At 36.1% G+C, this 57,671-nt stretch carries 40 protein-coding genes (2 of these 40 cut by a window edge); 30 read left to right on the plus strand and 10 right to left on the minus strand.

What is annotated here, in order from left to right; all coding sequences use genetic code 11:
- A protein-coding gene (locus tag AC6CH4_RS14455) for a SusC/RagA family TonB-linked outer membrane protein (RefSeq protein WP_498104088.1) crosses the window boundary here: on the minus strand, positions 1-2,007 show its 5' portion. The gene continues 1,017 nt to the left of window position 1, outside the view; the window shows 2,007 of its 3,024 coding nt (coding positions 1-2,007); the start codon lies at positions 2,005-2,007; the stop codon falls past the left edge of the window.
- 488 nt (positions 2,008-2,495) lie between these two features.
- Here AC6CH4_RS14455 and AC6CH4_RS14460 point away from each other — a divergent pair, with 488 nt between their 5' ends.
- Positions 2,496-2,804: a hypothetical protein gene (locus AC6CH4_RS14460; RefSeq protein ID WP_498104090.1), complete on the plus strand. Its 309-nt coding sequence runs from the start codon at positions 2,496-2,498 to the stop codon at positions 2,802-2,804.
- A 162-nt stretch (positions 2,805-2,966) separates the two neighbouring features.
- On the opposite strand, the gene AC6CH4_RS14465 is transcribed toward AC6CH4_RS14460, so the two are convergent.
- Both AC6CH4_RS14465 and AC6CH4_RS14470 read right to left on the minus strand, forming a co-directional pair.
- Positions 2,967-3,140 carry a BF3379 family histone-like protein gene (locus AC6CH4_RS14465; RefSeq protein ID WP_026985901.1) on the minus strand — a complete coding sequence of 58 codons (174 nt, stop codon included), beginning with the start codon at positions 3,138-3,140 and terminating at the stop codon, positions 2,967-2,969.
- A gap of 153 nt (positions 3,141-3,293) precedes the next feature.
- Positions 3,294-4,967: a tetratricopeptide repeat protein gene (locus AC6CH4_RS14470; protein WP_498104092.1), complete on the minus strand. Its 1,674-nt coding sequence runs from the start codon at positions 4,965-4,967 to the stop codon at positions 3,294-3,296.
- A gap of 367 nt (positions 4,968-5,334) precedes the next feature.
- Between AC6CH4_RS14470 and AC6CH4_RS14475 the strand changes: the two genes are divergently transcribed.
- From AC6CH4_RS14475 to AC6CH4_RS14485, 3 genes are all read left to right on the plus strand, one after another.
- On the plus strand, positions 5,335-6,048 hold the full coding sequence (locus AC6CH4_RS14475; RefSeq protein WP_498104094.1) for a hypothetical protein: 714 nt from the start codon (positions 5,335-5,337) through the stop codon (positions 6,046-6,048).
- 324 nt (positions 6,049-6,372) lie between these two features.
- Entirely contained in the window at positions 6,373-7,224 is an 852-nt protein-coding gene (locus AC6CH4_RS14480; protein WP_498104096.1) for a helix-turn-helix domain-containing protein, read from the plus strand.
- A 175-nt stretch (positions 7,225-7,399) separates the two neighbouring features.
- Positions 7,400-8,242 carry an RteC domain-containing protein gene (locus tag AC6CH4_RS14485; protein WP_498104098.1) on the plus strand — a complete coding sequence of 281 codons (843 nt, stop codon included), beginning with the start codon at positions 7,400-7,402 and terminating at the stop codon, positions 8,240-8,242.
- A 43-nt stretch (positions 8,243-8,285) separates the two neighbouring features.
- Here the strand turns inward: AC6CH4_RS14485 and AC6CH4_RS14490 are convergent, their stop codons facing one another.
- Positions 8,286-8,642: a hypothetical protein gene (locus tag AC6CH4_RS14490; protein WP_051239325.1), complete on the minus strand. Its 357-nt coding sequence runs from the start codon at positions 8,640-8,642 to the stop codon at positions 8,286-8,288.
- Between the two features lies 1 nt (position 8,643).
- Positions 8,644-9,132: a Panacea domain-containing protein gene (locus AC6CH4_RS14495; protein ID WP_498104100.1), complete on the minus strand. Its 489-nt coding sequence runs from the start codon at positions 9,130-9,132 to the stop codon at positions 8,644-8,646.
- Positions 9,133-9,606: 474 nt separating this feature from the next.
- On the opposite strand from AC6CH4_RS14495, the gene AC6CH4_RS14500 reads away from it, so the two are divergent.
- The 12 genes from AC6CH4_RS14500 (at position 9,607) to AC6CH4_RS14555 (ending at position 34,759) form a co-directional block, all read left to right on the plus strand.
- On the plus strand, positions 9,607-9,915 hold the full coding sequence (locus tag AC6CH4_RS14500) for a helix-turn-helix domain-containing protein (RefSeq protein ID WP_498104102.1): 309 nt from the start codon (positions 9,607-9,609) through the stop codon (positions 9,913-9,915).
- Between the two features lie 82 nt (positions 9,916-9,997).
- A complete protein-coding gene (locus AC6CH4_RS14505) occupies positions 9,998-11,449 on the plus strand; it encodes a DUF3945 domain-containing protein (RefSeq protein ID WP_498104104.1) in 1,452 nt (483 codons plus the stop codon).
- Positions 11,450-11,510: 61 nt separating this feature from the next.
- Positions 11,511-13,580 carry a type IA DNA topoisomerase gene (locus AC6CH4_RS14510; protein WP_498104106.1) on the plus strand — a complete coding sequence of 690 codons (2,070 nt, stop codon included), beginning with the start codon at positions 11,511-11,513 and terminating at the stop codon, positions 13,578-13,580.
- A gap of 157 nt (positions 13,581-13,737) precedes the next feature.
- On the plus strand, positions 13,738-14,175 hold the full coding sequence (locus AC6CH4_RS14515; RefSeq protein WP_498104108.1) for a DUF1896 domain-containing protein: 438 nt from the start codon (positions 13,738-13,740) through the stop codon (positions 14,173-14,175).
- Positions 14,162-19,546 (plus strand): helicase-like domain-containing protein, encoded by a 5,385-nt coding sequence (locus AC6CH4_RS14520; RefSeq protein WP_498104110.1) that lies wholly within the window; start codon positions 14,162-14,164, stop codon positions 19,544-19,546. Before AC6CH4_RS14515 ends, AC6CH4_RS14520 begins: the two co-directional genes overlap by 14 nt.
- Positions 19,547-19,990: 444 nt before the next feature.
- Entirely contained in the window at positions 19,991-24,208 is a 4,218-nt protein-coding gene (locus AC6CH4_RS14525) for a hybrid sensor histidine kinase/response regulator transcription factor (protein WP_498104112.1), read from the plus strand.
- A 202-nt stretch (positions 24,209-24,410) separates the two neighbouring features.
- Positions 24,411-27,473, plus strand: a complete 3,063-nt coding sequence (locus tag AC6CH4_RS14530; RefSeq protein ID WP_498104114.1) for a SusC/RagA family TonB-linked outer membrane protein — start codon at positions 24,411-24,413, stop codon at positions 27,471-27,473.
- A gap of 23 nt (positions 27,474-27,496) precedes the next feature.
- A complete protein-coding gene (locus AC6CH4_RS14535) occupies positions 27,497-28,966 on the plus strand; it encodes a RagB/SusD family nutrient uptake outer membrane protein (protein WP_498104116.1) in 1,470 nt (489 codons plus the stop codon).
- 73 nt (positions 28,967-29,039) lie between these two features.
- A complete protein-coding gene (locus tag AC6CH4_RS14540; protein WP_498104118.1) occupies positions 29,040-30,104 on the plus strand; it encodes a glycoside hydrolase family 130 protein in 1,065 nt (354 codons plus the stop codon).
- Positions 30,098-31,390: an MFS transporter gene (locus AC6CH4_RS14545; RefSeq protein ID WP_498104120.1), complete on the plus strand. Its 1,293-nt coding sequence runs from the start codon at positions 30,098-30,100 to the stop codon at positions 31,388-31,390. The genes AC6CH4_RS14540 and AC6CH4_RS14545 overlap by 7 nt, the downstream gene beginning before the upstream one ends.
- Before the next feature lie 16 nt (positions 31,391-31,406).
- Positions 31,407-33,125, plus strand: a complete 1,719-nt coding sequence (locus AC6CH4_RS14550) for a hypothetical protein (protein ID WP_498104122.1) — start codon at positions 31,407-31,409, stop codon at positions 33,123-33,125.
- 8 nt (positions 33,126-33,133) lie between these two features.
- Entirely contained in the window at positions 33,134-34,759 is a 1,626-nt protein-coding gene (locus AC6CH4_RS14555; protein ID WP_498104123.1) for an alpha-glucosidase, read from the plus strand.
- A 274-nt stretch (positions 34,760-35,033) separates the two neighbouring features.
- Here AC6CH4_RS14555 and mobC read toward each other — a convergent pair whose 3' ends face one another.
- The gene (gene mobC, locus AC6CH4_RS14560) at positions 35,034-37,052 is read right to left on the minus strand and encodes a conjugal transfer protein MobC (RefSeq protein ID WP_498104125.1); all 2,019 of its coding nucleotides are present in this window, start codon (positions 37,050-37,052) and stop codon (positions 35,034-35,036) included.
- Positions 37,053-37,361: 309 nt separating this feature from the next.
- Between mobC and AC6CH4_RS14565 the strand changes: the two genes are divergently transcribed.
- Positions 37,362-37,856 carry a MepB family protein gene (locus AC6CH4_RS14565; RefSeq protein ID WP_498104127.1) on the plus strand — a complete coding sequence of 165 codons (495 nt, stop codon included), beginning with the start codon at positions 37,362-37,364 and terminating at the stop codon, positions 37,854-37,856.
- Between the two features lie 15 nt (positions 37,857-37,871).
- On the opposite strand, the gene mobB is transcribed toward AC6CH4_RS14565, so the two are convergent.
- The gene (gene mobB / locus AC6CH4_RS14570; protein ID WP_498104129.1) at positions 37,872-39,158 is read right to left on the minus strand and encodes a conjugal transfer protein MobB; all 1,287 of its coding nucleotides are present in this window, start codon (positions 39,156-39,158) and stop codon (positions 37,872-37,874) included.
- An 8-nt stretch (positions 39,159-39,166) separates the two neighbouring features.
- Positions 39,167-39,598: a conjugal transfer protein MobA gene (mobA, locus tag AC6CH4_RS14575; protein WP_498104508.1), complete on the minus strand. Its 432-nt coding sequence runs from the start codon at positions 39,596-39,598 to the stop codon at positions 39,167-39,169.
- A 674-nt stretch (positions 39,599-40,272) separates the two neighbouring features.
- Here mobA and AC6CH4_RS14580 point away from each other — a divergent pair.
- The 7 genes from AC6CH4_RS14580 to AC6CH4_RS14610 all read left to right on the plus strand — a co-directional run bounded on the left by AC6CH4_RS14580 (position 40,273) and on the right by AC6CH4_RS14610 (position 47,924).
- On the plus strand, positions 40,273-41,040 hold the full coding sequence (locus AC6CH4_RS14580) for a ParA family protein (RefSeq protein WP_498104131.1): 768 nt from the start codon (positions 40,273-40,275) through the stop codon (positions 41,038-41,040).
- A gap of 10 nt (positions 41,041-41,050) precedes the next feature.
- Positions 41,051-41,455, plus strand: coding sequence for a DUF3408 domain-containing protein (locus AC6CH4_RS14585; protein ID WP_498104133.1), 405 nt, complete (start codon positions 41,051-41,053; stop codon positions 41,453-41,455).
- Positions 41,456-41,457: 2 nt separating this feature from the next.
- A complete protein-coding gene (locus AC6CH4_RS14590; RefSeq protein WP_498104135.1) occupies positions 41,458-42,093 on the plus strand; it encodes a conjugal transfer protein TraD in 636 nt (211 codons plus the stop codon).
- 161 nt (positions 42,094-42,254) lie between these two features.
- Positions 42,255-42,548 carry a helix-turn-helix domain-containing protein gene (locus AC6CH4_RS14595; RefSeq protein ID WP_498104137.1) on the plus strand — a complete coding sequence of 98 codons (294 nt, stop codon included), beginning with the start codon at positions 42,255-42,257 and terminating at the stop codon, positions 42,546-42,548.
- 4 nt (positions 42,549-42,552) lie between these two features.
- Positions 42,553-44,433 carry a site-specific DNA-methyltransferase gene (locus AC6CH4_RS14600; protein ID WP_498104139.1) on the plus strand — a complete coding sequence of 627 codons (1,881 nt, stop codon included), beginning with the start codon at positions 42,553-42,555 and terminating at the stop codon, positions 44,431-44,433.
- A gap of 12 nt (positions 44,434-44,445) precedes the next feature.
- Complete coding sequence (locus AC6CH4_RS14605) at positions 44,446-45,168, plus strand: hypothetical protein (protein ID WP_498104141.1); 723 nt, start codon at positions 44,446-44,448, stop codon at positions 45,166-45,168.
- On the plus strand, positions 45,165-47,924 hold the full coding sequence (locus AC6CH4_RS14610; RefSeq protein WP_498104143.1) for a restriction endonuclease: 2,760 nt from the start codon (positions 45,165-45,167) through the stop codon (positions 47,922-47,924). Before AC6CH4_RS14605 ends, AC6CH4_RS14610 begins: the two co-directional genes overlap by 4 nt.
- Before the next feature lie 345 nt (positions 47,925-48,269).
- Here the strand turns inward: AC6CH4_RS14610 and AC6CH4_RS14615 are convergent, their stop codons facing one another.
- Positions 48,270-48,872, minus strand: a complete 603-nt coding sequence (locus tag AC6CH4_RS14615) for a hypothetical protein (RefSeq protein ID WP_498104145.1) — start codon at positions 48,870-48,872, stop codon at positions 48,270-48,272.
- A gap of 1 nt (position 48,873) precedes the next feature.
- Positions 48,874-52,026, minus strand: coding sequence for an HsdM family class I SAM-dependent methyltransferase (locus AC6CH4_RS14620; RefSeq protein WP_498104147.1), 3,153 nt, complete (start codon positions 52,024-52,026; stop codon positions 48,874-48,876).
- A 221-nt stretch (positions 52,027-52,247) separates the two neighbouring features.
- Between AC6CH4_RS14620 and AC6CH4_RS14625 the strand changes: the two genes are divergently transcribed.
- The 6 genes in view from AC6CH4_RS14625 to traK are tightly spaced (at most 26 nt apart) and all read left to right on the plus strand, a layout consistent with a single transcriptional unit that may run on beyond the window.
- On the plus strand, positions 52,248-52,553 hold the full coding sequence (locus tag AC6CH4_RS14625; protein WP_498104149.1) for a DUF4134 domain-containing protein: 306 nt from the start codon (positions 52,248-52,250) through the stop codon (positions 52,551-52,553).
- Between the two features lie 11 nt (positions 52,554-52,564).
- Complete coding sequence (locus AC6CH4_RS14630; protein ID WP_498104151.1) at positions 52,565-52,894, plus strand: DUF4133 domain-containing protein; 330 nt, start codon at positions 52,565-52,567, stop codon at positions 52,892-52,894.
- Positions 52,891-55,395, plus strand: coding sequence for a TraG family conjugative transposon ATPase (locus tag AC6CH4_RS14635; RefSeq protein WP_498104153.1), 2,505 nt, complete (start codon positions 52,891-52,893; stop codon positions 55,393-55,395). The genes AC6CH4_RS14630 and AC6CH4_RS14635 overlap by 4 nt, the downstream gene beginning before the upstream one ends.
- A gap of 26 nt (positions 55,396-55,421) precedes the next feature.
- Positions 55,422-56,054, plus strand: coding sequence for a DUF4141 domain-containing protein (locus AC6CH4_RS14640; protein ID WP_498104155.1), 633 nt, complete (start codon positions 55,422-55,424; stop codon positions 56,052-56,054).
- Between the two features lie 3 nt (positions 56,055-56,057).
- Complete coding sequence (traJ, locus tag AC6CH4_RS14645) at positions 56,058-57,053, plus strand: conjugative transposon protein TraJ (RefSeq protein ID WP_173965765.1); 996 nt, start codon at positions 56,058-56,060, stop codon at positions 57,051-57,053.
- Positions 57,054-57,072: 19 nt separating this feature from the next.
- Positions 57,073-57,671, plus strand: partial view of a conjugative transposon protein TraK gene (traK, locus tag AC6CH4_RS14650; protein WP_498104157.1) — the 5' portion only. The gene runs 25 nt beyond the window's last position; 599 of the gene's 624 nt are visible here — the first part of the coding sequence; it begins with the start codon at positions 57,073-57,075; its stop codon lies beyond the right edge, outside the window.

The raw sequence follows: 57,671 nt of genomic DNA on the forward strand, positions 1-57,671 counted from the left end.
ATCGCCAATTTGGTCATTTCCGGTCAGTCCATAGCTTGTTCTTAGTTTTCCAAAACTTAAAATGGTAGTGTTTTTAAATATGTTTTCTTTGGAGAATAACCATGCAGCCCCAACTGCGCCGAAAGTCGCAAACTGATCTGCTGGACCAAAACGGCTTGACCCGTCTCTTCGACCTGTAAGATTGATGATGTATTTTTCCTGCCAGTTATAGTTAACCCGTCCAAAAAATGCCTGATACTTGTACTGGGATTCATCACTGACCATCGTAAAAATATTTGATGCAGAGGCAAGATTGTAAATCAGGCTGTTGCTGGGAAATCCAGAAGCATATTGTACCAGCTGATTGCTTTGCTGGGATTGGAAAGTACCTCCAATCAAAACATCAAGTTTTCCTTGCCCAATGGCTTTGTTCCAATTCAGCTGGGGTTCTATAATCCATGAGCTGCGGTCAGCACCGCTTACAATAAGCGTGGAGAATTCAGGACCCAGTCCAAAGGCAGGATTGTATCTTGTAGAAGGGTTGGCGGTGGTTTCTGAATTATCAAGTGAAGTAAATCCAAAACTTGATTTCAGTTCTAAGTTATCTGTTAATTTATAAGATAACATTGCATTTGCAATCAAGTCATTTGTGTCGGCTTTATATTTTCCTTCGAGATTTCTAAGCGGATTATTAAAAGTATTATTTTCCCAATTCAGGGTGCCGTCCGGGTTATAAAGCGCCGGAGCATTAGGAGACATGTTCACGGCTTCACGCATTAAATCCATCCGGGGCTGGTTATTGTTTTGCATTGTATAACCAACCGAGATGCTCGTTCTGAATTTTTTGTTTTCAGATTCATGGTTGACGTTGAGGTGCAGATTTGCTTTTTTATAATTAAAGTCGCCCGGAAAAACAGTAGTCTGTTTATTAAAATTACCGCTTAATAAAAATTGTGTCTGCTCTGAACCTCCTGAAAGGGATGTTTGGATATCAGTAATAAGAGCGGTACCGCCAAGCAGTTCTTTTTGCCAATCTGTATATCGGCTTTGATCCCAAGTCTCGTTTACATCATAGGCATAATCAGGGATGGGAGAAATTCCATCATTGGCAAAAGCTTCTCTTCGCATTTCCAGATATTGCTCTGTGTTCATAAGATCCATAAAGCGTGTTACAGTTCCAGTTCCTGTGGAAAGTTTGGCAGAAAATTTGGTTTTTCCTGATTTGCCTTTTTTGGTGGTGACCAGCACCACACCATTGGCTCCACGAGATCCGTAAATTGCTGTGGCATCTGCATCTTTCAATACTTCTATACTTTCGATTTGATCGGGATTGATACTGTTCAGCGGGCTTGGCTGTGTGGGCAGTACTGCCGAATTAATTCCAGTGCCGATAGGATCGGAAGAATAAGGAACACCATCGATAATATAAAGTGGATTGTTTCCATTGATGCGTAAACTATTCTGTCCCCGTATCTGAATGTCAAATCCTCCTCCCGGTACACCTGTGGTCTGAACAATATTTACCCCTGCCATTCTTCCCTGCATTGTCGCGAGTACATTAGTCACGGGTTGCTTCTCAATATCTTTGGATGTTATTTTGGCAATGCTTCCTGTGCGCTCGCTTTCTTTTACGGAATAATAGCCTGCATTAACTTTTACTTCCTGTAAAGTTGTCGTATCGAATTGCAATTGGATATTTACTGTTTTTCGATTATTAATTGGGACTAAGGCGGTTTTGAATCCGATAAATGATACAACTAAAGTATCGTAAGGAGATGCTAAAAGAGCATATTGTCCACTATAATCTGATACAACCGCAATGTTGTATTTGTTTTTTATGGCAATAGTTACACCGGACAGGGGACTCGTGCCATCAGTGATAGTTCCCTGTATTTTATATTGTTGGGAAATTTTGGAGATATGCCGAAAAGAATTTTTAGCATATAGAGATGAAAAAGTCAGCTGCAAGCCAAGAAAAAATAGGCAATAAAAAGCTTTTCCATCCTTGTAAAATGAAAAATTATTCATAATATTGGATTGGTTAATTTATACATTAGTTCGATTAGCTATGATCCTCTATACTAGTTTTCCAGACGAAGTAGAGGATCATTTTTTATGTATTAAGCAACAGCTTAATAGATATAATAAATAGTTTTTATCTCAATAAAATTTGTTTTAATAGGTTAAACTTTAAGAAAGTGATGGCACTTTGTGATTTAAAAATAAAATAGACTTAGAATAGAAATAGGCATATAATAAAAAGCATGGAACTCAGCTTATTGTATCAGAGGTACTGGCATACCGTGCAACAATAAGTGACCCCACGCTCTTGACGTGAGCATCTTACTTATTATCTCGTTGCTTCAAATAACCAGTTTTCTGATACGAGATTCTAAGCGAATGCTTCAAATATTTTCATGAAGAATCGCAATAATAAATTACAAACTTGTAATAATGAGACAAATATATTAAAATTTATCGGTACGCCAAAACGTACCGATAAATAATTTTAGTTAATGTTAATTGCAATTGTGAAAAAGGAGTTAGACGATTATACTAAATTAAAGATTGCAATTAGCCTACGAAGGTTATTAGAAAGCAATGGTAGCTTGCCAAGTACGCAGAGCTACAATAAAATTGCTTTAGCCGCAAATATTAGAAAAGCTACTGTCTCCGATACTTTTAATGCAAAATCAATTCCTAATTCTTTGACATTATTTTTAATTATTGAAGCAATTGGTTTCTCGCTTACAGATTTTTCTAAAATTTATGATACCCTTAAAGATACCGATATTAATATATTTAGAAAGACCATATCCAAATAAAGAGCAGAAATAAATTTAGGATTAAGAGATAAAAAAGTTTTTGGATAGATTAAGTTACAATACGTGAACTATAAGATTATTTTGAGAATAATTTACTTGAGAGATTGACAAAAAAAATCCTTTTAGAATTCTAAAAGGATTAATTAAAATCAAGAGAAATTATTACTTCGATTCTGCAATAGAAACTTTTCTAAATTCTTTAAATAATTTTTCAAGTTCTAAACTTGATTTACGAGCTCTAGCTCCAGCTGCTTTAATGCCTTTCTCAGTTAGAGATTCAGATTCTGTTTTGAATGTTTCGATTTCTGCATTAATCTTTGCTACTAAATCTTTCATAATAATATTTTATTAAATTAGTCGGCAAAAATAAAAGTTTGCTCCTTAGCTACAGAAAATAAAATGTTAAACTATTTCTTGTTTTTAGACTTAACCTGATATATTGTTATAAAAATATCTTACAAAGTCATAAACAGTATAATTAGTAGCGATTTAGTGCTGTATATTTTCCTTTTTCGCTTCTTCAATAAAATATTTCGGAGTTATCCCGGTACATCCAACAAAGGCTTTAACAAACCTTCTGGTAGTACTGAATCCTGCTTCCCCAGCAAGGGCTTCGTGACTATATTTCTGCAAAACTTTTTCACTTCGGATCCTTTGTGCAATATGATCAACCTTAAGTCCATTAATATATTCATTAAATTTTTTTCCTCTATGCCGCAAAATAATCAGTGATAAATACTTGGTATTGGTATTACAATAGCCTGCAAGCTTTGTGAGGTCCCACTCTCTTTCAAGAAACTTTTTACTATTTTCAAATTTTTGCAGACTATGTAAAACCGCTGCTTCCGCCCCCTTGCTGATTGAAAAATCTGAGTCATCAGCTTTATAAGCTTTGGCTTTTTCCATATTTTCAATTTTTTGTACCAACTCTTCGTATCTCTTTCTTGATTCTTTTTTGTTTTTAAAATGCCTCACTATCCCATACACTATAAATAAGAACATGCCTCCAATGATAGCAATAGATATCTGATCATTATATTTTCGGATATTAAGAGAGTTTTTAAGTTTTTGCTGTTCATCAACAAGCTCCTTAGTGTCATATTCTTTGCGGATTTTTCCCTGAAGATAAGTATATGTCAGGTGCAGTTTCTTATCAACCTCCAGTAGTTTTTCAACATACCTAAGCTGTTCTTTAATCATATTTTTGTCCTTGTAATAGGAGATCATAAACTCGTACGCTTCCCTTAAATCAGGACGGATGTAATCCCGTTCCATATAGCTTTTGTCAACTTTTTCAAAGTAAACCAGCGCTTTTTCCTTATTATCTAAACCCAAATAACTTTTTCCAATATAAAAATACCCAATCATCACATTTGAGAAATCCCTATTTGCGCGAATATCAGGCAAGGAAGATTGTATTTTTTGGATACCTATTGCGTAATTGTGGATCATATACTGGTTTATTCCTTCAGAATGTATAAAGTAAGACTCCATGTCACGATTTCCGATTCTTATTCCTTCGGCAATTCCTGTTTCATTGATAGACGTGCAGAGCCCGTAATTGCCGATCTTATTATAACATATTCCCAATGAATGCAGGGAATCTAAATAAGCCCTATCATTAGAGTCCTTAAAGTAACTGATGCACTGCTGAAATATTGAAACTGCCTCATTATAGTACCCCAGATATAATTTTATCTGACCAATACGGTATTTGGTTTTGTAGATTAAGTAATTATCGTTTGTTTTTTTTATATAACGGTCTGCAATTAGGTAAATATCCATTGCTTCTGCAAGCCGTTTCTGGCTATAATACGCAATGCCTTTCGAAAGGTACGCTGATCCAATGATTTCATTGCTGTTTGATCTTTTAGCTGCTATGACCATACTATCGGCATAGATGAGCTTAAGTCTATCAGGTGCGTAGTGAACATAGTTTTTATATGCATTTGAAAGCTCCTCCCAATGTTCTTCCATTTTTGCTTTCATTAAAAATGACTGGAGGTAAAGTGACCTTTGTTCACTGCTGTTATTATCATCTTCTATACGATCAAACAGATAGTCAAAATTTCTATTTCTAAGAGAATCAGGAATCTTAAACGATTGGGCGTTTGTAAAAAGTACAGCACATAAAGATACTATAAGTAAATACTTTGGATTCATAGGCTAGGTTTGGTTTTGATTTGGTTTTGGGGCGTTTTTAATGAGTGCTATTTAATTTTAAGTTGTTTCATGTTGTTAGTAATGAATGGTTTAAGTGTTGTTTGGGTAAGTCAAATATAAAAATAAAAACAGGATAAACCTACAAAAGTTATAGGCGAAATAGTATGCCCGTTTTCGGAAAAAGGGTAGTCAAAATACTGGAAATGTACAGACAACCATTTGCGGGATTCAGTTATCGCTTTTAGTTTTGGCTCTGAATTCAAAGCAAAAAATCTGGATTAAATCCCAGATTCCGTTCAGCTTTCCCCGGGTGAAAAATGAACTGACGAAAAAAAAGTAATCAGTCACATTTAACACAAACGTACACATGAAAAATTTAAAAGTATGTCTGGCAATTTTGCCATTGTTCACCATTGCCTGTTCAGATGAATATACAGGTGAAATGACGAAAACTGCACATGTAGGACAAAGTGCAAAGAAATTAGTTATCGGACCTGGTAATTCTGCAAATCCATTTGATATCGCAGGAAGCATTCACAATGAAATCCTGGAAACTCTGGACCAGACCGATTTTAATTCGCAGTCCATTGAAGATATCGCTATTTTAATTGATTCAATTTCAGCTATACATCCTGAGTTGGTGTCTTTATCAAGTGATTCTGCTTTGTCTTCCAGACTGCCAGAAATTATATGGATAGTAAATCACAATGATGCGATGAATGATGTGCTTGGAGCATCAACTCTAGGGGTAAATGCCAAGATCAGCCTCATCTCATTTGTTGATTCCCTGCTCTTGGCTACTGATGATTCCTATGGGGATATCCATTCAATGATCGTTTCCTATGAGGCAGGTATTCTCAATAATAGTGCACTTACCAGCAATGATAAACGAATCATCCTAACTACAACTTCTGTCGTTCGATATTCTGTCTATGAAGAAAAGAGAAAGGATAAAGATTGGGAAACAGGTATTTCGAGAATTGCCGCAACAACAATTGCAGGAGCAGAAAATAACCTTGTTTTGGCGCTTAAAATGGCTTTGACCGTTGGGTTATGTCAAGATAATAATCTCTCACAGTGAACCTGATTGATAAAATGCTGATCTACTATGAGCGGGAAACTGCTATTATTTGCAGTATTCTGCTCCTAGTGATTAACTCAGCCAGCCTATATTTCATCATAGATCTTCTGAGCTATGATGGAATAATGGTTTATCTCACCGACCAGGGGGTTAAACATTTCGATCCATACAATTTCTTGTATATGCTGCTGCTGCCTGCTGTATTAAATCTGCTTTTTGTGTTTGCATCGCTATTGGCCAGATTTACGAAAAATTACTGACAGCAGATTTACAAATTGCGGGCAGTTTCAATGACTTCTATCGTTAAATCAAAAAATCAAAATATTGAAAATTCAAACTTATAATCCTTGGTACAGGGAATTAAAAGTGCTGTATCTTTCGGAGTGTAAATCCGTAAAGGCATGTAATGCACTTTTGAAGCCAGGCTGGTTTTCTATGATTCTTATAGTCTCAGGCAGTGTCGATTTTATTGTAGGCTCAACTATTGTCCGATTACGAGCAGGACAGCTTTATGCTGTTCCCAGTGAAGCTAAAGCAGGTACTGTCGTGTCACCGATAAAATTCTATCTTGTATCTTGTACAATCGCATTTGCAATCAATAACAGGATTGCAAAATATGGGACTGGATATATCGAAGTGATAACTACCCAATCTTATGTTGTGCTTTCACTTTCAAAAGTTGAATTAAAACATATGATCCAACTGGCAGAATTATTAAAGAAAAAGATATCAAATCAAAACCATACCGTATTTCAGCATGAAATGATTTTGCTTTGCCTTAATCTGCTACTGTATGAGTATAGCTCTTTATATTATAAAAAAGGCGAAAATGTATCAGCAGTCCATAACCGCAAGGAAAAAATCGTTATAGGTTTCATTGAGCTGATACAAGAGCATAGTAAGGGGCATCACGATGTGAAATTCTATGCTGATTCTTTATTTGTCAGCAAGGGCCATCTGCGTAAAGCTGTGTATTGGGTTACAGGAATGCCTGCCAAATATTTCATAGAAATGGCTGTTGTCTCGGAAGCGTATTTGTTGCTTGCGGACGGTAATCTTTCCATTACAGAGATAAGTGAACAGTTGAATTTTAGTGCTTTATCGTCATTTAGTGGTTTTTTTAAAAAGTACACGAAAGTCTCACCAACCCAATATCGCCAGAACCTTAAACCTTAGTTTTTCCTGGAATAAAATCACATAATATGACTATATAGAATTTTAATATCTTTTTATGGCTGTTTATGTTGGTACAATCGACCTGTTTTTTCCTGAAGCACATCTATAATAAGAAGGTATTGCAGCTAATGTACAGCAAGCCATGTCAAAAGATATTGCATTAAACCCATGCGCTATGAAATCACTGAATTCAATTATTTCCGAAATCCGTATCAAAGAAAATAAAGTATCGCAGGAAACTTCGCATCTTATAGATGAGGCGTATCAAATGACAATATACCTGAAAGAACTGCTCCATACAACAAGGGAATATGTTCTAATGGAAGGATTTAAAAATGAGACTGAGGAAATAGAATTTTTCCGTGATATCAAGCCTCAGATTTTAGGACAGCTAATTTATTATAATAAAGTATTTCGTATTGAGACTATCTGCCCGGTAAAGGAAGGCAAGATGTATCAGAAATTTTTCATGAGCCAGCTTCAGGAGCTCAAGCAGGAATTTAAAGAACATATCTGTGTTCCTCATTTTTATCGCTACTACAGGTCAGGAAGAAGTGATCGGGATCATGAATATTTTACTCGTGGAAAAATTAACTATAGGGATGGGCTCAATAGTTATGTTTTTGAAATAGACCATCAGTTTTCTACCTATTATGATTCTAAAGTAGCACGGATTATGGCCAATGAACTGATTTACGCTTATCTGATAACCAAAATAAATCCAGAGGAGCCGTCAGGCACTTTATTGCATAATGGAGAGTCGACAAAAGATATTTTCTGGACAGATTCTAAAAATGCGCTTATTGAATTAATTTATGCGCTTTATGCTGCGGGAGTAATATCACATGGGAAGATTGGCATTCGCAAAATTACGCTGGTCTTTCAAATACTTTTTCGCATACCGCTCGGTGATATACATCATTCGTTCCACCGCATGAAAGACAGGGCTGGAAGCAGGACTTCCTTTTTGGATCATCTCAAATTGTCATTGGAGCAATATATGGATAAAGGACTGTAGTTAGCTTTACATGCATGAAATGTAAAATAGCAATAAACTATTTCTATGTATTATTAGAAGATTGTTTAAATAGGTAACGCATCACTATAGCAAAGATACCAACTATTGAAGCTAAAGAAGTTGTAATTAATGTGATTAATACTGTATCTGATAAATGAAAGCAAATCCAATTATCTAATCCAACCGCAATTACTATTCCGAGAACAGTGAATGTAAATGCAACTAGAAAGGAAAAAGTGCGTTTGGCGTATTTTTTTCTTTCTTCTCTATCTTGTATTCGATCTTTAATATCTTCGAGTGTTAGAGAACTTTCCTCTTCAATATTTCGAACCCTTTCTTCGTCTAATGGAGTAGTTGAAGACTTTTCAAGTAACTTATCAAGAAGTTTATTTTTGCCCATATTAAGCTAGTTCATGTTCTAAATTTTCCGTAAACTTCTTATAGTATTTTAAAGTCAATTCATCACTTATCTCTTTATTTTCATTAGGAACGTATGTTAAAGACCAAGGAGTATTACCTTGATGGGTAATTGATACTAAAGAAGGTCCCGAAACATCCTTATAGATATTCCAAGTTAGCAATATAATTTTTTTGAGATTATCGTCTTGAACTTCAGGAGTTTTATTTTGAAAAGCACTTATGTCAAATATAGTAGCTTTTCTATCAATTGGATTGCTTCCGAAATCCTTAAATTCATGATAAAGTTTTGGAATAACTGGCCCAAATTTCCAAGCTTCTACAGGCTCACTAAAAGCTTTTTTATTTAATATTGCCAAAGATAAACCATGAGTTATATAACACAATTTGGCTAATTGTAAGTTAGTTAATTGTTTTTCGGAATTTCTCGAGAGTTCCAAGAATTCGTTTGCAACTGCATATACATTTTCCATTTCCAATTATTTTGATTACAAGTTACAAAATTACTTTATTAAATACACAATTCGAAATATTTATATGCTTGATTATCAAATGTATTTTTAAAAATTTGGATTGTAATAGTTTTTGAATTCACCATTCTAAGCTTATCGATCTAAAAAATCACAAAGTTCTCTTGGTATTAACCTTAATTGAAAATCTGGCAACTTAAAGATAGGTTGATTGTCCACACCCAAAATTAAGGATTATGCCTAAATAAAATAGAGGACCTAAAACTTTACACAGTCTGTTTCTTGTGCCCATATGTGTCTATTGGCAACAGCTCCACTTCGTTATAATCTCAATGTTTCCCTTGTTTTAAAGTCAGTGTTTTTTCAGTTTAGCGCCAGTTTTACAAATAAAAGTGCATTTACCAATGGGCAGGACTTGGCAGAAAAAACTTTTTTCATGTGTCAATTTTGTGCTGTTGAACTTAAAAAGACTCAATTATGAATGTTGACAGAATGGAATTTATGGCCTGGATGGAGCGAATCATGGAGAGGTTCGACATCGTGATGGAACTTATAAGCACGGCTAAAAAAGGGCATACAAGTATTGATGGGGAAGAGCTGCTTGACAATCAGGATATTTTGCAGATGCTCAAGATAAGTGCACGCTCCCTGCAGCGCTACCGCTCCTCCGGCAGGCTGCCTTATTATACCATCAGCGGAAAAATTTATTACAAACAGTCAGATATACACCAGTTTGTCAGGGAAAGTTTTACTGCTTCCATGCCTAGAACAAAAGCCAACAGTTGACAAATATTGCCAACAGATGCCAATTTATATAAAACTGTAAAAGCCTCTTTTACTTTCGATGTCGAACTTTAAATTTCAAATCATGAGCGAACAAAATTTAGATAAACCACAATCTCCCGAGCAATTATCTGAGATACTACTGGTAATGGATAAAGCGAAAAAGAAAATTCAGGCTGTAACGGGTATTGATGAGAATGGCAATTTGAAAACCATAGATCCTACAAAGAAAAATCAGAACCAGTTTATGCGTGTGGATAAGCAGGGTGATTTTTTTTCCAACTTCTTTTCCAATTTTTTCAGCCAGCTGAAGAACCCTACCAATTTCTCATTCTTTAAAGTTCCGGCACCATTGGCTATTAACATGGCGAAAGAAATGCAAAAACAGGTAGATAATCCGACACCTGAAGGTGAGAAACTAATGGCGCAACACGAAGTGAAAGCGGAACCTGATGAAAATAATAAACAAGAAAATAAAAATAGTATGGAAACAACACAAACAACACCGGAAACCGGCGAATACCGCTACAAACCGGAACAGATCGATTGGGAAACCATGAACAACCTTGGCTTGAGCAAAGAGAAGCTTGAAAAATTGAACCTGCTTGATCCGTTACTCAGAGGTTACAAGACTAATGAGCTTGTACCTGTAAGTCTTAACCTCGGTACAGCAGTTACCCGTATGGATGCCCGCTTATCGCTGCAACACAATGATGAGGGGCAGGTAGTGGTCGCCATTCATGGCATCCGCAAAGAACCGAGCCTGAATTATGCCTTTTTTGGTCATGAGTTCACTAAGGAAGACAAAGACAATCTGCTCCAAACGGGCAATATGGGACGTGTGGTTAATTTGACAAATCCAAAAACAAACGAAACCATTCCTTCTATCATCAGTGTAGACAGGCTGACCAATGAGCTGGTAGCACTGCGTACAGATTTTATAAAAATCCCTGATGAAATCAAAGGGGTAAAAATAAATCAAGAACAAAAACAAACCTTACAAGAGGGTAAACCACTTCATTTAGAAGGTATGGTTTCCAAGAAAGGAACTGAGTTTGCTGCAACTATACAATTCAATGCCGACAAACGTTTCGTAGAGTTTCTCTTTGACAGGACTGGAGCCAATAAGCAAACACAACACAATCCGCAAAATCAACCAGAGGAAGCGCCTAAAATTTTTAGAGACAAAGAACTGGATAGTGAGCAATACCAAAAATTCAAGGATGGGCAGACGGTTTATGTTAGCGGACTTATAGATAAGAAAGGCAAGGAGTACAATGGTTACATCACTTTCAATAAAGAAACCAACAAAATAGATTTTTCTTTCCAAAATCCGGATAAAATAAAAGAACAGGCAAAACCAACTGAGGCGCATAAGACGCAGACGGCGGTTAATTCGGAAGGTAAAACCAATGAAGCTACCAAGAACATCAAAGAGCCATTAAAATCAGGGCAAAAAAATCCTGACAGTGAGAAACAGCAGGAGCAGCAGGAAGCAATTGAATCACCTGCTAAATCCAAAGGACGTAAAATGTAATGTATTATGAAATGCCTTTTAGCATTCCATGTGACAAATAAAAAGCAGTAAAAATAAACACATGAAAGTAGTTATTGCAGAAAAACCAAGTGTAGCAAGGGAAATAGCCGGTGTGCTCGGAGCGACTGAAAAGAAAGATGGCTATTTGACAGGTAACAGCTATTGTGTTACATGGGCTTTTGGGCATTTAATCGGACTCGGCATGCCGGAAGATTATGGGATTTACGGGTTTCAGAAAAATTGTTTACCAATTTTGCCCAATCCTTTTCTATTGATTCCACGAAAAATAAAAAAAGATAAAGTTTATGTGCCTGATACAAGTGCATTGAAGCAATTGAAAATTATTAAACAGGTTATCGACAGCTGCGAAAGCATTATTGTTGCAACCGATGCCGGACGTGAAGGAGAACTAATATTCCGTTACATCTATGAATACCTGAAATGCGAAAAGCCTTTTGAACGCCTTTGGATCAGTTCACTTACTGAAAAAGCAATCAGGCAGGGTTTTGATAATCTGAAACCCGGCAGTGATTTTGAGGGATTATATAAGGCTGCCCGCAGTCGTAGCCGTGCCGACTGGCTGGTAGGGATAAATGCTTCTCAGGCACTTTCCATTGCCGCAGGCAGCGGTATTTATTCCTTGGGAAGAGTGCAGACACCCACGCTGGCCCTAATATGTAAACGTTATCTGGAAAACAAAAACTTCACGGCAGAGAAATACTGGCAAATACAGCTCTCACATACAAAAGAGTTTGTTGACTTTAAAAGCCTTTCCAAAAATAAATGGGAAGATAAAAAGAGTGCAGAAAATGCATTAAAACCTATTGAGCGAAATGGCAATATTGTTACCGTTATATTAGTAGAAACTAAAAATGTGACCGAACAACCGCCTTTGCTGTTTGACCTGACAGGTTTGCAAAAAGAAGCCAACAAGAAATTGAATTTGTCAGCCGAGGAGACCCTGAATATTGCCCAAAGCCTGTATGAAAAGAAATTTATTACCTATCCGCGTACCGGAAGCAAATATATCCCTGAAGATATGTGGGAAGAAATTCCCAACCTTATCAGGGGTTTGCAGGAGAGGGAAATCTGGAAGCAGGCTGTAACTAATGTGAAATGGGGATATTTAAACAAACGAATTGTGAATGACCTTCGTGTTACCGATCATCATGGTTTACTCATCACCGACAAAATCCCTTCGGCATTACCGGCAAAGGAAAATGCGGTTTACAATATGATTGCTTTGCGGTTACTGGAAGCAATTTCACAATCCTGTATCAAGGAGATAACCGATATTACTTTGCAGGTTTTACATTATGAGTTTGAAATGAAAGGATGCAGGATAGTGGAACCAGGCTGGCGCTTAATCAAAGGCAGTTTCTGTGATGATAATACTGACCTTTTGCAGGAATTGCCCCAAATCAATACAGGTGACCAGCTTAAAATAAAAGAAGCTTTGGTTCTGGAAAAGAAAACCAAACCGCTTGTGCTTTACACCGAAGCAGGACTTTTATCAGCTATGGAAACCGCCGGAAAGGAAATAGAGAATAAGGAAGAGCGCAAGGCATTACAAAACATAGGTATCGGCACTCCCGCCACAAGGGCAGCTATCATAGAAACCTTGTTTGACCGTAATTATATTCAAAGGGAATTAAAGTCCTTGGTACCTACTACAAAAGGATTGCAGGTGTACGAACTGGTCAAGGACAAGAAAATTGCCGACGTGGCGATGACTGCCGAGTGGGAGGTAGCCTTACAGAAAATTGAAAATAACCAGTCTGATGCCGAAACTTTCCAAAAGGAGATGGAAACATATGCAGTAGCAATTACCAATGAATTGCTACAAACGTCCATTACAAAAGAAAACCTTCCTGAGCTTCTTTGCCCGAAATGCAAAAATCAACAATTGGTTATCAGGGATAAAATTATCAAATGTCCTGATGCCGTTTGCAACTGGTTACAGTTCCGTAATGTTTGTGGCGTACAGTTAGGTATAGCCGATATTGAAAGTCTTGTCAATACAGGCAAAACTTCCCTTATTAAAGCAATGAAAAGCAAAGCCGGGAAGAAATTTGATGCCTATATAGCACTGAATAATAAGGCAGAAAGTTCCTTTGAATTTGAAAAATAAAAACTTTCAAAAAAATGATGAGTAATTCTACCATTACCCGAAGAAAATAGAAAACTAGATTTAAAATGTAAAGGGAAACCAGATATTGATGGACAGTAACATTACAAAAGAGACTCTAGATTTTAATCATTTAACAAAAAAATAAACAAGATATAGTATGGATACACCACAAAAAGACCTGTCGTATTTCAGGTTGCGTCTACAAGAATTATTGAATATCAGTTTTCCTGAAAAAATGTATGATGCTAAATTTATCGATCAGCGTTCAAATTGGGCTGCCAATGCCTATGAAGGTGCTTTCCGGTTAGGAAGCCCTATTAGCCAATGTAATGATATAGCTGAATACATTCTTTTTGAAGGGTTGCATTTTTCTAAGTTTGATACTGTATTTCAGGTAGTATGCAATGAGTTTGATACGAGAATGGCTGACGAAGAATTACGAACCTTCGCGCTGAAAATGCTTCCCGTTTGTGAGCCTGTTTTTGCACATTACAAATTGACGGAGGATTTTGGCTCTACGATGGAGTTTGACCAGCTTTATACAGAACTGACAGGGACCATCGCCATTTGGATAGAAGAAAATGGGCTTCAGTAAACGCCAGCATCTCCAAAAGAACATTGATGCGCTGCGAATTGCTTTTAAATTGGAACAGGAAAACCGAAAAGTTTCCGCAAGTGAAAGACTGCTAATGATGCAATACAGCGGATTTGGCGGTCTTAAGTTTGTTTTGAACTCTGCTCAACACCCGACAGACATTAACAATTGGAGAAAAACTGAACAGGAACTTTTTCCGCTTACAGAAGAACTCCATCGGCTTTTAAAAGAAAACAGTGGCGATGAAAAACAATATCGCAGTTATGTGGATAGTATGCGTAGTTCTGTACTTACAGCATTCTACACACCGCCTTTAATCATTGATGCTATTTCGACTTCACTCAAAGACAGCGGTGTAAATATCCAAAAAATTCTGGAACCATCCGCCGGTATCGGCTCTTTTATCCAATCCTTTGCAGATAAAAACGCAGCTCAAGTTACCGCTTATGAAAAAGACCTGCTTACCGGTAAAATCTTAAAGCAGCTTTATCCAGACAGTACTATTAGAATAAACGGTTTTGAAGAGATACCCGAAAGAGAACAAAACAGCTATGATATAGTAGCGAGCAATATTCCTTTCGGTGATACTTCCGTATTTGATCTTTCCTATTCCAGAGGCAAAGATCCGGCAAGATTACAGGCTGCCCGAAGTGTACACAATTATTTTTTTCTAAAGGGAACCGATATGCTCCGCGATGGGGGCGTACTGGCTTTCATCACCTCACAAGGTGTGCTGAACAGTCCGAAAAACGAAATTATTCGCAGGGCATTAATGTTGGATAATAATCTGGTTTCAGCCATTCGGTTGCCCAATAATTTATTTACCGGCTATGCCGGTACGGAAGTTGGCAGTGACCTAATTATTTTACAAAAGAGGACAAATAAGCAAAGCCTGACCGAGGCAGAAGAGTTGTTTTGTCAAAGCAGTGTGACGCAGTACAATACTCCAAGTAATGCTTTATTTCACGATAACACAAGAATTGTTCATACGGATAGTGGGTTAGGTACCGATCCGTATGGACAGCCTACACTTTTATATACCCATCGTGATGGTGTTGAGGGTATAGCCAAAGACCTGAAACGAATGTTGAGTGAAGATTTTTCCCTGCATCTTGATATAGGATTATATAGAGGGGAACAGAACGATAAATCTATAACGAAAACTCCCGTTACGCAAATATTTTTCTCTAAAGAACCTACAATTCTCCAACCGGAAATTCAGCCATTTTTTGCAACAAACCATAGTAATGCAGATAAAAAAGATGTGCAATTGTACCTATTTGATTTGTTTGAAGAAAAAGGAAAACCGGAAGCTGTTAAGGCATCTTTTAAAACTAAAAAAGAACCTGCTAAAAAAAATAGAAAGGCTAGGGGAAATCAGCCAGACCTGTTCAGTGGGCTGATGCAACAAACTTATACGCCTTCAGTGTCCAAAAATGGAAGTACAGCAAGTAACAAACAGGAGGTTATAGGCGACCTTTTTTCCAACATAAATGGAAATGGTCAGATTAAAACCGAAACCGATGCTCTGAGTAACATTATTCCCGAATCCGATATATATACCCAGAAAATGCAATCCTTTCATCGTAACGACTGCCTTGTGATAGATAGAGGATTGGTGGGTTATCTCAAAGATGTTGAAGGTGATATGGAACGAGCAATGTTCCATCCATTACGGTTGCCTCCATTGCAGAGAGCAAGAGCTGAGGCCTATGTTTCACTTAGAGATAGTTACCTGGATCTTTACAAAAAAGAAGCCCAGCTACAAACCGAACATACAGAAGAGAGGGAAAACCTCAATCGACTGTACGATGCTTTTGTAAAAAGGTATGGTAATCTGAACAGTGCAGAAAATATCAAACTCATTAAAACTGACAGTGCCGGTAAGGAAATTCCTTATATGGAACGTGTTGTTGGCGGTGTGGTTCATAAAGCGGATATATTCCAACGTCAGGTAAGCTTTTCTATTACCACACTTACAACGGATAATCCTGATGAAGCATTAGCGGCATCACTCAATAAATACGGTAACGTCGATCTGGACTATATGTCGCAGATTAGTAATATGACCAGCGATGCTCTAAAAGAAACATTACATGGAAGAATTTTCTATAATCCACTCCAAAAGGAATATGAAATATCAGAGAGATGGATAGCGGGAAATGTGGTAGAGAAAGCCAATGAACTAAGAACCTATCTCGAAGGTAATCCCAATGATACTGATGCTACGGAAAGCCTAATAGCCCTTGAAGAATCACGTCCAAGGCGTATTGAATTTGAAGAATTGGATTTCAACCTTGGTGAGCGTTGGATACCTACAGGCATTTATGCCCGTTTCGCTTCGCATATTTTCGATACCGATGTACGGGTTCACTATTCCGAAAGCAGTGATGATTTTAATATAAAATGCGACCAAAAGAACGTGCATATATGGGATAAATATGCGGTAAAATCACAAAGCCGTACCTATGATGGTATTGCCCTGCTCAAGCACGCACTGGTAAATACCACTCCCGATATTACCAAAAAAATCTGGATAGATGATAAGGAAATAAAGGTTCGTGATATGGAAGCCATACAAATGGCAAATACTAAAATTGATGAGATACGTACAGCTTTTACCGATTGGCTTCATGCCCAAAATGATGAGTTTAAAAACAGGCTGACCAATCAATATAACGACACTTTTAATTGCTTTTTACGTCCGCAGTACGATGGAAGTCATCAGGAGTTTCCTGGGTTGGACCGAAAGGCATTGGGTATTGAAGACCTTTATTCTAGTCAAAAAGATGCAGTCTGGATGATAAAACTAAATGGAGGTGCAATTTGTGATCATGAAGTTGGTGCCGGTAAAACACTCATTATGTGTATAGCTGCCCAGGAAATGAAACGTTTGGCAATGGTACACAAACCGATGATAGTGGGATTGAAAGCCAACGTTCATGAGATTGCTGAAACTTACAGGACTGCTTATCCACACGCTAAGATTCTGTATCCTGGCAAAGAAGATTTTACTCCACAGAAAAGACAACGAATTTTTGGGGACATCAAGAACAACGATTGGGATTGTGTGATTTTGACACATGACCAGTTCGGAATGATCCCACAATCACCCGAAATGCAAAAGGAGATTTTGCAAACCGAACTTAATAGCGTGGAAGATAATCTTGCCGCTTTGGAAGCACAAGGCAACGAGATTTCAAGGGGAATGCTCAAAGGAGTGATCATTAGGAAACAAAATCTTGAAGTCAAACTCAAAACATTGGAACACGACATCGAAAACAGAAAAGATGATACGGTTGATTTCAAAATGATGGGTATTGACCATTTGCTGGTGGACGAGAGCCATCGTTTTAAAAACCTCATGTTTAATACCCGTCATGAGCGGGTTGCCGGATTGGGCAACATGCAGGGAAGCCAAAAGGCAATGAACCTGCTTTTTGCCATTCGTACCATACAGCAGCGTACCGCAAAGGACTTAGGAGCAACTTTCCTTTCGGGTACCACCATTAGCAACTCTTTGACCGAACTGTATCTTTTGTTTAAATACCTGCGTCCCCAAGCTTTGGAAAAACAAGGTATTAACTGTTTTGATGCCTGGGCAGCGATTTATGCAAGAAAAACAACCGATTATGAGTTTTCAGTAGCCAATAATATTGTTCAGAAAGAACGTTTCCGATATTTTATCAAAGTGCCGGAACTGGCACAATTCTATTCGGAAATTACGGATTACAGAACCGCTAAGGATATTGGCATTGACCGTCCTGAAAAAAATGAGGTACTATACAATATACCACCAACACCAGAGCAGGAAATCTTTATCAAAAAACTGATGGAATTTGCAAAATCGGGTAATGCCACATTACTGGGAAGAGCTCCATTATCACAAAGTGAAGAAAAGGCCAAGATGCTGATTGCAACGGACTATGCCCGTAAAATGTCTCTCGATATGCGGATGGTAAGCGGTAAATATACAGACCATCCCGATAACAAGGCTTCCCATTGTGGGTCTAACATAGCCAAATACTATCAAAAATTTAATGCCCAGAAAGGAACACAATTCGTTTTTTCTGACTTGGGTACTTACAAGCCAGGAGAATGGAACGTATGTTCAGAAATCAAACGCAAGCTTGTAGAGGACCACGGTATTCCTGCTCATGAAATCCGTTTTATACAGGAAGCTAAAAATGATAAGCAACGTAAGGAGCTTATCAGTGGCATGAATGAAGGTAAAATACGTGTACTGTTCGGTTCTACCGATATGCTGGGAACGGGAGTAAATGCACAAAAAAGAGCTGTTACCGTTCATCATCTTGATACGCCATGGCGACCAAGTGATCTTGCCCAACGAGATGGAAGGGCCGTTCGAAAAGGCAATGAAATAGCCAAATTCTTTGCCGATAACAAAGTAGATGTAATTATTTATGCCGTAGAGAAATCGCTTGACAGCTATAAATTCAACTTGCTGTATAATAAACAGCTTTTCATAGACCAGTTGAAAAACAACAGCTTGGGTAAGCGTATCATAGATGAAGGCAGTATGGATGAAAAGGCGGGTATGAATTTCTCTGAATATGTAGCCATACTATCAGGGAATACCGACCTGTTGGAAAAAGCAAAACTGGAAAAACAGGTTGCTGGACTGGAAAGTGAAAAGCAGGCTTTTAACCGCTCTAAGTTTAGTTCTAAATACAAGCTGGAAGATATTACCGCTACACTGGAAGCTGCCGGTTCCCGTTTAGAACGTATGACTCTTGATTGGAAAAATTTACAACAACGTTTACATAAACATTCAGACGGTACTATTGTCAATCCTGTACAGCTTGACGGTTTATCACCCAATGCAGATGTAAAACAGATTGGAGCAAAACTAAACCAGATTGCGGACAAAGCAAGAACTGGTGGTCAGTATGAAGAGATTGGTAACCTATATGGTTTTATATTACTGGTTAAAACCGAATTATCGGAAAAAGAGGGTGTGGATTTAAAAGTCAATCGTTTTTTGGTGCAGGGAGAAGGCAATATTAAGTATACTTATAATAACGGTATAATAGCTAAAGATCCACAAACAGCGTCAAGCAACTTCTTGAATGCACTGGAAAAGCTGCCGCATTATATTGAGCAGGAACAAAAGAAAATTGCAGAACTGCAAAAAGACCTGCCGATTCTTCAGGAATTGGTTAACAGTACATGGAAAAAGGAGAACAAGTTGAGCGAACTCAAAACGGAACTGGCTTCTATCGACAGAAAAATACAATTATCTATTACTGCTGAGAATAAAGAACAGGGGCTTGAAGAGCAGAAAACGACAGCTGAAATTAATGATAATCAGACTCAGGAAGGACCTTATGTGCATTTAAAGATGACTTGATACCTACCAATTCAATTCAAGTTTTATTTGGATGCATTAAAAGGTAAGCGTTTCATGTAAATGGATTTATATATTTGAGTACTATTTATAATTTTCTTAACTTGCTATCTACTTTTTGTCAGCCTATCATTTTAATCATTTCATTAAAGAGTTAGAATCTGTAGATTAGGGTATATCATATTCGAATAAGAAATTGAAATAGTTTCATATTGAGATAGAATGTAAAATGATGTTAAGTAATATCATTTTTCAAGAAATTAATGCGATTTTATTGTCGTGTTTTTCACAGCTGACATGATTATTTTATGTCAGAAATCAATATTATTGTCTCAGAGGAAATTTCTCCATTAACGTTACAATACTAAAATATAATTATTTATGTGATTGTTTTTGTAAGAACATCTAAAAATAATTGAAATTTAAAAAATAAAAAAAATAACGATCTTGAAAATAATAAATGTACTGACTAGTTTTATTCTTGTAGGATTATATTCGTGCAATGAAAAAAATGAGTCTGCCTCTTTTAGTACTGCTGACGCCAAAAACATTAAAGAAATTACGGAGAATAAAATAGATTTAACTGGTAGTAAATCTCTTTTAGACTCATCTAAAATTGCAGGTACAAAATATTCTTTGGAGCAACTGGATAATACAAAAGGATTATCAAACAGTTCTGTGAATTGTATTTTCCAGGATTCTGAAAATTTAATCTGGATTGGTACTTGGGATGGCTTAAACAGATATAATGCTAATGATTTTAAAATTTTTAGACCGGAATTAAATAATGAATCAAGTTTAAGCAATCAGGTTATCCTAAAAATCGATGAAGATGATAAGGGACGAATCTGGATATTAACAATTCATGGCATTAATCAGTACGATAAAAAAGCCGATAAATTCAAGCGATATTATTTCTCCAGAGAGAATAATCCGCCATTATCTGAATCTGAATTTAATATGGCACTTGATGCTTCGAAAAAAGTATTTTGTGCTGTAAAAAACTGGGGAATTGGTTATTTCGATGGAATTTCTTTTCAATTAATAAAGACTAAAAACCTTTCTACAATAGCTGTTAAAAAAATGGAATTTTCGCCAACAGGCGAACTTTTGGTGTTATTTGAAAATGATAAATTGTATTCCCTGACCATAAAAATAGAAAAGCAGAATAAAAAAACAGTTTCAAAAGAAGTGCTTATTTCTAATAACGTTAGCACTTTTGGGTATACAGGCAATCAAAAAGTTTTTATAATTCCTAAAGTTGGAAATGCTTTTTTGTATTCTCTAAATAATAAAGAAAACAATTTAGTAATAGATAAAAAAATTACTTCGGTAATAGCACATGTTTCTGAGGGTCTTTTGGTTTTAAGTAAATCCGGTTATTTTATTATTGATAAATTAGGGAATTGCATTTCTAAACCGTGGCTGAAATATCTGAACAATCAAAAAATTACTACCTTAATTCAGGGAACTGAAAAAGTAATTTGGAGCGGAACAGACGGGGACGGGCTGTTTAAAGTATATCCGATAAAAAAAACTTTTAATTTAATTTCTAAAACCCAGATTCCGGATTTAGAAGGCGGCATTGTCAGGACTTTTTTAGAAGTTGAAAATAATTCCTTTTTTATCGGAACAAAAGGAAAAGGATTATTTCGTTTTCCGTCAAATTTTTACCTCAATGAAGGTAAACCGCTGCAATATGAAAATTTTAATGAAAATAACAGCATCATCAACAATGCTGTATTTGCATTACATAAAGGGCAGGGTAATCTTGTTTTTATTGGCACGGATGGAGATGGAATCACCGTTTTTGACCTGAAAAAATCAAAATTGATCAATTGGTCTTCTATTGAAGGTAATAAAAATTGTGATTATTTTAAATCTGTATACGCTATTTATCAGGATAATAACGGTTTTGTCTGGTTGGGAACGAATGGTTATGGAATGATTCGCTGTAAAATTGAACGTGTGGGGAAAAAATTAAAAATAACAGCATTCAAAAAGTATTTAGCAAATAATAAAGGAGGAAAATCCATTAGCAGTAATATTATATTTTCGATAATTCCTAAAAATGATCAGCAATTATGGATAGGAACACGACTAGGGGGATTAAATCTTTTTGATAAAAAAACTGAACATTTTCAGGTTTATAAAAACGTAAATAATGATAATGAAAGTCTGTCGAATAATGATATTTTGTGCCTGCAGATCGATCACAATAAAAAACTTTGGATAGGAACAAGTTTTGGTTTGAATATGTTGCAGGATTTAAAAAGTAACGGAAAAGCAACTTTTAAAAGTTTTACGGTCAAAGACGGACTTCCTAATAATACTATTCACGGAATTGTTTTAGACAAAAAATCAAACCTATGGATCAGCACTAATTTTGGGATATCCAATTTTAACAGCAGCACTTATAAGTTTATAAATTATACAAAAAATGAAGGCCTTCAGAATAATGAATTCGCCGATGGCGCCTTTTATCATAACAGTAAAACTGATTTAATATTTATGGGAGGAATAAAAGGATTTAATTATTTTTTGCCACAAAAAATTGTTGAATCTTCAATTGTTCCCGATATTTTTATTGATAAAATAAGCGGGCATAATCAGGTGGTTCCTTATTATCAGGGATTGGTTATTAAATCCAATTCGTCTGATTATCCTTCAATTACATTAAAACACAATCAAAATTTCTTCGATATAGAATTGGCCGCTTTGACGTATATCAACAGCGAAAAATGTCAATATGCCTATCAGCTGCAGAATTTTGATAAGGAATGGAATGTTATTGGTGATCGCCGCGTAATTTCTTTTACAAACGTCCCAAAAGGGAATTATTCATTATGGATAAAATGGTCGAATAGCGATGGGGTTTGGAGCAAACCTGTTCATGCGATTGATATTAATATTCGTCCGGTTTTCTGGCAGTCCAACACCGCAATGACCATTTATTTGGTTTTGTTTATACTCTTGGTAATGCTTGTTTTAAGTTATTACAAGAAACGACAATCGTTGAGCCAGAATATATTTTTTAGAAAAAGAGAAGAGGAATTACATGAAAACAGGCTGACTTTTTTTACCAATGTAGCGCATGAATTTCAAACACCTTTAACTTTAATTGTGGGACCTGCCCAAAAATTGGCAGAAACGACAAATCTGGACGCAAGAAATCAGAAGTTTATAAAAATGATTCAGCGCAATTCGTCACGATTATTGTTTTTAACGCAACAACTACTTGAATTCAGAAAAGCAGAATACGATTATCTGGAAGTAACTGCAAGAGAATTTGACATGGTTAATCTCGTGGAGCAGATAGCAGAATTATTTGATGAATGGGCATTTGATAAAAATATCGAATATAATTTGGATGTTCCATCTGTATTATTGGGATGGTATGATAAAGATAAAACCGAAAAAATAGTATTCAATTTAATGTCTAATGCTTTCAAATATACGCCTGTAAATGGGAAAATCGATCTTAAATTTCGCATAGAAGAACAAGATGTTTCTACATTAAATATCACGATTGTCAATACAGGAAAAGGGATTCCGAAAGAAAAATTACACTCAATATTTGACCAGTTTTTTCTGTCCAACTCAGATCAGGTTTTAGACAATGATATGTTTAGAACGGGAATTGGTCTTGCTTATATTAAAAAATTAGTCACAGTTCTAAGAGGTGAAATAGAGGTTTCCAGCACAGATAAGGAAACTGTTTTTACTATTCTATTGCCTTGTAGCAAAGAATCATTCAGTGATAAAGAATTGGATCAGGAAAAAAGTTCGACTTTAATATCGCAGCATCTTAAAAATATTCTTGAAGAAATTCCGGATAAATCAGATGAACTTCCCAAAAAAATTTCATCGCTAGATGTGCTCGAAGATTATCGAAAAAAAATATTAATTGTCGAAGATGAAAAAGAAATTCACGAGTTTCTGCATGATTTATTAGCAGAAAAATATAAAATTATTGTTGCTTATAATGGTGTTGAAGCTTTGGAAAATTTAGAAAACGAAATTCCGGATCTTATAATAAGCGATGTAATGATGCCTTTAATGGATGGAGTTGAATTATGTAAAAAAATAAAAACAGACATAAAAACCTGTCATATTCCGTTTATTATGCTCACGGCAAAAGATTCTGTGATACATAGAATCGAAGGTTTAGAGAGCGGTGCAAACTCCTATATTCCAAAACCATTTTATCCCGATCATTTACTAGTGAGAATTCAAAAACTGCTCGAAGAAAAAGAGCTTATTCTAAAGCATTTCTCTCAGGATACTTTGATAGAAAATTTAACAACGCTTCCGATAAATAATGAAGAAAAAGATTTTATAAAAAGAGTAATCGAACTCATACGCGATAATATTGATAATGAAAATCTCCAAAATTTATTTATCGAAAAGGAATTAGGAATCAGTAATTCTCAATTGTATAGAAAAATAAAACAAATCTTCAATTTTACACCAAGTGATTTAATACGAACAATTCGATTAAAGTATGCTGCAGAATTACTGCGTAAAAATATATTGACAGTTTCAGAGGTTTGTTATCAATCCGGTTTTAATAACCGATCATATTTTTATAGAGAATTTAAAAAAGTCTATAATATAACACCTAAAAATTATCAGCTTAAATACAAATCTAAAAAACCGCTCTGATACATGTAAGTATTTGTAAATAAGTAAATTATTAATTGGTGTACACTTTTGACGGAATAGTGTACACCTTTTTTTATACCCTCAGATTACTTTTATAAGGATTTCAAAATCACTCAAAAAAACTATTAACTCATTTAAATCACCAATTTTTTATTAAGATGAAAAAAATAACCACAATTATTAATCAATTTAACACATTTCTATGATGAAGAAAAATATATTTTATCATTTATTTCTTTTAGGAATAATGTTGTCAGGAAGTATTATATACGGACAAACTATAAAAGGTATAGTTTCAGATGATAAGGGACCGTTGCCGGGAGTAAACATTAATGTAAAAGGCTCTTCGGTTAGTGCAGCATCAGATTTTGATGGAAATTTTGTAATTAAGGCTGATGCAAATGCAGTTTTAGTTTTTAGCTATATTGGATATATCACTCAGGAAGTACCAGTTAATGGTAAGAGTGAAATTAAAGCGATTTTAATTGAAGATTCTCAGAAATTAAACGAAGTTGTCATTGTAGGGTACAGCAGCCAGAAAAAAGGTTCTATAAATGGGGCTGTTGCGCAGGTTGATATGGCCGATCTTTCTAAAACTAGGGTTGCCGATGTTGCCCAGGCTTTGCAAGGTCAGGTAGCAGGTGTTTTTGTTGCGGCAAATACCGGTGCTCCTGGTGATGGTATCAAACTTCGTATTCGTGGAGAAGGAACTCTTGGCAATAATGAAGCGCTGTATGTTGTTGATGGGGTTGCTACCCGCGATATTTCATTTTTGAATCAGTCTGATATCAAATCGATGACCGTCCTCAAAGATGCTTCGGCAACCGCTATTTACGGGTCAAGGGCAGCTGGCGGTGTTGTTATCATTACAACTAAAAGCGGTATTAAGGGAATGACAAGTTTTGACGTCGAATTTTTCTCAGGAATTCACTACGCGGCGAATCTTCCTAAAATGTTAAATGCAGATCAGTATTTAGCTGTAAAAGACCAAGCCTGGCACAATACTACAGGGAATGCTGCAAATGCAGAAAGCCCTTATGCTTTCGACAGAAGAACCAAAACAGATTTATCAGATACTGATTGGCAGAAAGAGCTATTTACTACAGGAATATCAAACAATTTTCAGGTTTCTGCAAGTGGTGCTACAGAAAAAATGCAATATTTAATTTCTGGAGGTTATTACGGAATTGACGGAATTGTAACAGAAGATAATGACCAATATAAAAGATACAATTTTAGAACCAATGTAAATGCAAATCTTAGTGACAGATTTAAAGTAGGGACAAATTTGCAGATAAGTTTTACAAAACAGGATAAATTATCCTCAAGTGGCGATGCGCCTGGAATTATTCGTCATGCTCTTTTGCGTGCACCGGTTATTGGCGTTTACAAAGATGTAAACGATCCTACTTACAAAGCCAATGATCCTTATACAGATCTGCCTTTTTATACAGGTCCAAATGATGGCTGGAGCAAAAATTACGAATATACATCGAATCCTCTTGCAATAGTTCATTTTACAAATGATGTGCGTGAACGCTATCAAACTTTCGGTAATTTGTATGGGGAATATGCGTTTTTAGGAGATAAATCATTAAAATTCAAAAGTAGTTTAGGAGTTGATATTGCCTTTTCTCACAACAAAAATTTCGCAGAGAATTTTGGTGATAATAATATAGCCGATACAAGTTATCAATATTATGGAATGGGTAGACAAAATCGTCCAAACAGCCTGAACGAAAATAGGGGACAGGAAATGACCTTTACTTTTACCAATACTTTAAACTATGTAAAAACCTTTAAGGAGATTCATAGCGTAAACTTATTATTAGGTATGGAAAGCATCAATAGTAAATCATCTGCTATTGGCGGTAGTAGAAATGACTACGAAAACAGTTCTCCGGAATTTCAATATTTAGATTACGGAAACAGCACACTTAATGTTTGGAATTCTGGAAATGCAAGCAGCTGGGCTTTGCTTTCTTATTTTGCATCTGGGAATTATGGTTATGACAATAAATATTTTGCAACAGCCACTATAAGAGCCGATGCTTCTTCAAGATTTGGGCCTAACAACAAATGGGGTTATTTCCCATCAGTTGCTGCAGGTTGGGTAGTCTCTAAAGAAAAATTCATGGAAAGAGCAGATTGGATTTCAAACTTAAAGCTAAGAGCCAGCTGGGGACAATCAGGAAATCAGGAAATAAGCGACCACCAATGGTACAACTTATATACACTGGGAACAGACCCGCATCTTATTCGTATTGGAAATCCTGATGTAAAATGGGAAACTACAACACAAACAAACGTAGGGATAGATTTGGCTATTTTGAAAAACAAACTAACGTTTACAGTGGATTATTTCTCAAAAATCACAGATGATATTCTATTGAATGTTACGCCTCCGGGAACAGTCGGAAACTTTTTGCCAACGAGTGTTAACTCGGCTTCAGTAAGTAATAAAGGATTTGAATTTGGATTAAATCTTCAGAACAATGAACATGAATTCAAGTATGGTATCAATGCGAATTTAGCGACATTGAAAAATAATGTAGACAGGTTACAGCAAAATGTAAGTAACATTACAGATGATGCAACGCATACTAAAACTGTAGTTGGACAGCCGATAAGCTCTTATTTTGGATATCAGTTTGACGGAATTTATCAAAATTCCGCTGAGGTTAGTTCTCACTTGTTTGCTGCTGCAAATGGTACGCAGCCCGGAGACATAAAATTTAAAGACCTTAATAATGATGGGCAGATAAATGCAGATGACAGAACTTTTATAGGAAGTTCAATTCCTAAAGTAACGTATGGTTTTAATTTTAATGCGGATTATAAAAACTTCGATTTCTCTTTTTTATTACAAGGAGTAGCAGGAGTTGATCGTTACAATGATTCGAAACAAATCTTGAATTATGACAGTCGTCCATTCAATTCAACAACAGATGTTTTGAATAGCTGGACTGGAGAGGGGACAAGTAATACGACACCTAGAGTTACTTTTAATGATAATGGGGGGAGCAGGGTTTCAAGTGTATTTGTAGAAGATGCATCATATTTGAGATTAAAAAATATTGAAATTGGTTACACATTTTCAAAATCAATTCCGGGAATTAATAGTTTAAGAGTATATGTGTCTGGACAAAATTTATTCACTATCACAGATTATACGGGCTTAGATCCCGAATCTACATCACTTATTGACAGAGGTACTTATCCGCAGTCGACTGCTTTTATTTTTGGGGCTAAAGTGAAATTATAATTAATAATGTAAAGTATTATATCATGAAAAAAATATTTATAACCTTGCTTATAGGCTCATTATGTTTGGTTAGCTGTCAAGACGATCTAAATACCGAAACAACAGGATTATCTACCAAGGAGGGATTGGTTACAGCTGATGTAGTCGAGAATTCAATAAGTTCATCTTATCAATTACTTTCAAACAGACTGAATATTCTGGGAGAATGGAATTGGGCCGGAGGTCTGGTTTTTCAAAATGATTATATCATGCAGGACATTGCATCTGATGATATGGAAAAAAAGTGGATCTCAGATGGGGATCAGCCCTGGATTGATGAAATTAATAATTTTACCTTTACCTCGACAAATGGAGGTCCCAATGGTTTATGGAAGTATAATTATGAAGGAATTAAAAGACTTAACTTAGGAATTGAATTATTAACAAGAGCAGATATTGAAGCCGTTACAGGTATTACAACTGCAAGGAAAAATCAGTTATTAGGAGAAGCTTATTTCTTAAGATCTTATTATTATTTTTCGTTAGTAACGAATTTTGGAGATGTCCCTTTGATTGTAAAGCCCGTTGAATCTCTGGAAGAAGCTTTTGAAGTATCTGTCAGAGCAGATAAAACAGTAGTTTGGGATAAGATAAAATCAGATCTCGTCCTTGCACAAAACTTGCTTCCTAATAGCAAATATTCATCGACTACTGAGAAATGGAGAGTTTCAAAAGGAGCTGTTATTGCATTACAGGCCAAAGCAGCTTTATATACTCAAAAATGGTCAGAAGTGGCACCATTGGTAGATCAGTTACCAACATTAGGTTACGGTTTAGATGCTAATTATTTTGACAATTTCAGCACAGCTAAAGAGTACAGCGATAACGAAGTTATTTTCTCTTACGATCACCAATCCAATATTGTTCCCAGGAGAGGAAACGGAATTTGTGCCCCTTTAGGATGGGGGTTCTTTGCTCCAAGCACCGATTTTTTAAATTCATTTGAACCAAATGACCCAAGAAAATTATATACTGTTGATGTTACAAATCAAAATATCAATAAAATGCTGGGCAGTTTAGACGGAACAAACAAAGGAAATGACGATGCGCCCAATAACAAAGTTTACTTGAGATATGCAGATGCCTTGCTTTGGAAAGCGGAAGCACTTAATGAAGCAGGAAATTATTCAGAAGCAATTGCGATCATCAATCAAATCAGATTAAGAGCAAGAACAACTATTACCGCTCTGGGAACTGTGCCTCCTGCAGGAACTTTACCGGATAGACCAGCATCATCAGATAAGGCACTTATAAAAACCTGGCTGATTTCTGAAAGAAGAGCAGAACTTGGTTTTGAAAATCAAAGAATGCTTGATTTAAAAAGATGGGGAATAGCGAAACAAGTTATGACGGCTCACGGAAAAAATTTCCTTGATAAACACATGTTATATCCAATTCCACAATCAGAAATTGATGCATCGGCTGGAACTCTAACACAAAATTCAGGATATTAACATTTCTCTATGTAAGATTAATTCAAGTCTGCTTACTGATTTGGATTAATCTTTATAAACACATATAATAAATATGAAAGATATTGCAAAACGTTTTGTGACAAATCCCTTATTGTCACCAAAAGACCTGCCTTCAAGTGCCGAGGGCCTGGAAATTACCTGCCTTTTAAATCCTGGAGTATTTCAGTTTGAAGATAAAATATGGCTATTAGTGCGAGTTGCCGAAAGGCCGCAGCAAAAAGATAATATAATTTCATTTCCTATATTAACTCAGACTGGTGCCATTACCATAATTGAAATACCAAAAGACGATCCGGACTTAATTGCCACTGATGCAAGAGTTATAAATTATAAAGGAGTTGACTACTTAACTACCTTATCGCATCTTCGTTTGTTGTGCAGTGAGGATGGACATAAGTTTCATGAACCGGAAAACTATCCATCTTTAGTTGGAGAAGGAATATTTGAAACCTTTGGGATAGAAGATTGCAGGGTTGCCTTAATTGAAGGAAAGTATTATTTGACATTTACCTCGGTATCAGATAATGGAGTTGGCGTTGGGCTACGTACCACAACAGATTGGAAAAATTTTGAAAAACACGGTATGATTATGCCGGCACATAATAAGGATTGCGCCATTTTTGAAGAGAAAATAAATGGTTTATTTTATGCGCTTCACAGGCCAAGCAGTGTTGATATAGGCGGTAATTATATTTGGATTGCCTCTTCGCCTGACGGAATTCACTGGGGAAACCATAAGTGTATTATCAAAACAAGAAAAGGCCTTTGGGACTCTAAAAGAGTAGGAGCGGGAGCCGCTCCAATAAAAACAGAAAAGGGCTGGCTGGAAATTTATCACGGAGCCAATGATAAGCATCAATATTGTTTAGGTGCATTTTTAATGGATTTGGAAGATCCTTCGAAAGTTATTGCAAGAACTGAACTGCCTATTATGATCCCTACAGAGGATTATGAATTAAATGGTTTTTTTGGTGAAGTTGTGTTTACAAATGGGCATATTGTAGGGCCAGATGGAGATACCGTTACGATTTATTATGGTGCAGCAGATGAATTTGTCTGTGGAGCTGAAATGTCTGTTAAAGAAATATTTTCACTTTTAAATTATATCGAATGTTAAAGAAATTTCAAACAGAAATAAGCTATTTTAAAAATCAGACCCATAATTTTCAGATTCTGATTTTTACTAATCTGGTTTATGCATTAGTACTTCCTGTAATAGATATTTTTGTTGCGGCCTATATCATGAGAAATTCAAATGATACCTCTAAAGTTGTAATTTATCAATTGGCCATTTATACCGGAATCCCGCTTACCTTTCTCTTAAATGGTTTGTTGTTAAAACATTTCAATATAAGAAAGTTATACTCATTAGGAATGATGCTCAGCGGTGTTTCGATGATTATTATGATGTCTTTGCAAACATTAGATTTAATTGGAATTGGAATAGCCGGAATTACTATGGGGCTTTCTTTTGGACTCTATTGGTCTAATAGGGATTATTTGGCACTTTCGATAACCAATGATAATAACAGAAATTATTATTACGGATTAGAAACCTTTATTTACACTATTATAGCTATTGTTGTACCCGCTACAATTGGCTGGTTTATACAATCTAAAACAGGCGAAGATCAAAAACATAATGCGTATTTAATTATTACCGGAATTGTTTTTCTAATTACTGTTTCTGCTTCTGTTGTTTGTTTTCGCGGAAAATTTGAGAATCCGGTACAAAAACAATACGTCTTTTTTAAATTTCACCCTTTATGGAACAAGTTGCTTTTGTTAGCGTCTTTTAAAGGATTAGCGCAGGGGTTTTTAGTAACAGCTCCGGCAATGCTTATTTTTAAACTCTTAGGGGAAGAAGGTGCGTTAGGGAAAGCACAATCTATTGGAGCAATTTTGGCAGCAATTATAATTTACTGTATCGGACGTTTTTCTAAGCCATCAGACAGGATAAAAACATTTTCAGCGGGACTTATTTTGTTTGCCCTGGGAGCTTGTTTAAATGGGGTTTTGTTTGATAAAACAGGTGTAATTGTGTTTTTGTTGTTATTGCTAATAGCAAAACCTTTAATGGATCTTGCTTATTTCCCCATTCAGTTACGAGTAATTGACATTGTATCGCGACTTGAAAAAAGGGGTGAGTTTACTTATATACTAAATCATGAAGCAGGATTGTACGTTGGAAGGTTATTTGGAGCAGGGACTTTTTTGATTTTATATTATGTAGTTTCAGAAGATTTTGCTTTGCGATATGCTATTGGAATTATTGCCTTATTGCAATTGTGTTCCATTTTTATAAGTAAAAACATTATAAGTGATGGACATAGAATTTCTCCTGAAAAAGAGATAGAAATTGGCGTGAAAGCTTTGGAAGATACAGCTGCAAATTTACTCTAAAATAAAAAATGAAGCAATGAATACTATTTTAAAAATAACTGTTACATGCCTGTTAGTTTTAAGTTTAAACGCTACAGCACAAGTAAAACAACAATCGATTCCTCGTGTAGATCAAATGCCAAATTATCCGAAGCCTTTTCAGATTATTGATTATAATAAACTGGCCAAAGATTTTGATAAAACAGTATATGATTTTAATGCAAAAGGCAAATTTTGGCCAATGGTATGGATTGATAAAAGTCAGAAGAACTTCCAGCAGGATGTTGTAGGTTTATATACAGCTGTTGGGGATGTGAGACAAGGCACAAACAACAAAGGTATGTTTCATGAAGCACTGGGTACTATGGGAGCGACCTTAGGAGCAAGTTTAGTAGGTATTGATAAAACAAACCAGCAAAACCGAAATTACGTTGGCATGCTAAAAAATTATTTTAATAAAGATACCGGCTGGGATATTATGATGAATAATACCTGTCCGGAAGTAGCTTTATTAGGCGGCGGTTATGGTCGTGATTGGTGGTATGATGTTTATCCTAATCTATTATTTTATGCTGTTTATGATCAATATCCAAAAGAACCGGAATTTGATGAAATTGCAAAAACTATAGCTGAAAAATTCTTTAAGGCAGATTCTATTTTAAAGGGAAATTACAATTACTCCTTTTTTGATTATGGAAAAATGAAACCCATGACCAATAATATCTGCGCCCAGCCCGATGCAGCTGCAGGTCATGCGTGGGTTTTGTATTCGGCTTATAAAAAATTTGGGGATAAAAAATATTTAAAAGGAGCAGTCAGTGCAATGAATGCCCTAGAAGCACAGCCTATAAATCCAACTTATGAATTGTTAATGCCTTTTGGTGCTTATGTGGCGGCACGATTAAATGCTGAAGAAGGTAAAAAATACGACACCAATAAAATGCTGGGCTGGAGTTTTGACGGAACAGCAATCTGTCGTGAAGGTTGGGGCATTCTCGTTGGAAATTGGAACGGGTTTGATATTTCAGGTACTGTCGGAAGCACCGTAGATCATGGTGGATATGGTTTTTTAATGAACACTTATGATGCTGCCTGGCCCTTGGTGCCAATGGTTCGTTATGATCAGTCGTACGCGCAAGCTATTGGGAAATGGATGCTCAACGCTGCAAATGCTTCCCGCTTTTTTTATCCACAATATATGCCCGATGAGCACGAAACGATCCCTGAATTAGCAGAAGTTTCAAAAGGTGTTATTGGATATGAAGGCATCATTAAAAAATCAAATTTAAAAGGATATGACAACATCCAGGCTCCGGTTGCTCAAGGCGATGGACCACTTTGGGTATTGGGAGAAAATCCTAAGGAATCTCAGTTTAGTATTTATGGAAGTGGACATGTAGGGATTTTTGGCAGTATAATCAGAAAAACCAATGTTGAGGGAATTTTGCAGTTAAACTTATTGGCAACTGACTTTTTTAAAGATGAGGCATATCCAACTTATTTGTATTATAACCCATTTGATGTAGAAAAAACAATCGCCGTGGAAACGACTAAAAATAAAAAAGTCGATTTATACGATACTGTTTCAGGCAAATTTGTTGCTAGAAATGTTGCAGCTTCATCACAAATTAAACTTTCTGGAGGCAATGCTGCAGTAATTGTCCTTGTTCCCGCAAAAGGAAAAATTATATATCAGGATACTAAAATGCTCGTAAACGGAATTGTTGTTGATTATCACGCGCAGCTTCAAAAATAAATCAGAAGATGAAATTTCCATTTAAAATTATTTTGCTGGTTTCGTTTTTTATGTTGAAAAGCGATTTTATTACGGCTCAAAACGCAGATCAAAAATGGTGGAAAGAAACTATTTTTTATCAAATTTATATGCCAAGTTATGCAGATAGTAATGGTAATGGATATGGTGATTTTATAGGGATGACGGGTAAATTAGATTATCTTCAAAATTTAGGGATAAAAGGAATTTGGTTAACCCCATTTTTGACTTCACCAAAAGTAGATAACGGTTATGATATTGCAAATTATTACGAAATTGATCCCACTTATGGTAGCAGGGAAGATTTTGATCTTTTCTTGAAAGAAGCTCACAAGCGTGGCATAAAAGTTATTATGGATATGGTTGTAAATCATTCCTCAACCGATTGTAAATGGTTTCAGGAATCCAGAAAATCCAAAGATAATCCGTATCGTGATTATTACATCTGGAAAGACAAGCCTAATAATTGGGAATCTTTTTTTGGAGGATCAGCCTGGGAAAAAGATGTACAAACCGAGCAATATTATTACCATAAGTTTGACAAAAAAATGGCGGATCTTAATTGGTCAAGTCCTGAATTAGTTGCTGAGATTCAAAAAACACTGCGTTTTTGGCTTGATGCCGGAATAGACGGGTTTAGACTCGATGTAATTAATTTTTTAACTACTGACGAAATTACCACTGATAATCCGATAAAGGACGGACAACAAGAACATATAAATGATATCGATCAGAAAGGTGTGAAAAATGCTATGCGAATCATAAAAGCGACAGTAAACGAATATGAAAATCGTTTTATAGTTGGTGAAATTGGAAGTGATAAAATCGAAGTTTTAAAACAATACCAATCAGATGATTTACTTGATGTGGTTTTCAATTTTAATTTCGGAAGTATTAAAAGTTTTTCTGCCAAACGTATTTTTGATGAAATGCAGAGTATGGAGAAAAACATGAGCAGTTATCCAACCTTATTTTTTGGAAGCCATGATATGCCCCGAATGATGAATCGTCTTGCAGAGGGGGATGTAGATAGAGCATTTGCACTGGCAGCTTTAACTTTGACAGCAAAAGGAATTCCATTTATTTATTATGGAGAAGAAATAGGAATGAAGAATATTACCGCCAATACTATTCAGGAAATAATAGATATACAAGGCAAAACCCATTATAAGCTGGCGCTTGAAAAAGGTAAAAATTTAACGGAAGCACTTCTTGAAGCCAATGAACACAATCGAGATAAATCCAGAAGTCCAATGCAGTGGAATGAAAAATTAAATGCCGGATTCTCTACTGAAAAATTATGGATAAAAATTAATTCGGATTATAAAGAAACAAATGTTGAGGCCTTGTTATCTTTAGAGAAATCAATTTTAAATAAATATAAAAAGTTGATAGCATTACGAAATAATGAAAAAGCGCTGCAATATGGAAAATACGATATTCTTGAATTTAATGACGATCAAATTTCATTTGCAAGATCTTTTGAAGGAGATAGAATTACTTTTGTTGTTAACTTTGGATTAAAAAAGAAGATATTTTTACCAGCCAAAGCTAAGGTATTAATGGGAAACAAAGATTTGAAATCGAATAGTTTTATTATTTATAAAAACGAATAGGATGATTTTACCTTGATTTTTAATCTTTGGTAACAGACATTAACAAGTGGAAAGAGTATTTGGGCCCATTTGGAAAATCTAAATCTTCGTACAAAAGGTTTAGTCAGTTTAACGATTAATAATAAATATCGTTTTAGGTTTTAGAATCTTTGATTCTCTACCAAAGATTCGTATAGAGATATATTTTTCATTTGATCAACTATGTACTTACCCATTTTTTCCTTCTCTAATGAACAAATCTTGATTATTACTCAGCAGATTGATATATTCGGATTTATTCATTGCCTTTGCGGCTAACCTTTGGTACCAAATGTTGTAAGTCCGGATCAATTTTGATACGATCCAATTCGCTTTGTATAATCAAAACAATGTCCTGTTTTATCTGTTTGTAATTGGCTTCAATTTCCTGTTTCATATTATCCTGAGCATGTTCATTAGAAAATGATAATATTTCAGGGATCTTTTGATAGGCTTTGGTTTCGGTAGCTACTTTTTCATTATCCACTACAATTTCAGAGTGAAAAATTTTCTGCTCGATACGTTGTTCAAAATTATCTGAGACAGCCCCTACAAAAACACCTTGAGTTAATGTAGAAATTTTAGATGCAGGAATGAGGCTATCCAATTGTGTGGAAATCGATGTTGATGTGTCATTACGATTGATTGATAAACTTTGTCTTTTCTGCAATACTTTACCAAAACGTTCCGACAGATTTTTGGCAGTTTCTCCTACTACCTGTCCACTGAAAATATTACCGACCGTGTTTTGAATGACCTTACTTTCTTTATCTCCATAATCTCGGTTTAATTGCGAAAAATCCTGAAACCCTAAACATACTGCCACCTTATTACTTCGGGCAGTTGCAATAAGGTTATCGAGTCCTCTAAAGTAAATGGTGGGCAGCTCATCTATAATAACTGAACTTTTTAATTGCCCTTTTTTATTGATAAGTTTTACGATACGTGAATTATACAAACCCAGTGCAGCAGAATAGATATTTTGACGGTCGGGATTATTACCAACACATAGTATCTTAGGCGCTGCAGGATTATTGATGTCTAACGAAAAATCATCACCTGTCATTACCCAATAAAGACTTGGGGAGATCATACGAGATAATGGTATTTTGGCTGAAGCTATCTGACCTTGCAATTGGTCTTGTGCACCGCCTTGCCAAGCATCCATAAATGGAGATAAATAGTTCTCCAGTTCAGGATAGGAGGTAAGAATTGTAAATACGTCTGCATACTTTTTATTCAATAGCTCAATGGCATGCGGGAATGTACAATACTTCCCGTTATTATAGATTTTGAGAAACCATATAACAGCTGCTAGAAGGATAATCGGACTTTCCACAAAGAAATCTCCCTGCTTTTGTATCCAGCTACGGTTCAGGTTTAGCATTATGGTATAAGCTGCTTCGTAAGCATCCGAAATATCGGTCATGAAATCAGGATTAAGCGGATTGCAACGATGGCTTTTTCTCGGGTCATCAAAGTTGATGACGTAAAATTTTGGTTTGACTTCATATTTATCATGATGCTTTAATAAATGATTGTAGGCAATTGTAGAGAGGTCGTCAAACTTAAAATCGTAGATATACATCGAAAAGCCTTTTTCAATCTGTTGCTTGATGTAATTGTTAATTATTGCATATGATTTTCCCGATCCCGGTGTTCCTAATACAATTGTTGCCCTGAACGGATTGACAATATTAATCCAGCCATTGTTCCATTTATTTTTATAATAAAATTTGGTAGGGAGATTGACTGAATATTCATTTTGCATAAGCTTTGTTTCCTGTTGGAAACTCTCGTTGTCGTTGTTAAATACATCATCCATCAAGTTAGTACGTAAAAGGCGACTGATCCAAACACCAGTCATCATCAAAGCTATATAACCTAATCCCATTGTAAGGATATAAAAGAAAGGTGCTGTTTCCAGAGATAGCTCCAATAATGGAGTATTCAAAAAGAAAAGGACAAAGCCAAAACCTAAAGCACTATAGATTTTTATCGATGTAATTTTCTCATTCTTTACGCCTTTAGATCCAAGGCAGCTTAAGGCCAGCAATAGTATTGCGAAAACTTTTGTGTAAAGTGTATGAGAAAATAGACCAGCGGTCCGTTGGAAATTTCCTAGTATTTTATTGATAATTTCCAATGTCCAACCGTGATCTAAAAAGAAACCATAGCAATACCAATAAAGATGCATTAGTATTAAGAGAATGCTTACCGCCCTCATAAATGCCATAATCTTGGCAAGTCCTCTTAAATCATCTTCCCCCTGCATTTTAAAATATTTAATGTTAGGGAATGAATTTAAAGGCTGGATTAACTGCGTTGTCAAAAGTGGCAGTTGATGACTTTAAGTGGCAATATTTGACGTTAAGTCATAATTTAACAAATCTTAATAATATAGTTTTAAAATTAGAGAGGCATTTTTCTAAATGGTTCTATTAGAGTAAAAATGAAGTTTAATTATTTGTATTTCATGGTCGATCGTAAGTAATAGTTAATAGTGGAGTTGCTGTTTCTAAGTAACTTTTAGATTAATTTATTACATTTGTTTATGGGTTTATTTATCCTGTTAATTTAAACTATGCGAGAAGAATTTAAAGAGTTAGAAGATGCTTTATTTAAAGCGTTAAATTTGAAAATATCAGATATTGTAGATGAGAAAGAATCCCAAGACTATTTCGGATGTAGTTTTAAACTAGGAGGGTTAAACATAAAATACCGAAAAGCAAAAATCACTCCTAAAAAAATTGGTCAATTTGTAGCACTATGGAAAAGGAATACTGAAGGGAAAACAGAACCATTCAGTTTGGACGATAATTTTGATTATTATATTATTGCGACAGACCAAGAAGATAATTCAGGTTGTTTTATTTTTCCAAAAAATGTACTGGGTCAAAAACAAATTTTATCTGAATATCAAAAAGAAGGAAAACGAGGATTCAGGGTTTACACCGAATGGGATATTCCTGCAAACAGGCAAGCACAAAACACAAAATCATGGCAAGTTTTATATTTTGTTGATTTATCTAAAAATAGAGAATTATCAATTGACAGAATCAAATCAATTGTCAAATAAAATTTTCTGATTCGATTATTTTCGATGTCTTTTACGGTTTCTTTTCTTGTTCATTTTGTTAACAAAATCCTGTTCTTCATAATCTTCACCCAGTGCTGGGGGCAGTAATCCTGGTAAAACTTCTATACTAAAAGCAGGAGTTTCTTTATTCAGAAAATCAAAAAGCTCGTGGGGCTTTTCTGCGGGCAGGTTATCCCATGCATTTTGTTGTAATAATTTAGGTTGGAGTTGTTGAGGTTCTTTTAAGTCAGGTTTGATGTGATGGTTCCAATAATCATTAAAGGCATTGGCGGCAAATTCTTTCCCCAAACGGGAACCGTTCCAAACGGTTTTAGAATTATGGTCAATAAAAGTAATACCATAAATACGCCCTGAATCATTTTTGCGAACTACTGTATTGATGCCTTGTCGGGCTAATTGATTTTTAAAGTTTTTTTTGTCATCTGACGATTGTAAAGCAATAGTAATGGTAGTTTTGAGAATAGCTTTTGCGGTATTATCCTTTAAACTTTCTTTGCATTTTGCAAAATGCAAGTTTAAAGCGGGCAGTCCAGCACTTTTACCAAATAAGGATGCCTTGAAAGGATGTCCGGCTTTTTCGCATTTGTCATTTAATGGAATGTACAATAAACCTTGCTGCATTTTTCCATGCAGTTCACCCTCCACTTTTTCAGTAGTAATATTGAACTGGGAAAGTAAAGCGTTGTATTCTCCCAAAGTCTGGAATTTGTAGTGTTTATGAAGGTGGCGGACAACCGAAGCAATCTGGCTTTTAATATCTCCTTTCTGATAATCTACAGGACGGAAAATTTTGTCATTTTGCTGATGCTCTTTCTCCGTTGCAGGTATCAGTCCATACTTTTTTTCCATCTCCCTGCAGAGATTCATTGACCGTCTTTTCTCAAACTTGTCTGAAATCTTTTTACCCTGTTCATCCACACAAACAGATACAATATGGATATGGGTACGGTCAATATCCGTGTGTTTGAATACTATAAAAGGCTGTTCTCCATAACCCATTTCCTGCAGATACTCCTGTGCCATTTGTGTAAATTGCTCATCACTTACCTTATCCTTTGGGTCGGGATTGATTGAAATATGCAAAGTTGTCTTTTCTGTATTGCAGTTGGCTATCAGGTATGGCTCAAAAGATTGGGCTAATTGTGCAACGGAATAATGCCCGTTGGGTGTTTCTATTATTCTATTGGTAGATAAAATCTGCCCGTTTTCCTTATCTATTTTGAGCTGATTGTAGGCTAATGCTCCGTATAAATTTTCGCTTCTTCCGATTTTTGCTATCATTTCTAAGGTTATTTTTTAAGATGCTTTGTTTCAAATTCTTCACTAATCTGAATAATTTTTTGGCATAGCATCGCCATTTCAGCTGTTTGTTTTTCAAGTTTGTACAGGAACGCTGCGGCTTTTTTCTCGGAAAAATTCTTGTACAGCAGCTTTACAATCTGATTATAGTTTACGCCTACGGAGCGAAACTGGCTGTGAAATGAAGTCAGCCGCATATAGAAATCAACCGTTCCTTTATCGATCTGAATAGTTCTGATTGTCTTTTCAAAGATGCAGGATGTTATAAAATGTGCCTTTACCTTCATGCCCGAATGATCAAATAGGGCTAGAAAACGGGCATTTTCCTGTTCATTAAAAGAAATTGTATATCGGATTTTCGCTGGGTCTTTCTTAGGCCGACGTCCTATCTTTTTAGACTGTTTTCTGTTATTCTCATTCATCATAAATCCATTTTAATCTGCGCAAAAACCTCGACTTCGGAGAGCGTTTTCCAGCCCCCGGCAGGGCAAGTTGTTTTGAGATGCTGAATTCATTTCAAGCATCTCAAAACACAACTTGCCGTGTTCTGGTGAACACTAAAATCCACCTTTCGGGATGGATTAAATGTAGCAGGGAAAAACAGTTTCAGGCTGTTCACTTTTCTACCAGTTGTGTCATATTGCTTTTGCATAAGTCCGTTAATAAAAATCACTTTGCAAAGTAAAATCTTGTTTACGAAAGGATTGTACCAGATCAAAGTGCCAAACACTGCCTTTGAGTTCCAATGTGTCCCACACAGCAGTTAGCAGGAAAATCAATCGCTTTATTTGCCGTAAAGTTTTAGTGCAGGTAATACAACTTCTATTTAAACAAGGAAGAAAATAAGGTTTGTATACAAACAATTTTCAGTAAAAGCATAAGGTTTTAAAAGCATAAAAATGTAAAAGCATTTTGCTTTTTTTAAAGTTTACCCATTGCCAAAAAACATTTCAGGCCAGACTACAAGAAAAGCAAAAAAAAGGACAAGAAAATACCCAAAAGAAAAAGCAGGAATATAAATATCAGGGAATATTCAGATGCAGGAATATTCAAGCCTGCAAAACAAGTAAAGTGTTTAACAATAAATTCTTAAATAATGGAAACAATAAAGAAAACTTTAAAAATCAGTTTTTCAACCCCTAAGGGAGGTGTTGGAAAATCTACTATGACCGCACTACTTTCGAGTGTGCTTCACTATCGTTTAGGTTTTAATGTACTTGTAGTAGATTGTGATTTTCCGCAACACAGTTTGGCTAATATGAGAGAAAGGGATCTCAAAACTATAATGCAGAATGATTACCATAAAAAGGCAGCAATGAAGTTGTATCAAAGCATAAATAAAAAGGCATACCCTATTATCAGCTGTAGGGCTGAAGAAGCCTTGGAAAAGACTTTGGAATACGTAAACCAATCTGTAATAGAACCTGATGTAACTTTTTTTGACCTTCCAGGCACAGCCAATACAAAAGGTGTATTGACTACATTAAGAGCAATGGATTTTATTTTTTCTCCAATTACTGCTGATCGGCTGGTTATGGAGAGCACACTTAGTTTTACTAAAGCATTCCTTGGATTACCACAAACAGATGAAAGCAATAAAGATCAAAAAATGTTGCTGTTTTGGAATCAGGTGGACGGCAGGGAAAAAACAGGAGTATATGAAACTTACCAAAGTGTCATAAGCGAACTTAATTTATCTGTAATGAATTCACGAATTATGGACAGCAAGCGTTTTCGAAAAGAAACAGATGATACGCCAAACAGCGTATTCCGTTCAAGTCTGTTACCCGCAGAACTCAATCTGATGAAAACTACCCGATTGGATGGATTTATTGAAGAGTTTTTAAAAATTGTTAATCTCTAAATTGTTAAAGATGCCTATAGATAATAGAAGAAAAGACTTTGATAAGCCTGATATTGATGAAGAATTAATTCTGAATATTATGAGTGGAAATAATTCTTCTGTTGTATCTGGGACCAATCCACAGCCTGAAACTCCAACGGAATCTAAACAAAAGGAGAGAATCCGCAGCGGTCCGTCCAAGAAATTAAATTACGAGGAGTTTTTTTTGGTTAACCGTTTTCCATCAGGGCGCAGCGGCAAAGTAGTTTATATACGTCCGGAATACCACGAGAGGCTCTTACGTATCGTCCAACTAACGAGCGAAGAAAAGACTACGCTCTATTCTTACATTGACAATATTCTTGAACACCATTTCAGCGAGTTCGGGGATGATATTATCCATTATTTCAACGAACGATTTAAACCCATTTTATAGCTATGGAAATACTCATTATAATCTGCCTGCTGGTTGTTATTGCCTTGTTATTAGAAGATAAAATGGTTATTTCTAAAAGGAATGAGCAAAAACCGGCACAAGAAAAACTAAATCAGAGTCTGCCTGATATCATGGGGCAGTCTAAATCGGTAATAAGTCTTTCAGCGTCAAAGACTTCAAATGAAAGCCAAATTCAGGAACTAGAAATAAATCCTGATAATTTAGACATAGAATACGACAAAAATGAAAATATTGCTATTCAAATTCCACAGCAAGATCTTGACGATGTTTTCAGAAACATGCCTGATTTTGAAGAAGAGGAAGAAGAATGGAACAGATATGGAATATCCGGTGGGGTTAACGGTTTTGCCCAAGGGGTTACCTTCGAAGAACTAAGCTCCGTGGGGATGATGCTGCAAAAAGAAAAGTTGGAGCCATCTCAAAGGGAAACAATGGCTGACATAGTTCAGAAAATACAAGGAACCGAATTATTCAGCCTACTGGAGAATTCCATAGAAGGTGCCTCCCGTAAAATAGCTGAGCTGTTAGACGGGAGCCTTTCTTATGAAACTAATTCTGATTCTTCCAGTATGTGGAAAAGTGATTTGAGTGATTTTGATATTGCGGAGTTTGTGTGAAAATCTAATCGTCTGTTACATATAATCAGTCGTCACTTGATGAAGGGCAAATTGGAATTAAGATTTCAACTGCCCTTTTTTCATTTTTATAAATTCATTATGATTAAAGGTAATGTGTGAAAAAAAATGCTAAATTTGACAAAAAGTGACAAGTCGTTAAAATGGAACAAGCAGATTTTGGTATTAGAATAAGACAGTTAAGGGAACAGAAAGGACTGTTGCTTAGGCAAATTGCAGCTGTTTTGGAAGTTGATACCGCTCTTATAAGTAAGATAGAACGAGGAGAAAGAAAAGCCAGTAAAGAACAGGTTGTCAAGTTTGCGGAATTATTAGAGGTAAATATAAATGAACTCTTGGTAATTTGGCTTTCGGACAAAATTGTAGATATGCTGGCGGAAGAACCATTGGCACATGAAGCGCTTAAAAATTCAGAAAAACGATTAAAAAACAAATAGTTAAATGGACGGCATGTCATTGAATATTACAGAAGACCTTATCAGTAAGTTAAAGGAATTGGTTCCCGGGGCTTTTACTGAAGACAAACTTGATATAGAACAGTTAAAACAGTTATTAGGGGAAGATATTAGTAATGAGACTGAGCGGTATCAATTAAGTTGGGCAGGAAAGAATGATGCTTATAAGGTGTTGCAGCAAACTACAAAAGCAACCCTACTGCCAATAGTAGAAAAATCATTAAATTGGGACGATGCGGACAATCTATTGATTGAGGGTGAGAATTTAGAAGTTTTAAAACTTCTTCAAAAATCTTATTACGGTAAGATTAAGGTGATTTGTATAGACCCTCCTTACAATACTGGTTCTGATAGTTTTATTTATCCGGATAAATTTTCTGAAACTAAAGAAGAATATTTAAAACGTCTTGGAGAAAAGGATGAAGAAGGTCACTTAATGAAAGAGGGATATTTCCGTCCGAATAGAAAAGAGAATGGTCAATTTCATTCCAATTGGCTTTCTATGATGCTCCCAAGGTTATTTCTTGCTCGTAATCTATTAAAAGATGATGGTCTAATTTTCGTCAATATTGACCAGAATGAAATTTCGAATTTGAAATTGCTAATGGATGAGGTGTTTGGAGAAGAAAATTATGTTCAAGAAATTATTTGGCAGCGTCACGCAGGTGGTGGAAATGATTCCAAATATTTTGCGATTGATCATGAATATATTCTATGCTATGCAAAAAACTTAGCGTCTATTTCTAAACTTAGGCTCCCATTAACACAATCTGATATTTCGCAATTTAAATTTAAAGACAGACACTTCGATACATTAGGTCCTTACAAAACAAAATCATTTTATAGGATGCGTCCAGATGATCCAAGACCGGGTTTGCAATATACAGTAAAAATGCCCGATGGTTCAGAATTATTTGGAGAATGGAAGTGGGAAGAAAACTCTTTTCTAAAGGCTTTGGAGCAAGACAAGGTTATATTGAGAAAAGATGATAAGGGTAAATGGACAGTAGAATATAAATTGTATTTAAATGCTGATGGTGGAGATGAAAAGAAAAAAGTTCCAAGATCAATGTTTTTAAATGAAGCAAGGAACAGCCAAGGAAAACAAACTTTAACTAAAGTATTAGGTGTAGCAAATATTTTTAACAATCCTAAACCAATTGAACTTTTAAAGACTTTAATTAATATAGGTGTTGGTGATTCGGATGATGAATTTATATTAGACTTTTTTGCAGGTTCTGGCTCTTTAGGGCAGGCAGTTTTAGAAATGAATACTGACCAGAAAAAGAACCTTAAGTTTATTATGATTCAACTCCCTGAAGAAGTTGACCAAAAAAGTATAGCCGCAAAAAATGGATTTAAAACAATTTCCGAAATAACGCAAAAGCGAATAGAAAATGTAATAAAAAACATTCAAGACAATAGAAACGCACAATTTCAATTTGAAGAAAAGACATCAATAGGTTATAGATTCTTTAAACTTGATAGTTCGAATTTTAAGATTTGGCGCGGCGATTTAATCCAAAGTGAAGAAGATTTAGTAAAACAAATCGAACTTTTCAAGACAGCAGAACAATTAGGAAGTAAAGATCTTAATATATTATGGGAGCTTCTTTTGAAAAACGGTATTGAATTGACTTCTGAAGTAGAGACAATAGTTACTAAAAACGGGCGTGTTTTTTTCTCTAATCACGGTAAAATTGCTTTCTGTTTTTCAAAAATAGATGATGATGTGTTAAATATTCTCCTTCAAAGAAATCCTACTCAGTTTATATGCTTAGATAGTGTTTTTAATAATGAAGACTGCCTCAAAACAAACATTCAATTAAAACTTGAGGAGAGAAATATAAGTTTGAAATCACTATAAAAAAGAATTATAATGAATATAAAAAAGGTTATAATAGAATGTCAGACTCCACCAAATAATAGCTACGTAAGTAAAAAGTTTTATACACTTCAATGCAAATTGATAAAAGGCAGCGATGAATATAATGATATACTTGCCAGAGCAAACCAGTTAGCTAATTTGGTAAATGCGGGGGCAGCAAACCAATCGGATATGGAAAGAAATCTCCCAAGAAGAATTATTGATTCATTTGGGGGCTTGTGTGCTGAATATGGCTGGGAAAAAGCAATTAACATGGTATTCAGCGATATTGCTTCGCCCACACCTTTTACCAGTGCATCCATTCAGGTTGATATTGAACTTACAAATGGTGAAAAATTAGAGGTACGATCCTCGTTCCCAAGGAAGGGCGTAAAGTTTGCTGTTTGCAATGATTATGCACCTTTCAAAAATATCGGTCCCTATTCAAACAGTGTCAAACCTGGCGAAATTCAAAAGAATCTCTACTTGTGTGTACTTTTTGATACCCAAAAGGAAGATCTATTGACAGCAGATTCAATACTATTTACTTTAGTGGGAGGTTCAACATGGGATATGATGGTGAATCAAGGAGTGAATACTGCATTGAGACCTTATGATGATGACTCGTTCGCTACTAGCAGTAATTATAAGGTTATAAAACTTTCTGATGCATTAGATGCTGAAAATGTGTTTGTTGAAATAGAGCGATTGGGCTACCAAAGAAAGAAGAAATGAAATTAAAATTTGATTCAAAACAAACCTATCAGTTAGAAGCTATTCAATCTGTAATTGATCTGTTTGAAGGACAACATTTAAATAATTCAGACTTTGAATTTTCTTACACTTCGTCAGACAGTGGAAGTATTAAGTTTGTTGAAACAGGTATAGGTAATAATTTTACGCTGACAGAAGAAGAAATTTTCGGTAATCTAAGTAAGGTCCAAGACAGTAATAACTTAAGAGGAGATGAAATTTCAGTTAAATTAGAAAAACTATTGTACACAGAAATAGCAGATAATAAAGGTGGTATTGCGGATACTGCAATAGAAGCACCATTTCCTAATTTTTCAGTTGAAATGGAAACAGGTACAGGAAAAACTTATGTTTACCTGCGTACAATTTATGAGCTTAATAAAGTTTATGGGTTCAAAAAATTTGTTATTGTAGTTCCATCTGTTGCTATCCGTGAGGGAGTGATAAAAAGTCTTTCTATCACATTTGAACATTTTCAGGGCTTATACGAAAATGAGCCTGCGGAGTTTAAAGTTTATGATTCGAGTCGTTTGACGGATTTAGGAAACTTTTCCAAAAGCAATGCTATACAAATATTAGTGATCAATATCGACAGTTTTACTAAAGATGCCAATGTAATCAATCAGATAAGAGAAACAGGTATTAAGCCAATCGAGTATCTGCAAAAGTCAAATCCTATTGTAATTATTGATGAACCGCAAAATATGGAAACGGATATTCGTAAAAGGGCAATAGCAAAACTGAATCCTCTGTTTACACTTAGATATTCGGCAACTCATAAAAATCATTATAATCTCATTTATAAGCTGGATCCAGTAAAAGCATATGATTTAGGTCTGGTTAAACAAATAGAGGTCGATTCGGTAGTTACTAAAAACGACAGTTCGGGCGCATTTATAAGTGTAGATAAATTCATTTCTAAAAAACAATCTATAACTGCTAAAATTACATTATTTGTTAATGATAAGGGAGGGGTAGCTAAAAAACAGGTAACTGCTAAAATAGGTGATGATCTGCATAAGCTATCTAAAGGCTGGGACATATATAAGGATGGTTTTGTTATTAACGAATTGGATGCAGAAAATGGTTCGGTAGAATTTTCCAGTGGTCAAATCGTTTATCAGGGTGAACCTGTAGGTGGATTAAACGACCAGATATTAAAAGAAATGGTTGATGCTACTGTAGAAAATCATTTCAAGAAAGAAAAAGAGTTAAATGCGAAAGGAATCAAGGTTTTATCTATTTTCTTTATTGACCGCGTTGCTAATTATAAAAGCTACGACGAACAAGGTATTACGGTAAAAGGCAAATATGCTTTGTGGTTTGAAGAAAGTTTTAATAAATGGAAAAATGTTCCTGCTTATCGAGAGCTTTATACATATGATGCTGAAGAGGTACACGACGGTTACTTCAGTCAGGATAAAGGAAAATTTAAGGATTCAAAGGAAGGGAAATCTACTAAAGCTGATGATGAGACTTTTAAGCTTATTATGCAGGACAAAGAAAGATTATTGAATATTGAGGTTCCTTTACGATTTATATTCAGCCACTCTGCATTAAGGGAAGGCTGGGACAATCCCAATGTATTTCAAATCTGTACATTAAATGAAACTAAGTCAGAGATGAAAAAACGCCAAGAAATTGGTCGTGGGTTACGTTTATGTGTTGATCAAACTGGTGAACGTAATTTAGAGCGTTCTGTAAACCGTCTTACAGTAATAGCCAATGAATCTTATGAAGCATTCTCTAAAGCATTGCAGTCAGAAATCGAAGAAGATACAGGCGTTAAGTTTGAAGGTCGAATCAAAAATGCAAGAGAGCGAAAAAAAATACAGCTAAAAGATAAGTGGATGGACGACTTGTTGTTTCTTGAATTATGGGAGAAAATCAAATATCGCACAGAATATAAAGTTGATTATGACACTGCAGATCTAATTAAAAATTGTGCGGCAGCTATTCAGAAAATGCCAACTGTAGAAAAGCCTATTATCTATCGCGAAAAAAATGTAGCCAAATTTATTAGAGATAAAGAAGGAAATTTGGTGGAACTCGGTGGGGAACAAAAAGGTTCTAAAGAAAAGGTAATTAAAAATGCTCAATACGATATTCCAGATTTTGTAGCCTACATTCAATCGAAAACAGAACTTACAAGAGATACTATAGCCAAAATTGTTTTACAATCTAAACGTTTGAAAGAAATTTTCAACAATCCGCAGTTATTCATGGATACAGTTGTGAAGATAATCAAAAGTGAATTTGATAAGATTAAGATAAGTGGTATTGAATATGAAAAGATTGCTGGACATTCCTATGAAATGAAATTGTTTGAGGCAGCTGAAATAGAGCAATATTTAGATAATTTGATAGAAGTAAAAAAACAAGTAAAAACAATATACAATTACGTAGTAATAGATTCTTTAAGTAGTCCTGAAAAGCGTTTTGCAGAGGATTGTGAAACGAGAGATGATATTCTTTTTTATGTAAAATTACCATCTAAGTTTCAAATAAAAACTCCAATTGGCCCATACAATCCTGATTGGGCATTGATTAAGAGAGAGGATGGAGAAGAAACTAAAGTTTATTTTGTAGCAGAAACTAAAGATGCAAAAGCCGCAAAAGACAGATCTTTATTGAGAGATAAAGAGAGGATGAAAATAGAATGTGCAGAAAAGCATTTTGCAATAATTGACAATATACATTATCGTGTTGTAGGTTCGGTGAGTGATTTAAAAGTATAATAAAACAGTAGTTTTAAAATTAAGAATCAACAATAATTCGAAGCTTTAAAAGTAATAAATATGACAAACGTAATTGTCTAACTTTCATAATTCTATCGAGGTTTTGGGAAATAGCAAGCAAAAAATATTTTAATTGCCACCATTTTATCTAGGAACTAGTGTAGAATATAGTTGATAGAAAGCTATTTAAGTAAAATTTAATTTACTGTCAGGATTGTTAGCCTATTAGAAAATTCCATAGAAAGTGTTTCCCGTAAGATAGCTCAGCTTTTGGACGGGAGCCTTTCTTCTAAAACAAATACCGGTTCTTCCACTTTGCGGAAAAATGATTTGTATGAGTTATCCTCACGTAAAATCGAATATAAAGTGCTTCAATGTACCAACAGCAGTATGCTCAGATTCATAATAGTCTGCATGAAGTGCATTTGGTTTTATAACTAAGGACTCTGCAGTCCTTTTATCTTTAAGTAGCAAGTTATTGATGCCATCAACAGTTTTGCCTTTGACGCCTTCTACGACGTAGCCGACAATACTGCCGTCTTTATATTTGCCCGAAGTAAAGTTATTGATCCCTGTTTCAATATATCGTCTTTTTAGAGCTGAGTCTTTTTCTTTGAGATTTTTAGCCTCAAAAAAGTACTCATATTCAAAAGTTGACATAAAAGATGTGAGGCGGAAATCAATTCTAGGAAAGGTCGCTGAAAAACCCTTGACCTTTGGGATTGCTTTGGGAAGGTGTGCTTCTACATTCGAGGAAACCTTCCATTTAGACCTAAGTGGGTTGAGTTTTATATATTCGTGCAGTTCAGAAGAAATGTCGTTCTCGTCCCAATCCAGTTGTATTACTTTTGTAGTCAAGGATGTTTGATACGCCTGGGTCAGTAACTTAAAGCACCTATTTTCAAATGCACTTTTAAAGGCTTGGTATATTTCACTATCTAATGCCATCCTAAATCCCGTTTAAAATTTCAAGAATTAACTCAGATGCATCTGCTAAAGCCATTGACTGTGACCAAAATCTACGTTGGTTAGGACGAATTATGTAAATGTCCCTACCTTTTTTGTAGTTCAGTTTTTTGCGGAAGTAAATGTTGGTAGCTTTCTGTTCCCATAGGAAATTATCCAGTTTGCGAAGTTCCTCATCAAGAGATTCACTTGATGAAACTAATTCTTTTTTTTCACTTTCAAAAGTTACTTTCGTAAGCATTAAAGGGGTGTAACTACTAATATTAAAACATGTAATATTTGCAAATAAGTCCTGTCCTTCCAACATGTCATTTATTTCAGCGCTTAGGATAATTGAATATGCATTCAGATGTTCCTTTAGAACTGAAAATAAGGCATGTGATTTTTCCTGTTTATGAAATAAATCGATGCTAAAATTTATGGCATCGTTAATCATTATAATCTCGCTGTCTAAGAGTTGAAAGCTTTCAAAAATAATCTGATCAATAATATTTATACAGGATTCGATTTCAAGATATTCAGTATGATCATAGAGAAAAGATTCACTGCTCAACTTAGTAATAATATTAATTGAATTGGCAGAGATCAAATGATCCTGTTCTTCAGTCAGATTTATAGGAATGGATAAATATTCACCTTTCATTATCTGTTCTCTCTCAATACCATAAGAAGAGATTGTCATAAAAAGAAAATAGGTGCTTATTGAAGAGTTAAAGTAGGCCATCAATGTATGTAGCCTCTTAATGTTTGCATGATTTGAGTAGAATCCATAAACACCATCTCTGAATGAACAATCAGCACTAATATAGGTAGCGCACACAGTATTTTTTTCCAAGCCTTTCTTTAGTAAAATATGGGGATTGATAAACGCTTCGATATCGCCAAGTCTTCTAAAGGCCCCAAGTTCATCTATTTGATCAATTTGATCAACTTGGTGCAGGTTTTTGTAAAAAGTTTTCGCTTTTGCAGTCTTGATGGATTTTTTTACATTATCCAGGACTGAATCTGGAGTGTAATATTTTGTAATAAGATCGGTATCTAAGTAAGGTAATTTGGTGAGAATTTCTGAATGAGAATGTTTATCTTTTGTCTGTGTCAGCAATTGGAAACCTACCGCCGAACGGATGTCATAATTTGTGTTATAGACGGCTATGTCATTATAGATATTGCTCGTAAGTCTTTCTACAAGTTGCCAGTCGTTCATACCTCCCCACATTGCGACCTTCCAGATTTTAGTATCATCTTTTTTACATTCCTCGCGTGGAAGATATTTTAAATCTGTAAAATCGATGCTTAATCCTTCAATAATGTTAGATTTTATATAGGTTTTTGGAGCAACATACACTATTTTGTCGGAAGGGTCTTCAGGTGGCTGCTTTTGATAATAAACAATACTGATAGGGCCTGTTGCGTCGCCAAAGAGCTGACCTCCAAAGTTCTTTTTAGCATTTCGCAATATTGAAAAATTGTAAACCTTTTCCACGTAACAATCATTGAAGAGCCATCTTCTGAAATTTTGGTAAGTGGTGCCTGTATTAGTTAATACTTTTGTGTTAAAAATCATGGCAATTTTTCCATCTGGTGCAAATGCTGTGGCCTTGTGTAAGAAAGGCAATACCATTTCTTTTGCGAAGCAATGCAAGTCACAATAGGTTCTTATTGAATCCGACTTTATGTCCGTCCCAAATGGCGGATTTCCTACGATCAGGTCAAATTTGATAGACTCTATTTCGGGATTGGTATCAATGGTGTCCCTGCAAAACAGGTTAAAGCCCTGCTCTTGCAGAGTCGGATCATTAGGATTGTTTATAAGGTTAGGCAGGCTGTAATTTTTATTTTGCCATATGGTTTTTGGATTCAAATTATCAACCAAAGCAAGATACAAGCTAAAGGCAGCAACCTTGATTGCTTGCGGGTGAAGCTCGATTCCGAAAATATGCTCCGTTAGCAGTTTCCTGAGCTCGTTAAAGTCTGTCAGTTTTTGCTTATGGCTGTTTTCATGTCGTTTGACCAATCGTTTAAAGCTTTCTACCAAAAAAATACCTGAACCACATGTTGGATCTAGGATTTTTAGGTCATAGTCAATTTCCCCATTATTGATTGGTAATTGCTCATTGAGTATAAACTCAACCAGTGCTGGTGGTGTATAATACGTACCGGTTATTTTTTTAAGTTCTGGGTCTGTCTTGAATAAGAAATTTTCATAGATTTCGCTTAAAAGCTCGATCTGAATGATACTAAAATCAAATATCCGCCAATCATCAAATAAGTTTATCTGCGGAGTGTTATCATTTCCGCTTATAAAGCATTTTTTTATAAGTTGAAGGTGCTCGACTCTTATGTTTTCATCGTCGGTCATGGTAAACACATTCCCGTTAAAATGATTTTCCAGCTTTTGAAAGAGGGCATAAGTAGCTGTAGTGTCTTCCAGGATATCGAAAAATGATTTTGCCCCTTCCATAATATTGGAATAGAAACTCTCGTCGGTGGCATCTCTGTCTTCTAGATATAATAAGAAAAGCGATCGCAAAATCAGCTTGTGAATGAGGTTAATCTCCAGTCCTTGTTCTTCAAGCTGCTCTGCAGTGTTGATCAGGCTTTCAACTAGGTATTTGTCAACTCTTTTCTGAATATTGATTTTTTTTCGAACAAATTCCGCTTCTTCAAGAGTCCATATGCTGCCAGAGTCTATAGCCATTGTAGAGAACAGCCTATTTAATTCCCCTAGTTTTTTTTTGTCAGAAAAAATATATCGAGCTATCTCAATCTTTTGCAGCTCTTTTTCTTCATCAAAGTTATTTACGGTTATGATAATTGGTTTTTCGGAACAGTTATAGATTCGCAATTCAAATTCCGACTGGACATACAGGAAAAATACCTTTTTATAATTCCAAATTTTGCGTTGGATTTCTGCTATTTGCTTTAAAGTTTTAGTATCAAAGGATGTAACTTTTTTTACAAAGATTGCCGGAAAACTGTTTCCGGAATCATCAGTGTTAAAATATACAGAGTCAACATTAAATTCACGAACCTGATCTAAAACAATAGATTGGCTTTCGGAGAGTTTTTGACTTTCCGAATTTACTGATATAGCCCTGCCCAATCCTATTGATGCTATAATTTCCTGGCCGGTCATGGCTATCTTCAATTTGAAATATTACTCCCCATTTTACAAAAATAATGTTTTAAACATTAAAAAACTGATCTATTTCTAAAATTAATATTGCTTTTTCTGCTTTAGACTGCCAAACAGTTCCAGTAGTTACCAATTCTCTGAATTCACTTTTCTTATGACTGACATTTGATATGAAAACCTGCAAAGAGTAGGTATGAATTAGAAACTTAATTCGGTTTATCATGGAAAAACAAAGAAAAAAAAAGCTATTAGCAGCAGTGGTAATGCTGACAGGTTTCAGTGCGCTGGCGCAGGGAAACGGTACAGCAGGTATTAATGAAGCCACTCAAATGGTAACGTCCTATTTCGATCCCGCCACACAACTTATTTATGCTATTGGGGCCGTTGTTGGTCTTATCGGAGGGGTTAAGGTGTATAACAAATTTAGCAGTGGAGACCCCGACACCAGCAAAACTGCGGCAAGCTGGTTTGGTGCGTGTATCTTCCTGATTGTAGCAGCTACCATTTTACGATCCTTCTTCCTTTAATGCCTCTTCTTATGAATTACAACATCAACAAAGGCATTGGAAGAACGGTAGAGTTTAAGGGACTGAAAGCACAATACCTCTTCATCTTCGCTGGTGGACTGCTCGGAACTCTAATCCTAGTTATGATACTGTATATGGCTGGGATGAATTCCTATATCTGCCTTTTTCTTGGAGTTGGCGGCGCATCACTGATCGTATGGCAGACTTTCTCCCTAAATAAAAAGCATGGCGAACACGGGCTGATGAAAATCGGTGCAAATAAAAGACATCCCCGTTACATTATCTGCCGCAAGTCGGTATACCGCTATTTAAGGTTCACTCCTAAACCGAAAACCTTATGAGAAATTCAGCAAAGATCACAACATTGGAAAGCAGGTTTCCACTGCTGGCAGTAGAAAACAATTGTATCCTGTCAAAGGATGCGGATATTACTGCCTGTTTTAAAGTGAAGCTGCCGGAACTCTTCACAGTAGCATCCGCCGAATATGAAGCCATCCATTCCGCCTGGCATAAAGCGATCAAGACTCTACCAGATTTTACCATTGTTCACAAGCAGGATTGGTACATCAGAGAAAGCTACGAGCCGGATATGGGAAAAGACGACCACAGTTTTCTGGCAAAGTCCTATGAACGCCATTTTAACGAACGTCCATTCCTGAGCCATTATTGTTACCTGTTCCTGACCAAGACGACTAAAGAGCGTATGCGTATGCAGAGTAACTTCTCCTCATTATGCAAAGGTGCACTGATACCAAAAGAAATCAGGGACAAGGAAGCAATCCATCGTTTTATGGAAGCGGTTGCACAATTTGAACGAATTGTTAACGACAGCGGATTTATAAGTCTGCAACGCCTCACGGAAGAAGAGATTATTGGAGCCGAAGGAAAACAAGGATTACTGGAACAGTACCTGACCTTGTCTAGAGAGACCGGAACACCGATGCAGGATATAGCACTTGGTGCAGAAGAGGTTCGTATTGGTAACAAAAGGCTTTGCCTACACACGCTTTCCGATACAGAAGATCTGCCTGCTGAGGTATCAACACATACCCGTTATGAAAAACTATCCACCGACCGTAGCGACTGCCGGCTTTCATTTGCTGCACCTGTTGGACTGTTGCTAAGCTGTAATCATATCTACAATCAGTATTTGTTTTTCGATAACAGCGAAGACAACCTGCAAAAGTTTGAGAAAGCCGCAAGAAACATGCACTCACTGTCCCGTTACAGCCGTGCCAATCAGATTAACAAAGAATGGATAGAACGTTATTTAAACGAAGCCCATTCTTTAGGGTTGTCGTCCATTAGGGCACATTTCAACAGCATGGCATGGTCAGATGATCCATCTGAACTTAAGCAGATAAAGAATGACAGCGGTAGTGCACTGGCACTAATGGAATGCAAACCGCGCCAAAATACAACAGATGTTGCTACACTATATTGGGCGGGAATTCCGGGCAATGCGGGTGATTTTCCAAGTGAAGAAAGTTTTTACACGTTCATAGAACCGGCTTTGTGTTTCTTCACAGAGGAAACCAATTATCATAATTCACCATCGCCTTTCGGTATCAAGATGGCAGACAGGCTTACGGGAAAACCCATCCATCTGGATATTTCCGACCTGCCTATGAAACGTGGGATTATCACCAACAGGAACAAGTTCATATTGGGCCCGTCAGGTTCAGGAAAATCATTTTTCACCAACCACATGGTACGTCAATATTATGAGCAGGGTGCACACGTCCTGCTTGTCGACACCGGTAACTCTTATCAGGGTTTGTGCGAACTTATCAAGGGGAAGACCAAAGGAGAAGATGGGGTTTATTTCACTTATACGGAAGACAATCCCATTGCCTTTAATCCTTTCTATACCGATGATGGCGTATTCGATATTGAAAAGAGGGAAAGCGTAAAGACATTAATACTAACGCTATGGAAGCGAGATGACGAGCCCCCGAGCCGTTCTGAAGAAGTGGCATTGTCCAATGCTGTGAGCGGATATATCGAGCGTATCAAACAGAATGAGGTCTATCCTTCTTTCAATGGGTTCTATGAATATGTTCAGGATGATTACCGTAAGATATTGGAAGAAAAACAGGTCAGGGAAAAAGACTTTGACATTGCCAATTTCCTGAATGTTCTCGAACCTTATTACAAAGGAGGAGAGTACGATTATCTGCTGAACTCCGATAAACAGTTAGACCTGCTTTCCAAACGATTTATTGTCTTTGAGATTGATGCGATCAAAGATCACAAAATCCTCTTTCCCATTGTGACCATTATCATTATGGAAGTCTTCATAAATAAGATGAGAAGACTCAAAGGCATCCGTAAATTGATCCTGATTGAAGAGGCGTGGAAAGCCATTGCCAAAGAAGGAATGGCAGAATATCTGAAGTACCTTTTTAAAACTGTTAGGAAATTTTTTGGTGAAGCAATCGTAGTAACGCAAGAGGTTGATGACATCATCCAATCACCAATCATCAAAGAAAGTATCATCAACAACTCCGATTGTAAAATCCTGCTTGACCAGCGGAAGTACATGAACAAGTTTGATGAAATACAGGCAATGCTTGGTCTCACTGACAAAGAAAAAGCACAGGTACTTTCCATTAATATGAACAACGATCCAGCGCGGCTTTACAAAGAAGTATGGATAGGCTTGGGCGGTACACACTCTGCGGTATATGCGACAGAAGTCTCGGTTGAAGAATATTTGGCCTACACCACTGAAGAAACCGAAAAACTGGAAGTGATGCAGCTTGCAGGAGAATTGGACGGTAATGTAGAGCTCGCCATCAAACACATCGCCATGAGGCGACGCGCGAAAGAAAATCAATAATCACTAACAATTTAAAAATCGAAAAAATGAAAAAATTACAATTTGTGGTGAGTATGGCACTCATGCTTGCCACTGCACCTTGTACAAAAGCACAATTTGTGGTCACTGATCCTGCAAATCTGGCTTCAGGTATCCTTAACAGTGCCAATGAAATTGTACAGACTTCAAACACAGTATCCAATGTTGTTAAAAATTTCAAGGAAGTAGAAAAGGTCTATAAGCAGGGCAAAGAATATTATGATAAACTACAGGCGGTAAACAATTTGGTGAAAGATGCACGCAAGGTACAGCAGACCGTTTTATTGGTGGGCGATGTTTCTCAGATGTATGTGAAGAATTTTGGTAAGATGATAAACGACCCCAATTTTTCTGCCCAGGAATTGGCAGCTATTGCCAACGGTTATTCGACACTGCTTGGTGAGAGCACAGAATTACTGAAAGAACTCAAGCAGATTGTAAGCTCATCAAGCCTATCGCTGAATGACAAAGAGCGAATGGATATTATTGACCGCGTGTACAAAGAAGTGAAAGAATACCACAGTATAGTACGCTACTACACCAACAAAAATATCTCGGTAAGCATACTAAGAGCAAAGAAGCAGAACAATACCAAAAGAGTACTTGATCTCTACGGAACCCCAAATCAAAAATACTGGTAAGCGATGGAATTTAATAATCTTCACGAAGTCCTGCGTTCCCTGTATGATGAGATGCTGCCATTGTCCGCCGATATGGCGGCAGTGGCTAAAGGACTGGCTGGCTTGGGAGCCTTGTTTTATGTAGCCACCAAGGTATGGCAGGCTCTCAGCCGGGCAGAACCGATTGATATGTATCCTTTGCTACGTCCTTTTGCACTTGGACTCTGCATCATGTTTTTCCCCACAATAGTTTTGGGAACTTTAAATGCGGTACTAAGTCCCGTTGTACAAGGCACTCACGCTATCCTCGAAAATCAGGTTCTTGACCTGAACGATCTACAGGCAAAGAAAGACATGTTGGAGCGTGAGGCGATGCTCCGCGATCCTGAAACTGCCTATATGGTATCAAACGAAGAGTTTGATAAGAAATTGGACGAATTGGGCTGGTCGCCTTCAGACATAGGAACAATGGCAGGAATGTATATGGATAGACAAACCTACGAGATAGAGAAAGCAATTAAGGAATGGTTCCGCAATTTGCTGGAAATACTTTTTCAGGCAGCGGCTTTGGTCATCGATACCATACGGACTTTCTTTCTGATTGTACTGTCAATTTTAGGCCCGATAGCTTTTGCTATATCGGTATGGGATGGCTTTCAGTCTACACTCACACAGTGGCTCACCCGATATGTCAGCGTGTATTTATGGCTTCCTGTAGCTGATTTGTTCAGTTCCATGCTTGCCAAGATACAGTCGCTGATTGTTGAAAGGGATATTGAGATGCTTGCCGATCCTACTTTCATCCCCGATACCTCCAACACCGTGTACATCATCTTTATGATTATAGGCATTGTGGGGTACTTTACAATTCCGACAGTCACAGGCTGGATTATTCAGGCGGGCGGTGCAGGGAACTTTACCCGAAATGTTAACCAGACAGCCATGAAATCCGGAAATATAGCCGGCGCAGGAGCAGGATCCACAGTAGGAAATATAGGAGGCAGGCTGATAAACAAGTAACGAGAAATCATTCAAGAAAATGGAATTTAAAACACTAAGAAATATAGAAAACAGTTTCAGGCAGATAAGATTATATGCCATTGTGTTTGCAGTACTCTGCACGGGAGTTGCAGGATATGCCGTTTGGCATTCCTACCGATTTGCAGAGCAGCAACGTCAGAAAATCTATGTCCTGGACAATGGGAAATCACTGATGCTCGCGCTCGCACAGGATGCGTCGATCAACCGTCCTGTCGAAGCAAGGGAACATGTAAGGCGTTTTCACGAACTCTTCTTTACGCTCGCACCAGACAAGAATGCCATCGAGAGCAATATGAAAAGGGCGTTTAATCTCGCAGACAAAAGTGCCTTTGATTATTACAAAGACCTCTCGGAAAAAGGATACTACAACCGTATTATATCAGGCAATGTGCAGCAGCGTATTGAAGTTGACAGCGTAGTAGGCAATTTCGAAACATATCCCTATGCAGTGCGCAGTTATGCAAAACAATTTATCATCCGTTCCAGTAATGTTACAAAACGCAATCTGGTTACGTCCTGTTTCCTTGTCAACTCTGTCCGCTCGGACAATAACCCTCAAGGCTTTAATATTGAAAAGTTTGCAGTACTAGAGAATAG

The sequence above is a fragment of the Flavobacterium sp. GQ95 genome, from assembly GCF_059758655.1.

Excerpts from the sequence above, each read along its gene's own strand:
- mobB (WP_498104129.1), bottom strand. The coding sequence starts at position 39,158 with ATGATAGCAAAAATCGGAAGAAGCGAAAATTTATACGGAGCATTAGCC.
- AC6CH4_RS14520 (WP_498104110.1), top strand. The coding sequence starts at position 14,162 with ATGGGCTTCAGTAAACGCCAGCATCTCCAAAAGAACATTGATGCGCTG.
- AC6CH4_RS14600 (WP_498104139.1), top strand. The coding sequence starts at position 42,553 with ATGGACGGCATGTCATTGAATATTACAGAAGACCTTATCAGTAAGTTA.
- AC6CH4_RS14605 (WP_498104141.1), top strand. The coding sequence starts at position 44,446 with ATGAATATAAAAAAGGTTATAATAGAATGTCAGACTCCACCAAATAAT.
- AC6CH4_RS14640 (WP_498104155.1), top strand. The coding sequence starts at position 55,422 with ATGAAAAAATTACAATTTGTGGTGAGTATGGCACTCATGCTTGCCACT.
- AC6CH4_RS14630 (WP_498104151.1), top strand. The coding sequence starts at position 52,565 with ATGAATTACAACATCAACAAAGGCATTGGAAGAACGGTAGAGTTTAAG.
- AC6CH4_RS14620 (WP_498104147.1), bottom strand. The coding sequence starts at position 52,026 with ATGACCGGCCAGGAAATTATAGCATCAATAGGATTGGGCAGGGCTATA.
- AC6CH4_RS14635 (WP_498104153.1), top strand. The coding sequence starts at position 52,891 with ATGAGAAATTCAGCAAAGATCACAACATTGGAAAGCAGGTTTCCACTG.
- AC6CH4_RS14550 (WP_498104122.1), top strand. The coding sequence starts at position 31,407 with ATGAATACTATTTTAAAAATAACTGTTACATGCCTGTTAGTTTTAAGT.
- AC6CH4_RS14485 (WP_498104098.1), top strand. The coding sequence starts at position 7,400 with ATGAAATCACTGAATTCAATTATTTCCGAAATCCGTATCAAAGAAAAT.
- traJ (WP_173965765.1), top strand. The coding sequence starts at position 56,058 with ATGGAATTTAATAATCTTCACGAAGTCCTGCGTTCCCTGTATGATGAG.
- AC6CH4_RS14505 (WP_498104104.1), top strand. The coding sequence starts at position 9,998 with ATGAGCGAACAAAATTTAGATAAACCACAATCTCCCGAGCAATTATCT.
- AC6CH4_RS14595 (WP_498104137.1), top strand. The coding sequence starts at position 42,255 with ATGGAACAAGCAGATTTTGGTATTAGAATAAGACAGTTAAGGGAACAG.
- AC6CH4_RS14565 (WP_498104127.1), top strand. The coding sequence starts at position 37,362 with ATGCGAGAAGAATTTAAAGAGTTAGAAGATGCTTTATTTAAAGCGTTA.
- AC6CH4_RS14530 (WP_498104114.1), top strand. The coding sequence starts at position 24,411 with ATGATGAAGAAAAATATATTTTATCATTTATTTCTTTTAGGAATAATG.
- AC6CH4_RS14555 (WP_498104123.1), top strand. The coding sequence starts at position 33,134 with ATGAAATTTCCATTTAAAATTATTTTGCTGGTTTCGTTTTTTATGTTG.
- AC6CH4_RS14610 (WP_498104143.1), top strand. The coding sequence starts at position 45,165 with ATGAAATTAAAATTTGATTCAAAACAAACCTATCAGTTAGAAGCTATT.
- AC6CH4_RS14465 (WP_026985901.1), bottom strand. The coding sequence starts at position 3,140 with ATGAAAGATTTAGTAGCAAAGATTAATGCAGAAATCGAAACATTCAAA.
- AC6CH4_RS14495 (WP_498104100.1), bottom strand. The coding sequence starts at position 9,132 with ATGGAAAATGTATATGCAGTTGCAAACGAATTCTTGGAACTCTCGAGA.
- mobA (WP_498104508.1), bottom strand. The coding sequence starts at position 39,598 with ATGAATGAGAATAACAGAAAACAGTCTAAAAAGATAGGACGTCGGCCT.
- AC6CH4_RS14580 (WP_498104131.1), top strand. The coding sequence starts at position 40,273 with ATGGAAACAATAAAGAAAACTTTAAAAATCAGTTTTTCAACCCCTAAG.
- AC6CH4_RS14510 (WP_498104106.1), top strand. The coding sequence starts at position 11,511 with ATGAAAGTAGTTATTGCAGAAAAACCAAGTGTAGCAAGGGAAATAGCC.
- AC6CH4_RS14535 (WP_498104116.1), top strand. The coding sequence starts at position 27,497 with ATGAAAAAAATATTTATAACCTTGCTTATAGGCTCATTATGTTTGGTT.
- AC6CH4_RS14470 (WP_498104092.1), bottom strand. The coding sequence starts at position 4,967 with ATGAATCCAAAGTATTTACTTATAGTATCTTTATGTGCTGTACTTTTT.
- AC6CH4_RS14545 (WP_498104120.1), top strand. The coding sequence starts at position 30,098 with ATGTTAAAGAAATTTCAAACAGAAATAAGCTATTTTAAAAATCAGACC.
- AC6CH4_RS14490 (WP_051239325.1), bottom strand. The coding sequence starts at position 8,642 with ATGGGCAAAAATAAACTTCTTGATAAGTTACTTGAAAAGTCTTCAACT.
- AC6CH4_RS14460 (WP_498104090.1), top strand. The coding sequence starts at position 2,496 with ATGTTAATTGCAATTGTGAAAAAGGAGTTAGACGATTATACTAAATTA.
- AC6CH4_RS14625 (WP_498104149.1), top strand. The coding sequence starts at position 52,248 with ATGGAAAAACAAAGAAAAAAAAAGCTATTAGCAGCAGTGGTAATGCTG.
- AC6CH4_RS14500 (WP_498104102.1), top strand. The coding sequence starts at position 9,607 with ATGAATGTTGACAGAATGGAATTTATGGCCTGGATGGAGCGAATCATG.
- AC6CH4_RS14585 (WP_498104133.1), top strand. The coding sequence starts at position 41,051 with ATGCCTATAGATAATAGAAGAAAAGACTTTGATAAGCCTGATATTGAT.
- AC6CH4_RS14540 (WP_498104118.1), top strand. The coding sequence starts at position 29,040 with ATGAAAGATATTGCAAAACGTTTTGTGACAAATCCCTTATTGTCACCA.
- AC6CH4_RS14615 (WP_498104145.1), bottom strand. The coding sequence starts at position 48,872 with ATGGCATTAGATAGTGAAATATACCAAGCCTTTAAAAGTGCATTTGAA.
- AC6CH4_RS14475 (WP_498104094.1), top strand. The coding sequence starts at position 5,335 with ATGAAAAATTTAAAAGTATGTCTGGCAATTTTGCCATTGTTCACCATT.
- AC6CH4_RS14590 (WP_498104135.1), top strand. The coding sequence starts at position 41,458 with ATGGAAATACTCATTATAATCTGCCTGCTGGTTGTTATTGCCTTGTTA.
- AC6CH4_RS14515 (WP_498104108.1), top strand. The coding sequence starts at position 13,738 with ATGGATACACCACAAAAAGACCTGTCGTATTTCAGGTTGCGTCTACAA.
- mobC (WP_498104125.1), bottom strand. The coding sequence starts at position 37,052 with ATGCAGGGGGAAGATGATTTAAGAGGACTTGCCAAGATTATGGCATTT.